This window comes from Kribbella sp. CA-245084, from assembly GCF_050942355.1.
In the GTDB taxonomy this organism is placed as follows: domain Bacteria; phylum Actinomycetota; class Actinomycetes; order Propionibacteriales; family Kribbellaceae; genus Kribbella.
The window spans coordinates 7015514-7069298 of sequence record NZ_CP192053.1; the positions used below are offsets into that span (position 1 = coordinate 7015514).

Annotated in this window: 60 protein-coding genes and 1 riboswitch (1 of these 61 only partly in view); of the genes, 24 read left to right on the forward strand and 36 right to left on the reverse strand. The window is 68.2% G+C overall.

The window, feature by feature from the left end; all coding sequences use genetic code 11:
- Positions 1 to 172 precede the first annotated feature (172 nt).
- The 7 genes from ACQPYH_RS33195 to infC all read right to left on the reverse strand — a co-directional run bounded on the left by ACQPYH_RS33195 (position 173) and on the right by infC (position 5850).
- Positions 173 to 2107: a hypothetical protein gene (locus tag ACQPYH_RS33195; protein WP_432879500.1), complete on the reverse strand. Its 1935-nt coding sequence runs from the start codon at positions 2105 to 2107 to the stop codon at positions 173 to 175.
- The gene (locus ACQPYH_RS33200; protein ID WP_432879502.1) at positions 2097 to 2666 is read right to left on the reverse strand and encodes a hypothetical protein; all 570 of its coding nucleotides are present in this window, start codon (positions 2664 to 2666) and stop codon (positions 2097 to 2099) included. The genes ACQPYH_RS33195 and ACQPYH_RS33200 overlap by 11 nt, the downstream gene beginning before the upstream one ends.
- A gap of 77 nt (positions 2667 to 2743) precedes the next feature.
- Positions 2744 to 3640, reverse strand: coding sequence for a CehA/McbA family metallohydrolase (locus ACQPYH_RS33205; protein WP_432879505.1), 897 nt, complete (start codon positions 3638 to 3640; stop codon positions 2744 to 2746).
- Positions 3637 to 4437: a TrmH family RNA methyltransferase gene (locus ACQPYH_RS33210; protein WP_432879507.1), complete on the reverse strand. Its 801-nt coding sequence runs from the start codon at positions 4435 to 4437 to the stop codon at positions 3637 to 3639. The genes ACQPYH_RS33205 and ACQPYH_RS33210 overlap by 4 nt, the downstream gene beginning before the upstream one ends.
- 19 nt (positions 4438 to 4456) lie before the next feature.
- Positions 4457 to 4849, reverse strand: coding sequence for a 50S ribosomal protein L20 (rplT, locus tag ACQPYH_RS33215; RefSeq protein WP_130439407.1), 393 nt, complete (start codon positions 4847 to 4849; stop codon positions 4457 to 4459).
- A 79-nt stretch (positions 4850 to 4928) separates the two neighbouring features.
- Positions 4929 to 5123 (reverse strand): 50S ribosomal protein L35, encoded by a 195-nt coding sequence (gene rpmI, locus ACQPYH_RS33220; protein ID WP_130439409.1) that lies wholly within the window; start codon positions 5121 to 5123, stop codon positions 4929 to 4931.
- A gap of 82 nt (positions 5124 to 5205) precedes the next feature.
- The gene (gene infC / locus ACQPYH_RS33225) at positions 5206 to 5850 is read right to left on the reverse strand and encodes a translation initiation factor IF-3 (RefSeq protein WP_432879511.1); all 645 of its coding nucleotides are present in this window, start codon (positions 5848 to 5850) and stop codon (positions 5206 to 5208) included.
- Between the two features lie 369 nt (positions 5851 to 6219).
- Between infC and ACQPYH_RS33230 the strand changes: the two genes are divergently transcribed.
- Positions 6220 to 6627, forward strand: coding sequence for a DUF1844 domain-containing protein (locus ACQPYH_RS33230; protein ID WP_432879514.1), 408 nt, complete (start codon positions 6220 to 6222; stop codon positions 6625 to 6627).
- Here ACQPYH_RS33230 and ACQPYH_RS33235 read toward each other — a convergent pair.
- Both ACQPYH_RS33235 and ACQPYH_RS33240 read right to left on the reverse strand, forming a co-directional pair.
- A complete protein-coding gene (locus tag ACQPYH_RS33235) occupies positions 6614 to 7696 on the reverse strand; it encodes an FAD-dependent oxidoreductase (protein ID WP_432879517.1) in 1083 nt (360 codons plus the stop codon). The two genes, ACQPYH_RS33230 and ACQPYH_RS33235, sit on opposite strands and share 14 nt — an antisense overlap.
- On the reverse strand, positions 7693 to 8370 hold the full coding sequence (locus ACQPYH_RS33240) for a TetR/AcrR family transcriptional regulator (protein ID WP_432879519.1): 678 nt from the start codon (positions 8368 to 8370) through the stop codon (positions 7693 to 7695). Before ACQPYH_RS33240 ends, ACQPYH_RS33235 begins: the two co-directional genes overlap by 4 nt.
- A 147-nt stretch (positions 8371 to 8517) precedes the next feature.
- Between ACQPYH_RS33240 and ACQPYH_RS33245 the strand changes: the two genes are divergently transcribed.
- From ACQPYH_RS33245 to ACQPYH_RS33255, 3 genes are all read left to right on the forward strand, one after another.
- Positions 8518 to 9381, forward strand: coding sequence for a phosphotransferase family protein (locus ACQPYH_RS33245; protein ID WP_432879521.1), 864 nt, complete (start codon positions 8518 to 8520; stop codon positions 9379 to 9381).
- A 107-nt stretch (positions 9382 to 9488) separates the two neighbouring features.
- On the forward strand, positions 9489 to 9836 hold the full coding sequence (locus ACQPYH_RS33250; RefSeq protein ID WP_432879522.1) for a hypothetical protein: 348 nt from the start codon (positions 9489 to 9491) through the stop codon (positions 9834 to 9836).
- Between the two features lie 118 nt (positions 9837 to 9954).
- Positions 9955 to 10317, forward strand: coding sequence for a hypothetical protein (locus ACQPYH_RS33255; RefSeq protein ID WP_432879524.1), 363 nt, complete (start codon positions 9955 to 9957; stop codon positions 10315 to 10317).
- 63 nt (positions 10318 to 10380) lie between these two features.
- On the opposite strand, the gene ACQPYH_RS33260 is transcribed toward ACQPYH_RS33255, so the two are convergent.
- The 4 genes from ACQPYH_RS33260 to ACQPYH_RS33275 form a co-directional block, all read right to left on the reverse strand.
- A complete protein-coding gene (locus tag ACQPYH_RS33260; protein ID WP_432879526.1) occupies positions 10381 to 11454 on the reverse strand; it encodes a galactose-binding domain-containing protein in 1074 nt (357 codons plus the stop codon).
- 142 nt (positions 11455 to 11596) lie between these two features.
- On the reverse strand, positions 11597 to 12511 hold the full coding sequence (locus tag ACQPYH_RS33265) for a carbohydrate ABC transporter permease (protein ID WP_432879528.1): 915 nt from the start codon (positions 12509 to 12511) through the stop codon (positions 11597 to 11599).
- Positions 12508 to 13386 carry a carbohydrate ABC transporter permease gene (locus tag ACQPYH_RS33270; RefSeq protein WP_432879531.1) on the reverse strand — a complete coding sequence of 293 codons (879 nt, stop codon included), beginning with the start codon at positions 13384 to 13386 and terminating at the stop codon, positions 12508 to 12510. Before ACQPYH_RS33270 ends, ACQPYH_RS33265 begins: the two co-directional genes overlap by 4 nt.
- Positions 13386 to 14678: an ABC transporter substrate-binding protein gene (locus ACQPYH_RS33275; protein WP_432879533.1), complete on the reverse strand. Its 1293-nt coding sequence runs from the start codon at positions 14676 to 14678 to the stop codon at positions 13386 to 13388. Before ACQPYH_RS33275 ends, ACQPYH_RS33270 begins: the two co-directional genes overlap by 1 nt.
- A gap of 252 nt (positions 14679 to 14930) precedes the next feature.
- Here ACQPYH_RS33275 and ACQPYH_RS33280 point away from each other — a divergent pair, with 252 nt between their 5' ends.
- Positions 14931 to 15947 carry a LacI family DNA-binding transcriptional regulator gene (locus ACQPYH_RS33280; protein ID WP_432879536.1) on the forward strand — a complete coding sequence of 339 codons (1017 nt, stop codon included), beginning with the start codon at positions 14931 to 14933 and terminating at the stop codon, positions 15945 to 15947.
- A 39-nt stretch (positions 15948 to 15986) separates the two neighbouring features.
- Positions 15987 to 17150: a glycoside hydrolase 5 family protein gene (locus ACQPYH_RS33285; RefSeq protein ID WP_432879539.1), complete on the forward strand. Its 1164-nt coding sequence runs from the start codon at positions 15987 to 15989 to the stop codon at positions 17148 to 17150.
- Here the strand turns inward: ACQPYH_RS33285 and ACQPYH_RS33290 are convergent.
- A complete protein-coding gene (locus ACQPYH_RS33290; protein WP_432879543.1) occupies positions 17147 to 18304 on the reverse strand; it encodes a serine hydrolase domain-containing protein in 1158 nt (385 codons plus the stop codon). The two genes, ACQPYH_RS33285 and ACQPYH_RS33290, sit on opposite strands and share 4 nt — an antisense overlap.
- Positions 18305 to 18367: 63 nt before the next feature.
- A complete protein-coding gene (locus ACQPYH_RS33295) occupies positions 18368 to 19081 on the reverse strand; it encodes a TetR/AcrR family transcriptional regulator (RefSeq protein ID WP_432879546.1) in 714 nt (237 codons plus the stop codon).
- 162 nt (positions 19082 to 19243) lie between these two features.
- On the opposite strand from ACQPYH_RS33295, the gene ACQPYH_RS33300 reads away from it, so the two are divergent.
- Entirely contained in the window at positions 19244 to 19669 is a 426-nt protein-coding gene (locus tag ACQPYH_RS33300) for a hypothetical protein (protein ID WP_432879548.1), read from the forward strand.
- Positions 19666 to 20400 (forward strand): ABC transporter ATP-binding protein, encoded by a 735-nt coding sequence (locus ACQPYH_RS33305; protein WP_432879550.1) that lies wholly within the window; start codon positions 19666 to 19668, stop codon positions 20398 to 20400. Before ACQPYH_RS33300 ends, ACQPYH_RS33305 begins: the two co-directional genes overlap by 4 nt.
- A 189-nt stretch (positions 20401 to 20589) precedes the next feature.
- Here ACQPYH_RS33305 and ACQPYH_RS33310 read toward each other — a convergent pair whose 3' ends face one another.
- On the reverse strand, positions 20590 to 21066 hold the full coding sequence (locus tag ACQPYH_RS33310; protein ID WP_432879553.1) for a hypothetical protein: 477 nt from the start codon (positions 21064 to 21066) through the stop codon (positions 20590 to 20592).
- 256 nt (positions 21067 to 21322) lie between these two features.
- Between ACQPYH_RS33310 and ACQPYH_RS33315 the strand changes: the two genes are divergently transcribed.
- Entirely contained in the window at positions 21323 to 23218 is a 1896-nt protein-coding gene (locus ACQPYH_RS33315) for an FtsX-like permease family protein (RefSeq protein ID WP_432879556.1), read from the forward strand.
- Here the strand turns inward: ACQPYH_RS33315 and ACQPYH_RS33320 are convergent.
- A complete protein-coding gene (locus ACQPYH_RS33320; RefSeq protein WP_432879559.1) occupies positions 23204 to 23698 on the reverse strand; it encodes an SseB family protein in 495 nt (164 codons plus the stop codon). The genes ACQPYH_RS33315 and ACQPYH_RS33320 overlap by 15 nt on opposite strands.
- A 281-nt stretch (positions 23699 to 23979) precedes the next feature.
- Here ACQPYH_RS33320 and ACQPYH_RS33325 point away from each other — a divergent pair, with 281 nt between their 5' ends.
- Both ACQPYH_RS33325 and ACQPYH_RS33330 read left to right on the forward strand, forming a co-directional pair.
- Positions 23980 to 24477 (forward strand): hypothetical protein, encoded by a 498-nt coding sequence (locus tag ACQPYH_RS33325; protein ID WP_432879562.1) that lies wholly within the window; start codon positions 23980 to 23982, stop codon positions 24475 to 24477.
- On the forward strand, positions 24464 to 25135 hold the full coding sequence (locus ACQPYH_RS33330) for a uridine kinase family protein (RefSeq protein ID WP_432879564.1): 672 nt from the start codon (positions 24464 to 24466) through the stop codon (positions 25133 to 25135). Before ACQPYH_RS33325 ends, ACQPYH_RS33330 begins: the two co-directional genes overlap by 14 nt.
- A 38-nt stretch (positions 25136 to 25173) precedes the next feature.
- Here the strand turns inward: ACQPYH_RS33330 and ACQPYH_RS33335 are convergent, their stop codons facing one another.
- From ACQPYH_RS33335 to ACQPYH_RS33345, 3 genes are read right to left on the reverse strand one after another with little or no spacing between them, the layout of a single operon-like run.
- Positions 25174 to 25614, reverse strand: coding sequence for an oxidoreductase (locus ACQPYH_RS33335; RefSeq protein ID WP_432879567.1), 441 nt, complete (start codon positions 25612 to 25614; stop codon positions 25174 to 25176).
- 5 nt (positions 25615 to 25619) lie between these two features.
- A complete protein-coding gene (locus ACQPYH_RS33340; RefSeq protein WP_432879570.1) occupies positions 25620 to 26840 on the reverse strand; it encodes an RNA polymerase sigma factor in 1221 nt (406 codons plus the stop codon).
- Between the two features lie 2 nt (positions 26841 to 26842).
- Positions 26843 to 27178, reverse strand: coding sequence for a YciI family protein (locus tag ACQPYH_RS33345; RefSeq protein ID WP_432894544.1), 336 nt, complete (start codon positions 27176 to 27178; stop codon positions 26843 to 26845).
- A gap of 89 nt (positions 27179 to 27267) precedes the next feature.
- On the opposite strand from ACQPYH_RS33345, the gene ACQPYH_RS33350 reads away from it, so the two are divergent.
- Positions 27268 to 28152, forward strand: a complete 885-nt coding sequence (locus ACQPYH_RS33350; protein ID WP_432879572.1) for an aldose 1-epimerase family protein — start codon at positions 27268 to 27270, stop codon at positions 28150 to 28152.
- Here the strand turns inward: ACQPYH_RS33350 and ACQPYH_RS33355 are convergent.
- The 3 genes from ACQPYH_RS33355 to ACQPYH_RS33365 all read right to left on the reverse strand — a co-directional run bounded on the left by ACQPYH_RS33355 (position 28130) and on the right by ACQPYH_RS33365 (position 29769).
- Positions 28130 to 28588: a PH domain-containing protein gene (locus tag ACQPYH_RS33355; protein ID WP_432879577.1), complete on the reverse strand. Its 459-nt coding sequence runs from the start codon at positions 28586 to 28588 to the stop codon at positions 28130 to 28132. The two genes, ACQPYH_RS33350 and ACQPYH_RS33355, sit on opposite strands and share 23 nt — an antisense overlap.
- Position 28589: 1 nt before the next feature.
- Positions 28590 to 29438, reverse strand: coding sequence for an ATP phosphoribosyltransferase (gene hisG / locus ACQPYH_RS33360; protein ID WP_432879579.1), 849 nt, complete (start codon positions 29436 to 29438; stop codon positions 28590 to 28592).
- Between the two features lie 67 nt (positions 29439 to 29505).
- On the reverse strand, positions 29506 to 29769 hold the full coding sequence (locus ACQPYH_RS33365; RefSeq protein ID WP_134109136.1) for a phosphoribosyl-ATP diphosphatase: 264 nt from the start codon (positions 29767 to 29769) through the stop codon (positions 29506 to 29508).
- A gap of 92 nt (positions 29770 to 29861) precedes the next feature.
- Here ACQPYH_RS33365 and ACQPYH_RS33370 point away from each other — a divergent pair, with 92 nt between their 5' ends.
- Positions 29862 to 30266 (forward strand): VOC family protein, encoded by a 405-nt coding sequence (locus tag ACQPYH_RS33370; RefSeq protein ID WP_432879581.1) that lies wholly within the window; start codon positions 29862 to 29864, stop codon positions 30264 to 30266.
- On the opposite strand, the gene ACQPYH_RS33375 is transcribed toward ACQPYH_RS33370, so the two are convergent.
- Positions 30243 to 30932, reverse strand: coding sequence for an MBL fold metallo-hydrolase (locus tag ACQPYH_RS33375; RefSeq protein ID WP_432879583.1), 690 nt, complete (start codon positions 30930 to 30932; stop codon positions 30243 to 30245). The genes ACQPYH_RS33370 and ACQPYH_RS33375 overlap by 24 nt on opposite strands.
- An 18-nt stretch (positions 30933 to 30950) precedes the next feature.
- Between ACQPYH_RS33375 and ACQPYH_RS33380 the strand changes: the two genes are divergently transcribed.
- Positions 30951 to 32117, forward strand: coding sequence for a P1 family peptidase (locus ACQPYH_RS33380; protein ID WP_432879585.1), 1167 nt, complete (start codon positions 30951 to 30953; stop codon positions 32115 to 32117).
- Here the strand turns inward: ACQPYH_RS33380 and ACQPYH_RS33385 are convergent.
- Positions 32098 to 32592, reverse strand: a complete 495-nt coding sequence (locus ACQPYH_RS33385) for an anthrone oxygenase family protein (RefSeq protein WP_432879588.1) — start codon at positions 32590 to 32592, stop codon at positions 32098 to 32100. The genes ACQPYH_RS33380 and ACQPYH_RS33385 overlap by 20 nt on opposite strands.
- Positions 32592 to 33230, reverse strand: coding sequence for an NAD(P)-dependent oxidoreductase (locus ACQPYH_RS33390; protein WP_432879590.1), 639 nt, complete (start codon positions 33228 to 33230; stop codon positions 32592 to 32594). Before ACQPYH_RS33390 ends, ACQPYH_RS33385 begins: the two co-directional genes overlap by 1 nt.
- Positions 33231 to 33294: 64 nt before the next feature.
- Here ACQPYH_RS33390 and ACQPYH_RS33395 point away from each other — a divergent pair, with 64 nt between their 5' ends.
- Positions 33295 to 33777, forward strand: a complete 483-nt coding sequence (locus ACQPYH_RS33395; RefSeq protein ID WP_432879593.1) for a MarR family transcriptional regulator — start codon at positions 33295 to 33297, stop codon at positions 33775 to 33777.
- On the opposite strand, the gene ACQPYH_RS33400 is transcribed toward ACQPYH_RS33395, so the two are convergent.
- Entirely contained in the window at positions 33768 to 34733 is a 966-nt protein-coding gene (locus ACQPYH_RS33400; RefSeq protein ID WP_432879595.1) for a helix-turn-helix transcriptional regulator, read from the reverse strand. The genes ACQPYH_RS33395 and ACQPYH_RS33400 overlap by 10 nt on opposite strands.
- A 63-nt stretch (positions 34734 to 34796) precedes the next feature.
- Here ACQPYH_RS33400 and ACQPYH_RS33405 point away from each other — a divergent pair, with 63 nt between their 5' ends.
- Together ACQPYH_RS33405 and ACQPYH_RS33410 are read left to right on the forward strand one after the other, a co-directional pair.
- A complete protein-coding gene (locus ACQPYH_RS33405) occupies positions 34797 to 35756 on the forward strand; it encodes a hypothetical protein (protein WP_432879597.1) in 960 nt (319 codons plus the stop codon).
- Between the two features lie 642 nt (positions 35757 to 36398).
- On the forward strand, positions 36399 to 37235 hold the full coding sequence (locus tag ACQPYH_RS33410; protein ID WP_432879600.1) for a phosphotransferase: 837 nt from the start codon (positions 36399 to 36401) through the stop codon (positions 37233 to 37235).
- A 468-nt stretch (positions 37236 to 37703) separates the two neighbouring features.
- Here ACQPYH_RS33410 and ribH read toward each other — a convergent pair whose 3' ends face one another.
- The 8 genes from ribH to ACQPYH_RS33450 all read right to left on the reverse strand — a co-directional run bounded on the left by ribH (position 37704) and on the right by ACQPYH_RS33450 (position 47268).
- On the reverse strand, positions 37704 to 38177 hold the full coding sequence (ribH, locus tag ACQPYH_RS33415) for a 6,7-dimethyl-8-ribityllumazine synthase (protein ID WP_432879603.1): 474 nt from the start codon (positions 38175 to 38177) through the stop codon (positions 37704 to 37706).
- Positions 38177 to 39415 (reverse strand): bifunctional 3,4-dihydroxy-2-butanone-4-phosphate synthase/GTP cyclohydrolase II, encoded by a 1239-nt coding sequence (locus ACQPYH_RS33420; RefSeq protein WP_432879605.1) that lies wholly within the window; start codon positions 39413 to 39415, stop codon positions 38177 to 38179. Before ACQPYH_RS33420 ends, ribH begins: the two co-directional genes overlap by 1 nt.
- A 1-nt stretch (position 39416) precedes the next feature.
- Entirely contained in the window at positions 39417 to 40091 is a 675-nt protein-coding gene (gene pnuC / locus ACQPYH_RS33425) for a nicotinamide riboside transporter PnuC (RefSeq protein ID WP_432879608.1), read from the reverse strand.
- Positions 40088 to 40693 carry a riboflavin synthase gene (locus ACQPYH_RS33430; RefSeq protein ID WP_432879610.1) on the reverse strand — a complete coding sequence of 202 codons (606 nt, stop codon included), beginning with the start codon at positions 40691 to 40693 and terminating at the stop codon, positions 40088 to 40090. The genes pnuC and ACQPYH_RS33430 overlap by 4 nt, the downstream gene beginning before the upstream one ends.
- Positions 40694 to 41704: a bifunctional diaminohydroxyphosphoribosylaminopyrimidine deaminase/5-amino-6-(5-phosphoribosylamino)uracil reductase RibD gene (gene ribD / locus ACQPYH_RS33435; RefSeq protein WP_432879612.1), complete on the reverse strand. Its 1011-nt coding sequence runs from the start codon at positions 41702 to 41704 to the stop codon at positions 40694 to 40696. It abuts the gene before it with no gap.
- A 156-nt stretch (positions 41705 to 41860) separates the two neighbouring features.
- Positions 41861 to 41992: riboswitch (FMN riboswitch) on the reverse strand.
- Between the two features lie 58 nt (positions 41993 to 42050).
- Positions 42051 to 43436, reverse strand: a complete 1386-nt coding sequence (locus tag ACQPYH_RS33440; RefSeq protein ID WP_432879615.1) for an MFS transporter — start codon at positions 43434 to 43436, stop codon at positions 42051 to 42053.
- 48 nt (positions 43437 to 43484) lie between these two features.
- Positions 43485 to 45107, reverse strand: coding sequence for a protein kinase domain-containing protein (locus tag ACQPYH_RS33445; RefSeq protein WP_432879617.1), 1623 nt, complete (start codon positions 45105 to 45107; stop codon positions 43485 to 43487).
- Between the two features lie 85 nt (positions 45108 to 45192).
- Positions 45193 to 47268 carry a vWA domain-containing protein gene (locus ACQPYH_RS33450; protein WP_432879620.1) on the reverse strand — a complete coding sequence of 692 codons (2076 nt, stop codon included), beginning with the start codon at positions 47266 to 47268 and terminating at the stop codon, positions 45193 to 45195.
- A 142-nt stretch (positions 47269 to 47410) separates the two neighbouring features.
- On the opposite strand from ACQPYH_RS33450, the gene ACQPYH_RS33455 reads away from it, so the two are divergent.
- The 6 genes from ACQPYH_RS33455 (at position 47411) to ACQPYH_RS33480 (ending at position 52211) form a co-directional block, all read left to right on the forward strand.
- The gene (locus ACQPYH_RS33455) at positions 47411 to 48070 is read left to right on the forward strand and encodes a DNA-binding protein (RefSeq protein WP_432879622.1); all 660 of its coding nucleotides are present in this window, start codon (positions 47411 to 47413) and stop codon (positions 48068 to 48070) included.
- 152 nt (positions 48071 to 48222) lie between these two features.
- Positions 48223 to 49074 carry a substrate-binding periplasmic protein gene (locus ACQPYH_RS33460; RefSeq protein WP_432879624.1) on the forward strand — a complete coding sequence of 284 codons (852 nt, stop codon included), beginning with the start codon at positions 48223 to 48225 and terminating at the stop codon, positions 49072 to 49074.
- A 2-nt stretch (positions 49075 to 49076) separates the two neighbouring features.
- Entirely contained in the window at positions 49077 to 49832 is a 756-nt protein-coding gene (locus ACQPYH_RS33465) for an amino acid ABC transporter permease (RefSeq protein ID WP_432879626.1), read from the forward strand.
- The gene (locus ACQPYH_RS33470) at positions 49819 to 50556 is read left to right on the forward strand and encodes an amino acid ABC transporter ATP-binding protein (RefSeq protein WP_432879628.1); all 738 of its coding nucleotides are present in this window, start codon (positions 49819 to 49821) and stop codon (positions 50554 to 50556) included. Before ACQPYH_RS33465 ends, ACQPYH_RS33470 begins: the two co-directional genes overlap by 14 nt.
- A gap of 85 nt (positions 50557 to 50641) precedes the next feature.
- Positions 50642 to 51355: a polysaccharide deacetylase family protein gene (locus ACQPYH_RS33475; protein ID WP_432879631.1), complete on the forward strand. Its 714-nt coding sequence runs from the start codon at positions 50642 to 50644 to the stop codon at positions 51353 to 51355.
- A gap of 115 nt (positions 51356 to 51470) precedes the next feature.
- The gene (locus tag ACQPYH_RS33480) at positions 51471 to 52211 is read left to right on the forward strand and encodes a polysaccharide deacetylase family protein (protein ID WP_432879633.1); all 741 of its coding nucleotides are present in this window, start codon (positions 51471 to 51473) and stop codon (positions 52209 to 52211) included.
- Here the strand turns inward: ACQPYH_RS33480 and ACQPYH_RS33485 are convergent.
- The gene (locus ACQPYH_RS33485; protein ID WP_432894547.1) at positions 52208 to 52960 is read right to left on the reverse strand and encodes an HAD-IIA family hydrolase; all 753 of its coding nucleotides are present in this window, start codon (positions 52958 to 52960) and stop codon (positions 52208 to 52210) included. The genes ACQPYH_RS33480 and ACQPYH_RS33485 overlap by 4 nt on opposite strands.
- A 95-nt stretch (positions 52961 to 53055) precedes the next feature.
- On the opposite strand from ACQPYH_RS33485, the gene ACQPYH_RS33490 reads away from it, so the two are divergent.
- Positions 53056 to 53785, forward strand: the 5' portion of a protein-coding gene (locus ACQPYH_RS33490) for an MFS transporter (protein WP_432879635.1). 506 nt of this gene lie beyond the right edge of the window; the window shows 730 of its 1236 coding nt (coding positions 1-730); it begins with the start codon at positions 53056 to 53058; the stop codon falls past the right edge of the window.

Genomic DNA, 53785 nt, shown 5'->3' on the forward strand with positions numbered 1-53785 from the left:
AACAGCCCGCTCCGCTGAATCAGGCCGTCCCGAAGGGTTCACCGGCCGACACAAGTACTACTCCCACCATCCAGGTGCACTCGGTGCTTGCCGCGAAGAGGAGGCGCCCTGGCACGCGCTACCCCAACGCTGACACGCCAACCCTCAGGCCGTCAATCAGAGCGGCAGGACGTCACCGGCGGCCGTCGCGGTCTTTCGACCGGTGGATCCCGGCAGACGCACGCCGCAGATGGTCCGGCTGCGCTGCCGCGGGCGGGCGCTGCAGCCGCGGAGCATTCGGACCGGCGAACTTCTGACCGCGGTGGATGATCCAATCGGAGTCCTTGAAATGCTCCGACAACCTTCGACCGATGGCCGCCTCGTCGAACGGCCCGGTGGATTCGAACACCCCAAGCGACAACGGCCGGCCAAGCCTGTCCTCCCAGCGCGCCGCCCACTCGGCGAGATTCGGCAGCGCGCCGCGGACAGCGTGTTTGTCGAGGTAGCCGTGACCGCCCATGAAATCCCCCGGATATCGGTCACCCTGCTGGTCGCGCCAGTACGCGCGGGCCGCCCGAACCGCGGTCGTGCTGTTGATATCGAGGTCGTAGTCACTCGGCTCCCGCTCCAGACCGAGCCGGTACATCGCGTCGTACGGACGACGCAGCGGGCGGTTCTCGTCACCGTCGAACCACTCCCGGATCCGCTCCAGCGCTTCGGGTCTGCCCGACAACTCGGCCTCGGTGGGCAGGGTCTTGTGCAGGCCGGAGAAGAACCCGGCGGCCGAGCCTTTCAGCCTGACGTCAGCCTGGGTGCCTGCAACCCGGTCCTGTTCGAGCGCATCCCCCAGCTCACCTGCGAACTGCTTGTAGAGCCTAGGTGTCAGCCCGATCGGGGACTGACCTGTGAGCATCCACCGCAGGTGTTGCGGATCGATCCGCAAGAACTCCAGGTCCCGCTGAGCGATGCTGTAGCCGGAGTCGTCCCGGGGCCACCAGGACGGCACGTCCTCGGCGCCGTCGAGGATCCGTCCGATCCGCACATCCAGAGCGCCGGGCGCGCTCACCCGCGCCGCGACGGTTTGCGGCTGCCATCCCGGGCCGGGCGCCGGCTCGGCGTTCTCGGTGGCTGATGCCGGACCGTCAGGTCCGCGAGCAGGCGTCGCCGACTGCGCCCGCTCGCGGCGCGGCCGACCCGGAACGACGGCGTCGATCACGGCACGCTGGTCGCCAGGCAGCGTCACCCATTCCTTCTGGTCCAGAAACCCCATCCCGGTGATCGGCAGCGAGACGATGTCCTGCGCCGAGTGCCGCGCAACGAGGACGACACCGTGCTCGCCCCGCTTCGTCAGCCAGTCGACGACCACCTGGCGATCGGCCGACCAGCTCGACAGCGGCCGCTGCGGAGCCTCGACCACAGCCCCGACGCTTCGTCCGGCCCACGACGGCTGCTCCTTTCCCCCGGCCCAACTGAGCGCCCGGTACGACAGCAGCTCGGTGATCCCACGGCCCCGGAGAACCTCCTGGGTCATCGCGTGTTGCGTCCGGAGGAAGTCGGTCAGCGCGTTCCTGTTGTACTTGAGCTCGAGAGTCGTCGCTCGCTGCGTCCTCCGGTCCACCTTCCAGCCCAGCACGCCCCGCAGGCCGAACTCCTCACGGGTGATCTCCTGCAGCGCCAGAACCCGCGCATTGTTGTTCGATCCGTAGGACCAGGCGCTCATCAGCTCGCTGGTCGCGATCATGCGAACCCGGCGCTCGGCCTCGTCGGTGTCCATCCGCACAGCACGTTCCGCGGACGACTGGTACTTGTCGGAACGCAGCTCGTCGCCGTGCAGTACGTCGGCACCCATCGACGGGTAACGCTCGTCGTGCGCGACCAGCACGTAGCTGCCGTCGCCGAGCCGACCGGCCATGTCGTTGCCGACGACCAGGCCCATCGCGGCCAGGACCAGCTCTGGTGTCGACGAGCGCATTCGCCGGGCAAGCGCTTCGATCGCGATGGTCTTCGCCTGCGGAGTGCTGCCGATCCGGCCGTCGTGGGTGAGCAGGGCCTCGCCGAGGCGCTGGTACCTCTGGCGCTCGTGCGTCTCGGACCGTTCTGCTCCTGATGGCGATGCATCAGTTGCCATCGAGGAACTCCTTTGCCTGCTGGTGCAGGGAAGCCGGAGCCAGGTCCCAGGCGGGGGTCAGCATGAGGTCGCGGAGCTTGACCTGCTTGACCTTGCGGGGGGCATCGCGGAGGAGACCGAGGTGAGGCCAGAGCAGGTCCAGCTCGTCGGGGAAGGCCCAGTGGGCGCGGAACGCGGACTCCGGGGTGTAGGTCGGCTCCGAGTAGGCCAACAGCACCTCATCTGCCGTCGCGGCCGGCTGGATCTCGACCAGTTCGAGGTTGAGATGGTCGATCGCCGCGCGGAAGGCGGCGCGCCACCCCTCGACGGACACTGCGGACGGATTCTCGGCCGTCGTCCGGAACAGCGTGAACACCCAAGCGTCATCATCCAGACCGGCAAGGTCGAGGATGAGCTCGACACCGTGCTCATCGGTCAGTGTCCGGTGCGCGAGGCTGTCTTCGGCGGCTGGTCCTTCGGTCCGCGGCCCGTCGGTCAGGCCGAACGTCTCCCGGACCCAGGTCAGCTGGTCATCGGTCAGCTCGCCGATGGAGAGCGCGCGGAGCACGGGCCACAGCATGCTGGAGTCCTTTCGTCAGCGGTACGTGATGAAAGGCTCGCACACCGAAGGCATCAGCGGACTGAGTTATCCACAGGCTATGAGCACGGCAGGTGGATGGGGTTGGTCCAGGCTCGGCGGCCGGTTGCGTCTTCGATGGTGATGCGGCAGTGGCGGCCTCGGAACAAGCTCCAGGGGAGGCTGCACTCGGTGAGGTTGGTGCCTTGGGCAAGTTCTGCGCCGGGGTGGCCGCCGGTGAGGAGGATCTTGGTGGCGGGTGAGCAGCGGACGGCGATCACCTCGCCCTCGATGCGGACGTCGTACAGCTCGGGGCCGGTGCTGGAGTAGAAATGGCCGGCCTTCAGGGCGGTGAGGAGTGCGTCCGGGTCGAGGGTTTCGGCGCGGACGTGGACCCAGGCCTGGCAGGGCGGCGGGTCCTGGGGTTGTAGGTGGGCGTCGTCGGCGGCGTACGTCGTCAGGCGGTGGCCGCGGTTCAGCAGGACGTCGGCGAGGTGCCAACTGTCGCCGCGGTTCTCGCGGTCGGACAGTGCGTTGTAGACCTCGACCGAGTGGGCAGCATCGAGGCTTTCCGCGTCGATCGCGGTCAGCAGTGAGGCCGACGGGTGGGCCATGCCCACGAATGCTCCGGCGGTCCGTGCTCGGCGTGCAAGCTCAGGACCGGTTTCGGAGTTGGAAGGAGCGGCGAAGTCCAAGGGTAGGCCGGCGGCGATGATGTGCCATTGCTGGCCGGCTTCGGTCCGCGGGGCGTGGAGTTCGGCACCGATCAGCGTGGTGAAGCCGTCTGTTCGCAGGTCGCGGGTGTCCGTCACCGGGTACCCGTACTCGGGCCGGAAGTGGTCGGTGATCGCGACGAAGTCGTACCCGGCGCCCCGGTAGACCTGCGCGGTCTCGGCCGGTGACAGGTAACCGTCGGAAAGGTTCGTGTGCGTATGCAGGTTCCCGCGCCAGAACCGCCCCGGCAGATCGAACGTCATCGCCGCTGCGCCCGTGCCGACGCGTACAGGCAGATGGCGGCGGCCGTCGCGAGGTTGAGCGACTCGGCTCGGCCGTAGATGGGGACCTTCACCGAGTGGTCGACGACGGCGTTGATGCCGTCGGGCAGACCGTGCGCCTCGTTGCCGAACAGCCACACGGTCGGCTTGGCGAGCGTCCCGTCGTCGATGCACGTGTCGAGGTCGGTCGCGCCGTACCCGTCGGCGGCGAGCACCTGCAGACCCTGGCCACGCCACGACTCGACGGCCTCGACGATGTCGACGTCCGTACTGATCGGCACGTGGAAGATGCTGCCGACACTGGCCCGGACCGCCTTCGGGTTATGCGGGTCGACGGACTCGGTCGTCAGTACGACGGCATCCGCGCCGGCCGCGTCCGCCGTACGAATCAAGGTCCCGACATTGCCGGGATCGCGGACCTGTACGCCGGCCGCGATCAGCGTGCCGGCCGGCGCGAACGGCACGGTCACCAGCGAGCAGACGGCGACGACGCCTTGCGAGGTGACGGTCTCGCTCAACGCCTCGACGGCAGCACGATTGACCTCGAACCACGGGACGCCGGCCGCCGCGGCCAGGTCGTGGAGGTCACGATGACGGGTCGCGACCTCGGGTTCGGCGTACACCTCGACGACGAGCTCGCGGTGCTCGAGTGCTTCCCGGACGGCCTGCGGGCCCTCGACCAGGAACCGGCCGGCCTTACGCCGGAACGCACGAGTGGCGAGCCGCCGAGCCTGCTTGATACGCGCTGATTGCGCGGTCAGCAGACCGGGACTCGCCACTGTGGTGTAAGGGTGTTGCTCAGGCCGCGGCGTCGGTCTTCGGCGCGTTCACGTCCGCCGGCAGGGCGGCCTTGGCCACCTGCACGAGCGCGGAGAACGCCGCCGGGTCGTTGACAGCCAGGTCGGCCAGGATCTTGCGGTCGACCTCGACCTCGGCGAGCCGCAGGCCCTGGATGAAGCGGTTGTAGGTCAGGTCCTCGGCCCGGACAGCGGCGTTGATCCGCTGGATCCACAGCTTGCGGAAGTCGCCCTTGCGCGCCTTGCGGTCACGGTAGGCGTAGACGAGCGAGTGGGTGACCTGCTCCTTGGCCTTGCGGTACAGCCGCGAGCGCTGGCCGCGGTAGCCACTGGCCTGCTCAAGTACGGTACGACGCTTCTTGTGGGCGTTGACTGCCCGCTTCACGCGTGCCATGAGGTGTTACTCCTTGTATTTCTGCGCCGGAGAGAGGTTGGCCCACTCGGCGGGATGTTCGGGGGGTTGAGGGTGATGCTCAGATGCCGAGAAGCTTCTTGGCCTTCTTCGCGAACGCGGGTGCAACCTCGACGGTGCCGCTCAGGCGCCGCTTGCGCTTGGACGTCTTCGCCTCGGCGAGGTGGCGGACACCGGTCTGCTCGCGGCGAACCTTGCCCGTCCCGGTGATCCGGACGCGCTTCTTCATCCCCGAGTGGGTCTTCATCTTCGGCATGGCTGTTGTGCTCCTGATTATCTTCGTTGACTCGAACTTCGGTGTGACCGGCTCCGGCCGCCTCGGCCGCCGGAGCGTTGCGTCACTCCGGGTCGAGGTTGTCGGCCGGACCCTTCGGCTTCTTCGTGACGCCGGCGGCGCGTTCGGCCTCGTGGGCCTGAGCCTGCTCGGCGCGCTCCACGCGCTCAGCCTGCTCGTCGGCCTCGCGCTCGGCCTTGCGTTGCGCCTTCTCGGCTTCCACGTCCACGCGCGCTTCGGACTTCTTCTTGTGCGGCCCGAGCACCATGATCATGTTCCGGCCGTCCTGGCGCGGCGAGGACTCGACGAAGCCGAGCTCGGTCACGTCTTCGGCCAGCCGCTGCAGCAACCGGAACCCGAGCTCGGGCCGGGACTGCTCACGTCCGCGGAACATGATGGTGATCTTGACCTTGTCCCCGGCCTTCAGGAACCGGACCACGTGACCCTTCTTGGTCTCGTAGTCGTGCGGGTCGATCTTCGGCCGCAGCTTCATCTCTTTGATGACGGTGTTGGTCTGGTTCCGGCGTGACTCGCGCGCCTTCTGCGCGGTCTCGTACTTGTACTTGCCGAAATCCATCAACTTGCAGACCGGAGGCCGGGCGGTTGCCGCGACCTCGACCAGGTCGAGATCGGCCTCCTGGGCCAGCCGCAGTGCGTCTTCGATCCGGACGATGCCAACCTGCTCACCGTTCGGTCCGACCAGTCGCACTTCGGGAACGCGGATGCGCTCGTTGACGCGCAAATCAGTGGTGATGGGTCCTCCTGGGTTGAACTAGTACTTGTGCCACCTCGTCATCGCCGGGAGCCACCCAGAAAACACGAAAGGCCCTCGTGCGATCACACGAAGGCCCAATTCCCAGATCGACGACGCCCCAACCCCTCCGGGTGGTACGCCGTACGACCGCTGTGATGCTCCGGATATCCTCCAGAATTTCTCAGCGTTGACCGGGACCCGCCGACTGTTCATCGACTGGGTGGGAGGTGGCCCTCCGCTTAGACCAGAACCGCCGGCGGCCCTTGAATATTCCACTCAGGGGTCACCAACAGACCGGGTCGGTCGCCGTGTAAGAGTAACAGCATGACCGACGCAGATGCCACTCCACGTTCCGGTGCCGCACAGCCCGGCGCCGAACAGCCCGACCCGCTGTCGACCGCTTCCCGCGACATCGCCGAGGTCCCCGCCGTCGAGATCATCTCGACCGCCGCACTCCACCTGATGAGCGCCGCGGCCGTCAACCTCGGCCTGGCCGCCGATCTCCCGGACCACAAGGACCTCGACGAGGCCCGCTCGCTGATCGATTCGCTCGCCGGCCTCCTCGACGCGGCCGCGCCCGCCCTCGGCCACCACCACGCCGCGCCGCTGAAGGACGGTCTCCGCTCGCTCCAACTCGCCTTCCGCGAGGCCAGCAGCATCCAGGACGAGGCCGGACAAGGCCCCGGCGAGAAGTACACCGGCGCCGTCTTCCCGGCCGCTACTCAGCGCTGAAGCCGGCGAAGAACGCGACGAGGCCGTCGGGAGCGTCCGGGGCGAAGCAGACATCCATGTTCTGAGCGGATTCCCTTGCGGCTTCCTCGGCGCGAGGGAAGAGGGCTGATTCGTACGTGGCGAGGGCTGCCTCAGTGTCCTCGCGGTCGGCGATGAGGGCGGCGGCAAGCTCGGCGGCGTCCTGCATGGCCAGATTCGCGCCCTCGCCGGCGAACGGGGACATCAGGTGGGCGGCGTCGCCGAGGAGCGTGACACCGGGGACCCGCTTCCACTGATGACCGATCGGCAGCGCGTGGATCGCGCGCGGGAACGGCTCGACATCGGAGTCGCGGATCAGGCGGAGAAAGCGATCGTCCCAGCCGTCGAACTCGGCCATCAGGTCGTCCCTCGTGATCCCGGACCACGGAGCATCGGTCTGCACAGCGACGTACACATGCAGCCGATCCGGCTCGCGGTGACCGAGGAAGCCGCGGCCGTCCCCCAGGGCGAAGAGCGAGCCCCCTCCCATCAGCTCGGCGCTCTCCGGGTGCCGTACGTCGGGATCGACCAGATCCAGCTCCGCGAAGGACAGACCGGAGTACGTCGGGGTCGCATCCGACACGAGCTGCCTGACCTTCGACCACGCGCCGTCCGCGCCGATCAGTACGTCGGCGGTGAAGCTCGTGCCGTCAGCGAGCCGCACCTCGCGGCCATCGGACACCTCGACGACCTTCGAGCCCCAGCGGATCATGCCCTCCGGCAGGCTGCCGAGCAGGAGTTCGCGCAGGTCGCGGCGATGCACCTCGGGCCGGCCGCTGCCCTCGTATTCGTGGGCAAGCCGCAGTACGGCGTGCCGGTCGTACACCTTCATCGCCTCGCCGCCCGGCATCACGAGGCCCAGGAAGTCGTCGTACAGACCGGCTGCTTTGAGCGCTGCCTGGCCCGACTCCTCGTGGATGTCGAGCATGCCGCCCTGGGTACGGGCGGTCGGTGAGGCTTCAGCTTCGTAGACAACAGCGTCGATGCCGTTGACGTGCAGGATGCGGGCCAGGGTCAAACCGCCCAGGCCGGCGCCGATGATCGCAATCATGCCCGTTCTCCTTCTGTGCGTGGAGTGGCCAGCACTCCGTTGATCAGTACGCGGACGCCCCACGAGGTCCGGTCCGGCCCCGCTCCACTCAGCAGGTCCTCCCCCAGGGCCGCGATCCGCGGATGCGTGTCCGCCTTGACCGCCCGCAACGCGGCGGCCACTGCGTCCCACGCTTCCGGGTCATCGCCGCCCGCGTGCTCGGCGGCGGTCGAGGTGGCCAACTGCAGCAAGAGGTCGAGCCCCCACGACGCCTGCCGCGGCGGCACGCCTCCTTCGTCGAGCAGGGCGAGCACCGACTCCACCAGACGCAGGTAGTTCGCCCCTGTCGGCCGTGCGGTCACGGCAGATTGCGCGAGGCTCGGGTACTCGAACAGGACCAGCGTGTACGACGCCAGCACCGCCTCGAGCCGGTCTCTCCAATCGCCGTCCGCGTCGACCGGCGACAGGTCCACCGCGCCGAGCAGTTCGTCGAGCACGGCGGCGTGCAGCTGAGCAGTGTTGCGGAAGTAGACGTACAGCGACGCCGGCCCGGTATCAAGCTCCTTCGCCAGCCGCCGCATCGTGACGCGATCCAGCCCCTCGGCCCCCATCACCTCAACCGCAGCCGCCACAATCCCCCGCCGCGTCAGCGCACCCTTGGCCGGCCGCTCCCGCCTACTCCTCGGTTCATCCATGCTCATAGCCTAACGAACATGTTCGTTACGAACAAGTTCGCCCAGTGGGTCGACACAAGGAATGGGGACCTGACACAGGCAATGACCTGTGTCAGGTCCCCAAAAAGGTGTGTCGGGGTCAGCGCGAGCCGGGTACGGTCGGCATCCGTGTCTGCTGACGAGATCCCCGCGCCGGTCGCCAAGCTCGACGCCGAGCAGATGCTGCGCGAGGTGAACGAGCGGTCCGGGGCCGGCCTGACGTTCGTGGGGCGGGCGGCCGAGGGGCAGGTCGGCGCCGGGTTTGTGCGGTGGCCTGATGGGCGGGAGGGCGTTCTCACCCGCGGGTTCGGCTCGCTCGACGACCTGCGGCGTACGGCGCGAGTGCTCGACGCGGCGCGATTGGACGGGCTGCCGGTGCCGCAGTACCAGCTGTTGACCGAGGTGACTGACGGGGTCGGTGTCGTCCAGGAGCGCCTGCCGGGGCGGCCGCCCGAGGTGATCGACCGCCCGCTGCTCGAAGCGATGATCGCGCTGACGGACCGCTTCACGGGACTGGCCGCCGACCTGCCGGTCCCGTCGATGTACCTGCTCGAGAGCGGCCCGGGGTTCTGCCTGCACGAGTCCCTCCAGCGGTACGACGATCGCACGCGGCGGCTGCTCGACTGGGTCCACGAGGTCGGCCGCGACGAGCCGAGCGACATGACCGGCGACGACCTCGTCCACCTCGACTTCCACACCGGCAACGTGCTGGTCGACGAACACGGCGAACTCACCGGCGTCGTCGACTGGGACGGCATCGGCCGCGGCGACCGCCGCTTCGGCCTTGTCACGTTGCGGTTCGACGCAGAGTCGCGGCTGCCTGCCACGAAGCTCGACTGGTTCGACGACCTGCTCGACGACACGCTCGATCCCGCAGTACTGCGGTTGTACTGGGCCCACATGAGCCTCCGCCTGGTCGACTGGTCCATCCGCCACCACACCCCCGCCGACACGACCCGCTGGCTGAGCTTCGCCGAGACCCGAATGCACTGATTCGGGTCGCTTCGACGTCCTTCGAAGCGGCTCCTCCACCGCCCTTGTGCGGGCTACTTTCGGGCCCGAAAGCCTTCCACCGAAGGCTCTGACTCGAGGGGAACAGCATGCGGAAGATCGTGACAACTGCCGCCGGGATCGTCGCCGGTGTGCTCGGTATCGGCGTGGCACTGGCGCCCGGCGCCGAAGCGGTAACACCGTGTCCGAGGGGTGCGGTCTGCATCCGTGAGACCAACGGGCACATCCTTGCCAAGAACATCTTCTGGAGCTTTGCTCCGCACAACCTCTACGTCGCCGGCACCCACGTGCTGGTCAACAACCAGACGCACAACGCCGGGTTCAAGCTCTGTCAGGGACGAAACGGAACTGGACAGTGCGGCCCGGTCTCCCGGGTGGTCGGTGCGTACCAGCCGCACGACTTCACGGGCGTCGGGTCGATCGTCCTGGTGAAGTAATTCAACCCATTTCGGCTGGGGCCGAAATGGGCGCGAACCTCCCCCGGGCCACCTAATCACGGACTAGCTTCGATGGTGAGGCCGCTGATCGGCGGCCACCACTCGGAGGGGATGACATATGCGCAAGATCGCGATGACTGCCGCCGGAATCGCTGCTGCTGTGATCGGTACGGGCGTGGCGCTCGCGCCGACCGCGAACGCGGCGACCACCGGCACGGCAACGGCCTGCCCGTCAGGCGCCGTCTGCCTGCAGGAGCCGAACGGCAGCATCCTGAGCAAGAACATCTGGTACAGCTACGGCGCGCACAACCTGTCGAACGTGATCGGAAGCAAGGTCGCGATCAACAGCCAGACCGGCGGCGCGGGATTCCAGATCTGCACCGGCTACAACGGCACCGGATGCGGTCCGATCTACCGCGACACCGGCGCGTACCTCCCGCACGACTTCACGCCGATCAACTCGATCGTGCTCGTGCGCTAGTCGACCGAAAGACCCGAGCGGCCCGGCGAACACGCCGGGCCGCTCGGTGCTGGTCGGTGCTGCTCAGGCGAAGGCTTTGAGCTCGTAGATGCGGGCTGCCGGATCCGTGCCCTGGGTAGGCGTGGTGATGCTGAGCCGGAGGTAGCGGACCGTCACCCCGGACAGGGGATGGGTGGTGACGGCAGCGGTGTTGGCGGTGACGGTCGCCCGGGTCGTCCAGGTCGAGCCGTTGGTGGAGGTCTGCAGGGTGTAGGCGCGGGTGTTGTACGCCGCGGACTCGCCGCCGGCCGACGCGTGCGAGATCTCCACCGAACCGACCGAGACAGCCGAACCCAGATCCACCTGGAGGAACTTCGAGGAAGCGAGCGAGCAGAACTTGTCGGAGTTCCCGCCCGACACGCTGCCGTTCACAGCCTTGGCCGGCGTCTCGCTGCTGTTGCAGGACGCGGATCCGCTGGCAGCCTTGTTCAGCGCGAGGTTGACCGGCCCGGTGCTGCCGGCCATCGCCGAGGTCATCTCACGAGCCCATTGCCACGGCGCCGCCGTACCGCCCGGGTCGGAGTTGAAGTACTCCCAGCCGTCCACGCCGCCGAAGGTCGGGTACTTCGCGACCAGCGCGCCCACCGTGCTCTTCAACGTTGCCAGCGGCACATATCCGGAGCAGTTGGCCGAGTTCGTGACCACACCGGCGACGACCTTGGACGCCGCGAACACGCCGCGGTTGATGATGGCGTCGTACCCGGTGGTGTTCGCCATCGAGCCCCAGCCGCAGTAGAACTGCGCGTTGTAGAAGTCGATCTTCGGGCCCTTGTCCCGCTCGAGCGTCTCGTAGTTGAGCCCGGACAGGTTGCCGCCGCCGCTCAGCGCGGGCGCGACCGGCGCCAGCGTGATGACGAAGCCGGTGCCGAAGTCCGTGGTCAACTGGTCGATCAGCCGGTTGATCCCGGCCTGCGACATATTCTCCTCGACGTCCAGGTCGAGACCGTCGAGCCCGTACGTCGTGACGAGGTTCTTCAGCCGCGGATAGTACGTGTCGAACTGGGTGTCGAGCCGCTGGAACGATCCCTGCGCCGCACCACCCACGAACGCCGACACCTTGACCCCGGCGGCCTGCATCGCGTGCAGGTCGGCCCACATCTGGGTGAACTTCGCCGACTCCGGCGGATCGTCGTTCAGGTGTACGGCGTTCTCGTCGAGGTGATTGCCTTACGCAACATTGCGACACACTCCTTCGAACCAAGTACTGCATGGGCGGTTACAGCTGGATCGAAGCAACGGTTCAGCCCTTGACGGCGCCCTCCTCGACACCCTTGAAGAAGAACCGCTGCAGCGTCGCGAACACGATCACGATCGGGATGAACGCGATCATCGTGCCGGCGGCGATCAGGCGGGGGTTGTTGCTGAAGGTCCCGGACAGGTACTGCAGGCCGACGGTCAGCGTGTACTTGTTCGGGTCGGTGAGCACGATCAGCGGCCAGAGGAAGTCGTCCCACGCGCCGATGAACGCGAAGATCGCGATCACGCTGATTGTCCCGCGCACCGACGGCAGTCCGACGTACACGAATCGTTGCCAGGCGTTCGCGCCGTCGACGATCGCGGCCTGGTCCACCTCCAACGGCAGCGCGCGGAACGCGTTGTACATCAGCAGGACGTTGAGCGCGCCGATCATGCCGGGCAGCGCGACGCCGAACAGGGTGTTCGCCAATCCGAACTCCCGCACCGTCACGTACTGCGAGATGATCGTGACCTCACCCGGCAGCACCAGCGTCGCCAGGAACAGCCCGAGCACGATCTTGCGGCCCCGGAACTGCAGCCGCGAGATCGCGAACCCGGCCAGCGACGCGCCGATCACGTTGCCGCCGACAACCAGTACGGCGACCACCAGCGAGTTCCGCGCGTAGTCCCAGACCGGGATCGTGTCGGTGACCTCTTTGTAGTGGTCGAACGTCGGCTGGGCCGGCAGCAGCCGCGGGATCCGGGTGTAGATGTCCTCCCCGGATCCCTTCAGCGAGGTCGACAACTGCCACAGGAACGGCCCGATCGTGATCAGCAGCACGAACGCCAGCAGCAGGTAACGCACGACCTTCTCGCGCGGCGACACCGTGTTGAAGCCGAAAGAACCGCGCCGACGCGCAGGCGGCTTACCAGGCGCCTCGACGACGGCCGGCCGGGCTGGGTCGGTCACAGTGGTCATGCTTCGGCTCCTCGACGGTTCAGGCGAGCCAGGACGAGCATCGGTACGACGGTGACGAAGAACAGCACGATCGACAACGCCGACGCGTACCCGAGGTTGCCCTCGAAACCCTGGCTGTACTGCTGGATCAGCATCACGACCGAGTTGTCGCGCCCACCCGGACCGCCCTTGCCGCCGCTGAGGATGAACAGCTCGGAGAACACCCGCAGCGCCGACACCGAGATCAGGATCGAGATCAGGATCATCGTCCCGCGGACGCCGGGGATCGTGATGTGCACGAACCGCCGGAATGGCCCGGCGCCGTCGACCGCGGCCGCCTCGTGCAGCTCACGCCCGACGTTCCCGAGGGCGGCCAGGTAGATGATCATGTAGTACCCGAGGCCCTTCCAGATCGTCAGACTGATTGCACTCAGCAACAACAGCCACTGGTCGGACAGGAACGGCAACGGCCCGGAGATGAACCCGAGCTTCTCGGCCATCCCGTTGACCAGCCCGCGGTCGTCGAGGATCCACTGCCAGATCAGCGCCACCACGACCGCGGACGCGACCACCGGCGTGTAGAACGCGGTACGGAAGAACGTGATCCCGGGCAGCTTCTTCTCGACCAGTACGGCGAGCAGCAGCGGTAGCACCGTGAGGAACGGCAGGCAGACCACCATGTAGATGACGCTGTTGAGCAGGGCCCACCGCAACTGGTCGTCGTGCAGCAGGGTCTCGAAGTTCTTCAGCCCGACGAAGTGGCCGCCGCCGATCGGCCTGGCGTTCGTGAACGACAGGATGACGGTGTTGATCGACGGCCACAGGTTGAAGACGAGCAACCACGTGAGTGCTGGGATCACCAGCACCCACGGGGTGAACCAACGGTGATACCGCATTACTGGGTGAGGAGCTGGTTGGCCTTCGCCACCGCCGCGTCGAGGGCCGCCTGGGACGTGATCTTGCCGGAGATCGCCAGCGAGATCTGCTGCCCGATGAAGTCGTTGGTCGCGCCGCTGATCACCGGCGGCTGCAGGTTCTTCGCCTTGGCCAGCGACTGGAACGCGAGCACCTTCGCGTCGCTCTCCGGCGTGCCGTCGGACTTCGAGAAGTACGGGTCCTGGGCGGAGGCCTTGGTGGACGGGAAGATGTTGACGATCTTCGCGAACGCGGCTTGGTTCTCGGCGTTGGTGACGAACCGCGCGAGCGCGATCGCCGCGGCCTGGTTCTTGGTCTTGGCCGATACCGACAGGCCCTGCACGTACAGGGGCGGGGTGTCGAGCGCGGGCGACGGGACGACCTTGCCCTTCAGCGACGGGTTGTCCTTCTGGAAGTCCTGGATCGCGTTGCCGCCGCCGGTGGTCCAGGCGACCTTGCCCTGGGTGAAGAGCTTGGAGTTGCCCAGGTACTCGTTGGTCAGGATGTCGCGCGGCATGTAGCCGGCCTTGTACGCATCGCGGTACTTGTCCAGCAGCGCGGCGGCCTCAGGGGTGTTGAAGGTGAACGTCTTGCCGTCGTCAGACAGGATCTTGACGCCGGCGTTGGTGAAGTCGCCGATGCCCGGCAGGCGGCTCATCAGGTATTCCTTGCCGCCGGTCTTGTCGTGCATCGTCTTCGCGGCCGCGAGCAGCTCGTCGAAGGTCTTCGGCGGGTTCTTCACGTCCAGGCCGGCCGCGGCGAACTTCGTCGCGTTCCAGTAGTCGATGTCGGTGTTCAGGTACCACGGGTAGCCGAAGGTGCCGTTCATCCCCTGGTATTGGTAGGCCTGTACCCCGCCCTCGACGTACTCGTCGGCGAGTTTGGAGTCGGCCGCACCGACGTCGAGCAGCATGTTCTGCTTGGCCAGGCTGAGCGCGAAGTCCGGCGGCAGGTTGGTGACATCGGGCAGCTGGCCGGCCGACGCCTGGCTCAGCACCTTCTTGTCGTAGCCGTCGCCGGGCTGGTCGAGCCAGGTCACGTGCGTGCCCGGGTACTTCGCTTCGAAGGCCTTGATCACGCCTTCGACGTACGACGTGAACTTCGGCTTGAGCGCCCACGTCTGGAAGCTGACCTCACCGGTCACCTGGGCGTTCGCGTCGACGGTCGGCTTGGCGCCACCGCTGCCGGAGTCCTCGGATCCGAGGCCGCAACCTGCCAGAGTGAGAGCGGAGGCGGCAAGGGCGGCCACCAGCGCCAGACGGCGTCTACGCATGAAATCTCCTGGGTTTGATAAACCGGTATAGCTCCTGCACTATCGGGGATCGTAGAATCCGCTGTCAAGGGACAGAGGGTGTCTCGGGATTTTGCGCCGTAGCGAGCAGGTGCTCGGCGGAGTGCAGCGCAAGGCGGAGGGCGAGGCTCGGAGTGGGGTTCTCCGTGCCTCGTCCTCTAACGCGGCGCTGCGCTTCGCCGAGCGCCGCGCAGTAGGCGCAAAATCTTGAGAGACCCTCGAAGGGAGGAACACGTGGCCAGACCGACGATCGCGGATATTGCGACCAAGGCGGGGGTGTCGAAGGGCGCTGTGTCGTTCGCGCTGAACGGGCGGCCGGGTGTCAGCGACGCGACCCGCGAGCGGATCCTGAAGATCGCCGAGCAGATGAGCTGGCGGCCGCACAGCGCGGCGCGGGCGCTCGGGGCATCGCGGGTGGACTCGGTCGGCATGGTGATCGCGCGGCCGGCCCGGACGCTGGGGGTCGAGCCGTTCTTCGCGCACCTGCTGTCCGGCGTACAGTCCGGCCTGTCCGCGGAGTCGATCTCGCTGCAGCTGCTGATCGTCGAGGACACCGCGGCCGAGATCGAGGTGTACCGGCGCTGGGCCTCGGAGCACCGCGTCGACGGTGTCATCCTGGTCGACCTGACGGTCAAGGACCCGCGGGTCGACGAGCTCAAGGCGCTCGAGCTGCCCGCCGTCGTGATCGGCGGCCGGGGCGGGAAGGGCGCGCTCGCGTCGGTCTGGGCGGACGACCGCGACGCGATGCTGTCGATCGTGGAATACCTGGCCGCGCTCGGCCATCGCCGGATCGCCCACGTCGCCGGTACGCCGAACTTCCAGCACACGCAGCGCCGGATCCGGGCCGTCCGCGACGCGGCCCCGCGCCTGGGCCTGGTGGATGCCCCGTCGTTGACCACGGACTTCAGCGACGCGGAGGGCGCCGCGATCACGCGCAAGCTGCTGTCCCAGTCGGAGCGGCCGACCGCGATCGTCTACGACAGCGACGTGATGGCAGTCGCCGGGCTCGGCGTCGCGATGGAGATGGGCGTCTCGGTCCCCGGCGATCTGTCGATCGTCGCGTTCGACGACTCGATCCTCACCCAGCTCATGCACCCCGCTCTCACGGCCCTGTCCCGCGATACGTTCGAGTTCGGTCGCCAGGCCGCGGAGGTGCTCCTCGAGATCATCGCCGACCCCGCCCAGGTGATCAACCGCCGTACCGCCGACCCGGTCCTCACGGTCCGCGAGTCCACCGCTCCCCCGCGCTAATGTTGCTCTCGCGCCCTAAACCGATTTAGCATCCTCGGCATGCCTTCGGTTCCCCGGTTCGGTGCCAACTACGTCCCCTCCAGCGGCTGGTTCTACAGCTGGCTGGACTACGACGGCGCCGCTGTACGCCGGGACTTCGCCGACCTGGCCGCGATCGGGCTGGACCATGTGCGCGTCTTCCCGGTCTGGCCGTGGATCCAGCCGAACCGGGCGATCATCCGCCGGCGCGCGATCGCCGACCTGCTCGACACGATCGACGCCGCCGCGGAGCACGGGCTGAACGTCGCGGTCGACCTGATCCAGGGGCACCTGTCCAGCTTCGACTTCCTCCCGTCGTGGGTGCTGACCTGGCACAAGAGCAGCCTGTTCGAGGATCCGACGGTCCGCGACGGCCTCACGGCGTACGTCGACGCCGTGGCGCGTGCGGTGGCGACGAAGCCGAACGTCTTCGCGATCACGCTCGGGAACGAGGTCAACAACCTCTGGCCGGACAGCTCGACCACTCCGGCCGCATCGACCGCCTGGGCGCAGGATCTGCTGACCACGCTGAAGAAGGCCGCGCCGGACGTGCTCGCTCTGCACTCTGTGTTCGACGACGCCTGGTACAAGGCCGACCACCCGTTCCACCCCGTTGATGCCGTGGAGCTGGGTGACCTGAGCACTGTCCACTCGTGGGTTTTCAACGGGGTCTCACGAGTGGACGGTCCCCTCGGACCGGCCACGCTCACCCACGCCGACTACCTGGTCGAGCTGGCTCACGCGACGGCGCTCGACCCGGCGCGGCCCGTCTGGCTGCAGGAGATCGGCGTACCCGGGCCTGATATCCCCACGGACCTGCAGGCCGAGTTCACCCGCCGTACCGTCGAGACCGTGCTGCCGAACCCGGCTCTGTACGGCGTGACGTGGTGGTCGTCGCACGACATCGACCGGAGCCTGCTCGACTTCCCGGACCGCGAGTACGATCTGGGCCTCTTCACCGTCGACCACGAACGCAAGCCTGCCGCCCAAGCGCTTGCGGAGGTGATCGCCGACGTGCGGGCGAACGGCGTACCGTCCGTGCCGGCCGCCACCACCCTGACCGCGCCGGTCAACCTCCGCACCGAGCCTTCGCGCCGGCCGGAAGTTGCCCCCGGCAGCGAATTCCACCTGCGGTGGGTCGAGGCCCGCGCGGCCGGCCCGGTGCGGATCGTCCTACCTACCTAGCTCGTGAGGACCTGGCGCAGTTCCTGGTTGACGTTGGCTCCGGGAGTCGGGTCGTAGTTGCCCAGGTGTACGGCGGTCCAGCCGCGGCTCGGGTACCACTCGGCGCTCGTGCTCACGCCCGGCGCGCCGCCGAGGTGCCCGGTGATCAGCGCACCGTTGATGATCGCGCTGTCCGCGCCGTACCCGACGAAGTTGATGACCTCCGGCAGTCCGGGTTTCGCGGGCAGCGTCGGCATCGCGAACTTCGGGGTGACGAACACGTCGCGCCAGGTCGGGCTCAGCAGCGTGCCGTCGTTCAGTGCCTTCACGAAGCGCACCAGGTCAGGCGCGGTCGCGAACGCATTGCCGGCCGGGCTGCCGATGACGCCGAACATGTCCCCGTCGAGAGCGTCGTACCGCTTGCCTGATTCGTCGGTGGGATACGGGTGTGCGAAGCGGCGGTCGGTCCGCCACTGGGACAGCAGGGTGAAGTCGGCCGAGGTCATGCCGGCCGGTCGGAAGACGTGCTTGCGGATGTAGTCGTAGTACGACTCTCCCGAGATCTTCTCGACGATGCTGCCGAGGACGTGGAAGCCGGAGTTGCTGTACTTGCTCGCGGTGCCCGGCGCGAAGGCGAGCGACTCGGTGCGGATGAAGCGCAGAGTGCCGTCCATCATCTGGCGGGGCGTGGTCCAGGTGGACGATTCCTCGAAGTACCCCGCGAGCTGCATGTAGTCGCCGAGGCCGGACGTGTGGGTGAGGAGGTTGTGGATCGTGACCTTGTCCGCGACGTCCGCCTTGAATCCGCTGAGGTACTTGCCGATCGTGTCGGCGAGACTCAGCGAGCCACGTTGGGCGAGCTGGGCGATCGCGGTCGCGGTGAACATCTTCGTCACCGAGGCCAGGCAGTACCTCGTGTCCGCCCGGTTGCGGACGCCGTTCTTCTTGTCTGCAAAGCCGATCGAGCGCGACAGCACAGTGCGACCGTCGCGGATCACCAGCACCGTGCCGGAGAAGCGGTCCTCGGCGGCGAGCTGATCGAGGTACTTGTCGAGTTCGCCGCGGGGAGTCCCGGTGTCGGCCGCAGCGGGAAGGGCCCAACTGCCTCCGACGACGGCCGGCGCGACGGCCAGGCCGGTTCGCCCCAGGAACGAACGCCTGCTGTGGATTGCCAAGGGAGTTCTCCTCACGTGATCGATGACCACTGAGATCCAACTCGCCTGGCTGTTTCCCCGGCGTTACCGCTTGGCGATCAGTACGTCGATGCCGTCGAGGATGCGCGCCAGCCCGAAGTCGAGGTCGTCGTCCAGGCCGTCCTCGTACTCCTCGTTGAGGTACACCGACGTCAGCGTCGGGTAGCCGCCCTCGATCAGCCGCGGCACCAGGAACCGCCCGACCTGCTCCGCCTGCACCGGTGCGTCAGCGCTCGAGCCGAGCTGCCGAGCCAGGCTCGCGTAGTTCCGCACATATCCGCTGAGCAGCAGCAGACAGCCGAGGTTGTCGTGCTGGCTGAGCCCGGTCTCGGACAGAGCCGTGAGCATCGCCTCGACCCAGCGCAACTGGTTCGGCGTCACCGGGGCGCCGCGGATCGGCACGTCGAGCAGCCACGGCCGCTCGGCGTACAGCTTGACCTGGGCGTTCACCCAGGCGATCGCTGCGGGGCGCCAGCCGGAGGGCAGCTCGGGCGGCAGGCCGACCGCCTTGTCGTTCACCAGCACGATCAGCTCTTCTTTGGACCGGACGTAGCGGTACATCGCGTTCGTGGTGACGCCGAGGTGCGCCGCGATCCGCTGCAGCGAGATCGCCTCGAACCCGTCCCGGTCGCCGAACTCGATGCCGGTCGCGACGATCTGCTCGATCGACAGTGCCGGCTTCGGCCCGCGCCGCTGCACCGGCAGCACACCCCAGGACAGGGCGAGCCCCGGCGGCAGCTCCCCGCGGTCCTCGGTCATGTCTCCCATCCTGACGTACGACGGCCGTGGAGCGGGCCGATCGCAGTGAAGAGGGCGGAAGAGGGGTGCTAGCACCACCTCGGAACGGGTCCTGAGCACCGGGCGGACGAAACTGTTCAACCCCTACACTTTTTCACATCGACCTCCTGAAAGGAACCCACCATGTACACGCTGCTCGAACCCCTCCTGACGCCCGACCAGATCAAGCTGACCGACGCCGACCGCCGCGCCGCGGTCGCCAAGCTCGACAGCGCCGTACGGCAGGCCATCGTCACTCCGTCGCAGGCAAGCGATCGGCAGCTGCAGTTGCTGACGGCGCAGACCCGCGGCGAGCTCCGCAGGATCATGACGGGCGTCGCCGACGCGGCCCCGCCTCGCGGGCTGACGACGGCGCTGCGTGCATTCACCGGCGTGTGGCTGGTGACCTGCGTGGTGCAGTTCGTGATCTGGGTGGCGCTCGCGATGTTCGGTCACTTCGACGGACCGTGGTGGCTCTGGTCGGACCTTGGTCTCGGCGCGGTCGTCGCGATCCTCTGGTGGACGAACGAGTCCTACCACCGCAAGTCCGACGTACTGGTCGCGCCGTGACTGTGCAGCTGACCTACGTTCGCAAGGTGTACGGCACCGGACCCGGCGCTGTCGAGGCGCTGGCCGGTGTCACCTACGGCTTCCAGGCCGGGACGTTCACCGCGGTGATGGGACCGTCCGGCTCCGGCAAGAGCACGTTGTTGCATTGTGCGGCCGGGCTCGACGTACCGACCTCTGGTGATGTTTCGCTGGTCGGGAAGTCGCTTCGCGGTCTGGATGAGACTGCGCTGACGGAGCTGCGGCGCGAGTCGGTTGCGTTTGTGTTCCAGTCGTTCAATCTGATGCCGGCGCTGACGGTGCGGCAGAACGTCGTACTGCCGCTGACGCTGGCTGGGAAGTCGCCGGACGACGCGTGGGTGACCGAGGTCATCCGGCGGGTCGGGCTCGATGCGCGGATGAAGCACCGGCCGAGTGAGTTGTCCGGCGGTCAGCAGCAGCGGGTCGCGATCGCGCGGGCGCTGGCCGGACGTACTGCGGTCACGTTCGCGGATGAGCCGACCGGGGCGCTCGATACGACCACTGCGCTCGAGGTGCTGACGCTGCTTCGCGATCAGTCCCGCGAGCTCGGTCAGACGACCGTGATGGTCACTCATGATCCGGTCGCGGCGTCGTACGCCGATCGCGTGGTCTTCCTCGTCGACGGCCGGATCGTCACCGAGACCGCCCACCCCACCGCCGAGACCGTCGCCGCGGAACTCGCCCAGCTGAGCCTCTCACCCAGGGAGAGCTGACATGCTCCGCCTCGCCGCCACCACCCTGCGCTACCGCACCGCCGCCTTCCTCGCGATCTTCGTCGCCGTCCTCCTCGGCGGCGCCCTCCTAGCCGCCGCCGCCGGCGGCCTCCTAGAAACCGGCCTCCGCCTCAACGCCCCACCCCAACGCCTCGCCGCCGCCCCCATAGTCGTAGCAGGCGACCCCGCCTACCATCCCCCCAACGGCAGCGGCTCCGCCCCCTTCCCAGAACGCCACCGCGTCGACGCGGCGCTGGTCGGAAAGCTCGCGAGTACGCCGGGAGTCGCCAAGGCGATCGCCGACAGGTCGTTCCCGGCGGTAGTTATCGGCGCCGCGAGCTCCCCCGGGCCGCGCCCGGGCGGCACGACCAGCCCGTCCGCAGGCGGCGGAGGCAGCACAGGCACTACGAGCAGCTCCTCCGGAGCAGGAACGAGCAGCACAGCCGGCACCCCTGGCCCGGGCCCGGGCACGAATGGCTCACCCGCCGCAGGCGCGGGTGCTGGAGGCACGAGCAGCTCCCCAGGCCCTGGCGTCGGCAACTCCTCCGCACCAGGCGCGGGCAACACGAGCGGCTTGCCCGCAGCCGGCGCGGCCAGCGCGCGCAGCACGAACGGCACCTCTGCGACAGGCGCGGCCAGCGCAGGCGGCTCCTTCGGAGCAGGCACGGGCAGCTCCCCCGGAGCAGGTTCGGCTGGTGTGGCGGCTCGTGGGCTTGCTGGGCATGGGTGGAGTTCGGCGGGGTTGGCGCCGTATCGGTTGGTTGGTGGGCGAGGGCCGCGGGTGGGTGAGGTTGTGCTTGATCAGCGGTTGGTTGGGGCGGCTGTGCTTGGGGATCGGGTGGGTGTGGTTGTGGGGGGTGAGTCGCGGAGGTTTGTGTTGGCTGGGGTTGCGGTGGCTCAGGGGCAGGTTGATGTGCCGGGGGTGTTCTTTGCGGATGCGGATGTGCCTGCTGGGGTGGATGCGATCGGCGTGTTTCCGGCGGATGGTACGTCGGTGCGGGAGTTGGCCAAGCGGCTTGAGTTGCCGCAAGGGGTGAAGGCGTACACGGGCGACGACCGGGGTGTTGCGGAGTTTCAAGGGATTGCTACGAGTCTGCCTTTGATCATCATGTCCGGCGTCTTCGGTGGGATGGTGGCTGTGGTGATGGCGCTCGTGGTGTCGGCGACGATCGGGTTGTCGGTGCGGCAGCGGCGTCGTGAGCTGGCGTTGCTGCGGGCAAGCGGTGCGACACCGCGACAGGTCGGCAAGATGGTGATCGCCGAGACGATGGTGGTCGGCGTACTCGGGCTCGTCCTCGGCCTCCTCTGCGGCCGCCTCGCCGGCAACTGGATCTTCGGCCTGCTCGCCGACGGCGGGATCGTGCCTCCTCAGCTCCGGTACGACCAGGGCCCGCTCCCCTTCGCCGGCGCAGCCATTCTCACGTTCGCAGTACTGCGCATCACCGTCGGATTCGCCGCCGGCCGCGCCGCCCGGATCCGCCCGATCCAGGCCCTCGCGGAGGCCGCCGTACCGAATGTCGCACTCAGCCGCATCCGCGTGATCATCGGCCTGATCTTCGCCGGCGCCACCGTGGCGATCGCACTGTCCACCCCGTTCATGGGTCCGACCAACGCTGCCGCGATCGGCGGCCCGGCAGGTCTGACCGGTTCGATCGCAGTCGCAATCCTTGCCCCGCTTGTGATCCAGCGAGCCCTCGTCCCCCGCATCACCCGATTCGTCGAGAAGCGCGGTACGAGCGGAGTCCTCGCGGTCATCAACCTCCGCGTCCGCGCGGTGCAGTTCGGCGCGATCCTGATCCCCATCACGATCGCCACAGCGATTGCCCTAGGCAACATCTACTCGCAGACCACGCAGCAGAAGGCGGCCGTCGAAGCCTTCACCAGCAACCTGGCCGGCGACGTCGTCATCACCGGCGGCATCCCCGCCTCCCTCACCAAGGCCGCCAGCGAACTCCCCGGCGTCACCACATCGTCCGAACTCGTCCGCAGCAAAGGCTGGATCGAGGAGCCGTACGACGCATCCCACACCAGCGACGCCTGGCCGCTCCTCGGCCTCAGCGGCCCTATCTACAAAGACAAAGTCACCAAGGGCTCACTCAACGACCTGACCGGCAACACGATCGCATTGCCTCCAGGTAGGGCGAAGAAGCTCAAGGTCGACGTCGGCTCGGAGATCGGACTGCGTCTGGGCGACGACGCACTCGTCAAGGTCAAGGTGGTCGCCCTCGCCGAGGGCCCGTCCGGCTACCAATCCCTCCTGCTCCCCGCACAACTCCTTGCCGCCCACACCACAACCGGCCTGCCGAGCCAACTGGTCCTTAAGACCACCGACAAGCTCCAGCTGGACCTCTCGAAATGGCCCGGTACGTCGATCGGCGGCCGCGAACTGCTCGCCGACGGACTGGACACCGGCCTCGGCGTCGACGCCTGGATCGGATACCTACTAGCCGCGATCGCAGTCGCCTACACGGCGATCGCCTCGGTCAACACGATCGCAGTCGCTGTCCTCGACCGCCGCCGCGAGTTCGGCCTTCAGCGCCTGACCGGATCGACCCGCCGGGAAGTCTCGCGCATGCTCGGCCTCGAAGGTCTACTCATCGCCGCACTCGGGCTGGTGAGCGGTCTGATCACCGCGGCGTTCACCGTGCTCCCGATCGCGATGGCAACCCGAGGTTGGCCGATCCCGTCCGGTCCGGTCTGGGTCCTGATCGCGTGGGTCGCGGTAGTCCTCCTGCTGGTACTCCCGACCACGGCGATCACCGGCCGCATCGCGATGCGCGCCAGGCCGATGGACGCGCTCAGCTCACCCGTCGGCTGATTCGATCCACCCGTAGCCGCCGTCTTCCAGGCGAACCACCTCGAGGCCGGCGGCCAACCGGCGTACGTCGTCGGTCTCGATCACGCCCGCAGCCGGACCGGCGATGTCCAGCACGATCGCGGCCGCGCCTTCCTGGATCGCCGCGGTCGCGACCAGCTGCGCCTGGGCCGGCATCGGCCGCGCGTCCGGGCTCCACCGGGCCAGGCTCTCGGTGCCGGTGAATGCCAGCAGCGCGTTCCGCCCGTCCTGTCCCTGGAGCAGCGCGACGGCCATGTCCGAGGTCTTGTCGTGCGCCAGCCCGTTCTCGTCGTACTCGACCTCGCCGAGCATCGCCACCACGGGCACCAGCAGCCGCGCCTTGGTCAACGCAGCTAGCACCGCGCCGTCGTCACCCTGCGCAAGCGCGGCCGCGAGCGCGGGATCCGCCGTACCGTCGTCGTTGTCGAACCCGGTAAAGGCCAGCCGCCGCTCTGGTTGCATGCCAGCATTCTCGCCGGACCCGGACCGCCGCCACTCACCAACCCCACCCCACCGGCCTCCGACACGCTCGGCGCACCGGGCGCAGGGGGTGCGCCGGAGGTTGGTGAGTGGGGGAGGTCCGGATCTCCAGGCCATCACAATCTGCGCTGGGCGGCCGGTCCACGCTCAGGCCGGGTCGGAAGTGGAGATTGTGATGGCCTGGGGATCCGGAGGTCTCTTTCAGGGGTACGTCAGGGCACTTCCCCCCTTGGTTCCGGCGGGGACTGTGCGAGCCTGGGTATGTGCCTGATTTCAACGATTTGACGCTGCTGCCGTTCTGCGTAGGCCTCACGCTGCTCGGTCTGATCGGCTCGTGGTTCGCCTGGCGGCGACGCGGGGTGGCGGCCGGCACGCGCGGTGTGGCCTGGTCACTGCTACCGGTCTCGCTGTACCTGACCGGTCTGCTGGAGCTGGTCTGGGACGTGGTCCGCTCGACGGTGAGCTGGATCACGCACCTGATCTTCTCGCCGACAGTCTGGTCCGGGGTCGCGCTGTTCGGCGTATCGGTGGTGCTCTACGTCGTCTCGGGTGTGGCCCGGGGCCGCGGCGGGAACCAGAAGGCCGAGAAGAAACCCGCCTCGCCCGCGGGAGAGCTGACCGCGACGGGCCCGGCGCCCGCCTCGGCCACCATGTCTAATACGGCCAAAGCTGCCAAGCCGTCAAAGGGGAAGGCGAAGCAGCAGGATTCGTCGGAGTTCGACGAGATCGAGGACATTCTGAAGCGCCATGGAATCAACTGATAAAGCCGCTGACCACGGCTCGCCCCTGACCATCGACTCGCTGCTCGACAACGTCCAGGCCGGCTCGCCTCAACTGGGCCGGACCCGGCTGGTCGGCATCGACGGCCCCGCCGGATCCGGCAAGACCACCGTCGCCGCCCACCTCCAGGCCCGGGCCGAGGCCCGCGACCTGAACACCTACGTCATTCACATGGACGACCTGTACGACGGCTGGACCGGAGCCGAGCGTGGATTCGGTCTGCTCCGCGACCACGTGCTGCAACGGCTGGCCGACGGCCGAGAGGGCCGCTACCGCCGCTACGACTGGTACGTCGGCGCGTACGCCGAGCTGCACGTCGTACCGAACACTGTGGACCTACTCATCGTCGAAGGCGTCACCGCCTGCGACCGGGATGCGGCCCACTGGCAATCGCTGCGGCTCTGGGTCGAGACGTCGAACGAGGTCCGCCTGGAGCGCGGCATCGAACGCGACGGCGAGGCCCTCCGCGACCACTGGCTCGAGTGGATGCGCTGGGAGCGCGACCATTTCGCCGAGCAGGCCACTCGCTCGCGCGCCCACGTGATCGTCGACGGCGACCCGACCATCCCGTTCGACCCCGCAGTGGAGCTCGTCACGAAGTCGGTGGCGCTACCTCCGCACGACTCAGCGGCTTCGTAGCGCTGATCAGCTGCGGGCGAGTCTCGAGAGGCTGTCCGTCACGTCTGCAGGCCGTCCCAGGACCAGCGCGGGATCGTCAGATCGTCGGCGATGTCGGCGGTGTTGTGCCGGTACATCGGGGTGAACGTCGCCCAGGCGAAGTAATCGTGCAGGACCTGACGTAGACGAGGATCGGTCAGCCCGGCGTCGGTCATCGCCTCGTCGAAGCGCTCGATCGCGAGCCGGTTCATCTCGTCGTGCTCGCCGTTCCCGCTGTGCCGCCGCTCGACGTACGCCTCGTCGCCGTACACCCCGGTGTAGCCCTCCGGCCCGCCGAGCGCCTCGGCCCAGTACGCCGCCAGCCGCTCGATGTGATCTGGCTCGACCTCACCGTGGAATGCATGGCTGACGACCTCGTCGGCCATCACCCGCTCGTGCCACGCCCGCGCCAGCCGGAGCATGCCTTCGGACCCACCCGCCGCTTCGTAAACGGTCTCCATGACGCTCAAGTCTGCTCCATCGACGCAAGCCGGTCACGTGCATGTGCCCGCTCCGGCTCGGACCCGGCCAGTCGGAGAGCGCGCTCGTACGCCGCGGTTGCCTCAGGCAAACGTCCGAGACGGTGCAGCAGATCGGCGCGAGCGAGAGCGAACGGGTGGTAGTCGCGCAGCCGGGGCTCGTCGGCCAGCTCGTCGAGGAGCGCGAGGCCGGCCTCGGCGCCGTCGCGCATCGCGATCGCCGCGGCCCGGTTGAGAGCGACCACCGGCGACGGGTCGAGCTCCAGCAGTACGTCGTACAGCGCGACGATCTGCGCCCAATCGGTGGCGGCGAAGTCGGCCGCCTCATCGTGCAGCGCGGCAATCGCGGCCTGCACGGCGTACGGTCCGGCTCCGCGTGTGAGCGCGGATACGACCAGGTCGCGGCCCTCGGCGATCAGCTCGTGGTCCCACCGCGCGCGGTCCTGGTCCTCGAGCAGGATCAGCGAGCCGTCCGGCCCCGTGCGGGCGTCGCGGCGGGCGTGGACGAGCAGCATCAGGGCGAGCAGACCGGTCACCTCGCGCTCGGACGGGAGCAGCCGGTGCAGGATCCGGGCCAGCCGGATCGCTTCCTCGGCGAGGTCGAGCCGCTGCAGATACGGTCCCGAGCTCGCGGCGTACCCCTCGGTGAACACCGAGTAGACGATCTGCAGTACGCCGGGCAGCCGCTCCGGCAACTCGTCCGGATCGGGGACGCGGAACGGGATCCGCGCATCGCGGATCTTCTGCTTCGCCCGCACGATCCGTTTCGCCATCGTCGCGGTCGGCACCAGGAACGCCCGCGCGACCTCCGGCGTGGTCAGACCGGCCAGACAGCGCAGCGTCAGCGCACCGCGATCCTCGGCCGCGAGCGCGGGGTGAGCGCAGGTGAAGAACAGCTGCAACCGCTCATCCGGCAGCTCGCCCCCGGTCGCTTGCGGCGCGGCCCGGTCCATGTCGACCTGCAGTACGGCGAGCTTCGCGGCGTACACCTGATCGCGCCGGAGCCGGTCGACCGCCTTTCGCCGGGCGGTTGTCATCAGCCAACCGCCCGGATTCGGCGGTACGCCGTCGACCGGCCAGCGCACCAGCGCCGCCTCGATCGCCTCCGACGTGACTTCCTCGGCCAGGTCGAGGTCCCCGAACCGCCGGGCGAGCGCGGCCAGCAGCCGGCCGCGCTCCTCCCGGAAGACCGCCTCGACCTGGTCCATGCTCAGAACTCCGCGACCGGGCGAACCACGACGGATCCGCCGGCCCGCGACCCCGGGCACTTCGCGGCCCAGTCGAGCGCGACATCCAGATCCGGTACGTCGATCACGTAGAACCCGCCCAGCACCTCACGGGTCTCCGCGAACGGCCCGTCGGTCACGGTCCGCTTGCCGTCGTTAGCGACCTGAACGCGGGTCGCGGTGACCAGATCGGCAAGCGACTCGGAGGCGACAACCACCCCGGAGTCGGTGATCTCCTTGTCGAACCGCATCCAGTCCTCCGGCTCACATCCGACCGGCGCGTTCGCCGTGTCGAGCTCCCCGGCGTTGATCAGCAGCATGTACTTCACGTCGTACCTCCTGTGAGCGTGTTTACAGCATGACCACGAACGGGTTCGCCCTCGATGGACAGGTCAGTCAGGATTGGACCATGAATGTTTTGCCATCGGGTGAGCAGTGGGTCCTCCGCGGCGGCGGGTACGAGGCGACGGTGGTGAGCGTCGGCGGCGGGCTGCGCGGGCTCACGTACGACGGGCGCCCGGTCCTGCTCGGGTACGGCGAGGACGAGGCGGCGCATGCGGGGATCGGCCAGCACCTGTTCCCGTGGCCGAACCGCATCACCGACGGGAAGTACACGTTCGAGGGCGTCGCGCAGCAGCTGTACCTGACCGAGCCCGCCCGCTCGAACGCCATCCACGGCCTGACCCGCTGGGCCAACTGGCTCCGGGTGGACGACGGCTCAGACCCAGCGGCCCTGGTAGTCGGCCACCGCCTCCACGGCCAGCCCGGCTACCCGCACCAGCTGGACCTCCGCCTCGACTACCGCCTGACCGACCACCTGACCGTCACCGCCACTGCAACCAACATTGGCGCGACCGCGGCGCCCTACGGCTACGGAGCACATCCGTATCTCTCCGTCGGACGTCCCATTGACGAATGCGTACTCGAGTTCACTGCCGCCAACCGCGTGGAGGTCTCCGCGGACCGCATGCAGCCGGTTGGACTCACACCGGTCGCCGGCTCGGAGTACGACTTCAACGGTGGACGGGTCATCGGGGCAACCTCGATCGACAACGCGTTCACGGGGTTGGACGGCACCTGGACGGTCTCGTTGACCGATCCCGACACCGGCGCGAGGTCAGCGCTGACCAGCGACACACCCTGGATGCAGCTGTTCACCGGCGAGGCGGTCGGGCGTACGGCGCTGGCGGTCGAGCCGATGACCTGTCCGCCGGACGCGTTCGTCACCGGTCAGGACCTGGTCGTCCTGAAGCCCGGTGAGTCGCACACGACTAGTTTTTCGGTGGCCGTTTAGCGCCGGCGCCGTGGTCGCGAGCCACCGCCGCGAGCTCCTTCGCGGCGCGGCTCGCCCGGGCGCCCTCCGCGGCCTGGACCGCGAGGATGCCGATCCGGTTGCCGTCGGCATCGAACAGCTGCAGCCACGCGTCACCCGGCCGGAACCGCAGCCCGCTGATCTCCGACCAGGTCAGCGTGTACGTCTTGAACACGTTCCGGATCCGCAGTCCGTCCTCGTACGCCGTCACGCGCAGCGTCGTCATCCGGTACAGGATCCAGAAGATCGCGCCGAAGAACGCGATCAGCGTGAGCCGCTGGAACCAGCTGAACGAGTCCTTGGCGTCGGCCGGCAGCCGGATCCAGATCACCACGAACACGGCCAGCAGCGACAGGCCCATCACGCCCGCCATCAGCGCGAGAATCCGCGGATGGAACGTGAAGAGCTTGTCGCTCATGTCAGATCCGGCAGGCGTGGATGTCTGTGGTGAGGATGGCACGGGCGCCCACCTCCCACAGTTGGTCCATCAGGCGCTGCGCCTCGGCGCGCTGGACCATCACCCGGACGGCGACCCAGCCCTGCTTGTGCAGCGGGGAGATCGTCGGCGACTCCAGGCCAGGCGCGACCGCGGTCGCCGCGTCGACGTCCTCGGCGCGGATGTCGTAGTCCATCATCACGTAATTCCGCGCGATCAGGACACCTTCGAGGCGGCGTACCAGCTGGTGCATGCCGTTCGGGGTGATCTCGACGCCGTGGCGCTTGATCAGCACGGCCTCGGACTTCAGGATCGGCTCGCCGAACACCTCGAGGCCGGCCTGGCGCAGCGTCGTACCGGTCTCCACCACATCGGCGATCACGTCGGCGACACCGAGCTGTACGGCCGATTCGACCGCGCCGTCCAGGCGGACGACGGACGCGTCGACGCCGTTCTCGGCCAGGTGGTCCTGGAGCACCCCGGCGTACGACGTGGCGATGCGCTTGCCGGCCAGGTCCTTCACGGAGTCCGCGACCCCGGGCCGCCCGGCGAACCGGAAGGTCGACGAGCCGAACCCGAGGCCCATGATCACGTCGGCGTCGGCGTGGGAGTCGAGCACGAGGTCACGGCCGGAGATGCCGACGTCGAGGGTGCCCTCCCCGACGTACACCGCGATGTCCCGCGGGCGGAGGTAATAGAACTCGACCTCGTTGGCCGAGTCGGTGAGCGTGAGGTCCTTGGTGCTCCGACGCTGCTTGTAGCCGGCCTCGACGAGCATCTCGGTGGCGGCTTCGCTCAGCGAGCCCTTGTTCGGTACCGCGACGCGCAGCATGGCGACTGCCCTTTCTGGGGTATGAACCGTTGCGGATGTGAACCGGTGATCTGTGGGAGGGGGGCTCCTACAGATGTCGGTACACGTCCTCGAGGTCCAGGCCGAGGGCATGCATCATCACCTGAGCGTGGTAGAAGAGCTGTGACAGCTCCTCCGCGGCCCGCTCCTTGCCCTCGTACTCCGCTGCCATCCATGACTCGGCGGCCTCTTCGACCAGCTTCTTGCCGATCGCGTGCACGCCGGCATCCAGCGCCGCCACGGTCCCGGAACCCTCCGGCCGCGTCGCCGCCTTCTCACCCAGCTCGGCAAACAGCTCCTCAAAACTCTTCATCGCCCGCCCAGCCTACGGGGCGGACCGACGAGTTCCATCCGCAGGTCCGCCGATCGGACCGGTCCCGGCGTGGCGTGTGGGTTACTGGACACATGGACGGATTCGCACAGATCTCCGTGATGCTCGCTGTCGAAGACGCGCCGGCCGCCGCGTCCTGGTACGCCGAGGCGCTGGGCGCGGTCGAGCTCTGGAACCTCGGCAGCGTGATCGGGCTGAGCGTGAACGGCGCTCCGGTGTTCCTCGGGGAGCCCGGGAACAACATCTGGAAGACGCCCGCAGAGACCGGCGCTCCGACGGTCCGGGTCGAGATGTTCGTGGACGATCCGGACGGTTTCGTCCAGCGTGCTGTCGAGGCCGGCGCGGACGGGAGCTTCGACCCGGTCCGCGATCACGAGGTGCCCTGGGGGACGCATCGGCAGGGGTCGTTCCTGGACCCGTTCGGGCATTTGTGGTTCGTCGGCGACAGGTCTCCGCTAGGACCCGGCGAGCGCGGCTGATCTCGTCCGGGGCGCTGAGTGCGCGTCGACGTACCAGTCGTGCTGCTCGGACAGGAACTGCTTGACCATCGCGTAGTCGATCGTGTCGTCGGGCCTGCGGAGGTGGTACGGCGGCGGGTAGAACGCGTCGCCGAGGAGCGCGACACCATCGACGACCGCGATCAGGGAGTCCGGTGCGTGATTGCCGCCCACGTGACGGAGTACGACGCCTGTTGGCAGCGTGAGGGTGTCGTCGAAGGTTTGGTCGGGGAGGACGATTCGGAAGTCATTCCAGTCGGGTACGGCTAGCGCGCGGGCACGGAAGCTGGGGCCGAGTTTGGGGTTGGCCTCGACCTGATCGTGGAGGTAGCGGTGGCTCCACGGTTTGGCCGCTTCGGCTTTGAGCAGGTCGGTGGCCGTTGTGTGGGCCACGACCGTGACGTCGTGCCAGGCGGAGGCGCCCCAGGTGTGGTCCCAGTGGTGGTGCGTGTAGACGAGCCACTTCGGCGCGGGCAGTCCGGCAGTTGCGATTGCTGCTTGGATCGTTCGGGCATGGTCCGGGCTGTTGCCGGCGTCGACGACGACGGATCCGGCTTCGTCGGCGATGACGGCGACCGACGGGCGGATCGCGTCGGAGTCGGGGTCGAGTGGAGAGAGCCAGACCCGGCCGGCGAGGTGCTCGAGCATGTGGCCGACGATAGCCGTATGCAGAATCCCCGGAGAGTCCGCGACCTCGGCGTCGTCGTCGGCACCCTGCCCACCGGTCCGCTCAACGCGATCACCGACGTACCCGGGGTCCGCGTCGGCCAGACCACGCTCACCGGCGACGGCCTGAACACCGGCGTCACCGCGATCGTCCCCGACGGGTACGCCGAGACGCTTCCGGCAGCTGTTGCTGTTGGCAACGGGTACGGCAAGCTCATCGGGACGACCCAGGTCGACGAGCTCGGCGTGATCGAGACCCCGATCCTGCTCACCGGCACCCTGAGCACGTTCCGCGTCGCCGACGCCCTGGTCACCTGGCTCCTGGACCGCAACCCTCGCGCCACGAGCCTGAACCCGATCGTCGGCGAAACCAACGACGCCTACCTGTCCGACATCCGCCGCCGCCCCATCACCCCCGAACACGTCCACGCCGCCCTGGACTCAGCCAGCTCCACCCTCCCCCTCGAAGGCTGCGCAGGCGCCGGCACCGGCACCACAGCACTCGGCTTCAAAGCCGGCATCGGTACGTCGTCCCGCACCCTCGCCCCAGGCGCCACCCCGTCCCCATCCCCTGCCCCCGCCTCGCCCACGCCCGCCCCGCCCGCCTCGCCCGCTTCCCCATCGCCCGCTTCCGCCCCGCCCGCTTCCGCCCCGCCCGCTTCCGCCCCGCCCGCTTCCGCCCCGCCCGCTTCCGCCCCGCCCGCTTCCGCCTCTGTACCCGGCGAGCGCGCCGGCGCAGCCGGCGCGCTCGCCGGGTACACGGTTGGCGTTCTGGTACAGGCGAACTTCTCTGGGTTGCTGACTGTGCTGGGCCGACCGGTCCCCGCAACACCCGTCGACGCGGACGGGAACAGCTGCATGATCGTGGTGGCTACGGATCTGCCGCTTGATGCCCGGCAGTTGGGGCGGCTGGCGCGGCGGGCGGTGTTTGCGATGGGGCGGGTTGGCTCCGACTTTGCACCCGGCAGCGGCGACTACGCGATCGCCTTCACCACCAACCGCACGCCGGGGTACGCCGACGGCGACCTCCGCGGCCCGTTCCAAGCGGTCACCGAGTCAGTAGAGGAAGCCCTCCTCAACTCCCTCACCATGGCCCAAACCACCACCGGCCACCGCGACCACACAGCCCACGCCGTATCCCACAACCTCATCCGCGACCTGACATAGCCATCCGCCGGCCGCGATCCCGCACGGTCGCGGTGATCTGGCTTGCTGTGATCAGTACGCCGAAGGCGAGTACGGCGGCGACTGTGCGGATCAGGTGTGCGACCTGCCATCGATCGCGGACGCTCGCCCAGTCGGACGGTGGGTTCTGCACCGACCACGCGGACTGGTGGGAGTTGATCGGCAGGTTGATGGCGAAGGTCGTCGCGAACACGACCACCAGCAACGCGATCGCCACCAGCACGATCCGCCGATCATTGCCCCGGGCCCGGATCGCCAGTAGCACGGTGGTGATCATTGCCGGGATCAACGTTGCCGAGGCCAACTTGTCCAGCGAGTCCAGCTCCACCAGCCGGGTCTGCGTGTAGACCGCCGCATCGAACCCGCGCAACGAGTTCTCGAGCACCAACACGCACACCAGAAATCCAGCGAACACCCCGCTGAACAGCAAGCTCGCCGACCGCACGAAGCGCGTCATCAGTACGACACCCCGACCGGCTGATCGATCGTCTCGGGGTCGTCGAGCACCGCGAGCATCAAGTGCGCGACGTCGGCCCGCGAGACGAAGTACCCCTTGGTGACCGTGCCGCCGACGACCGTGCGGTAGTGACCGGTGAGCGCCTTGTTGTTGAGCTTCGGCGGGCGCACGATCGTCCATTCCGTGGTGCTGCTCATGATCGCCGCCTCCATCAATCGCAGGTCCGCGTACACATCGGCCGCGAACGCGTTGATCATCGGGTACACCACCCGGCGATTCAGGAAGCTCTCGTCGTCGGGGATCGGTCCGAGCGGGGCGGCGCTGACCGCGACGAACCGCCGCACCCCGGCCGCTTCCATTGCCGTCAGCATCGATCGGGTACTCCGGGACGCGACCGGCCCGTCCTTGCGTCCGCGGGCGCCCACGCCGGACACGACCGCCGTACTCCCGTCGAGCGCCTCGCGTAGTGGGTCCGCGTCATCGAGACCCGCCACCCGGACCACCTCGAGGGACGGATGCTCCACCTCGAACGCCGACGACTTCCGCACCACCGCGGTCACCTTGTGCCCCGCATCGAGCGCCTGCCGTACGACGTGACCGCCGATCCCACCCGTCGCGCCGAACACCGTGATCCTCATCCCGCGTCTCCTTGCGCTATCGTGAATCTGATCTGTAACTCATATAGTACGGGAATCATAATATATGGAACAGACAGAACCGAGTGACGCACGCCACCACCGGCGTACCGGGAACGAGATCAAGGCCGCGCTCCGCGACCTGCGGATCCAGCTCGCCCTGCTGAACCACCAGGTCGGCGGCAAGCTGGCGCTGAAGGACGTCGACCTGGACTGCCTCGACGTGCTCGCCCGCAGCGGACCGCTCACGCCGAGCGCCCTCGCCCGGCAGGCAGGCCTGCACCCGGCCACGCTGACCGGCATCCTCGACCGGCTCGAGAAGGCCGGCTGGATCGCCCGGGATCGCGCGCGGGCGGACCGCCGCAGCGTCACGATCCGCGTGCTGCCGGATCGCGGGATGGAGGTGTTCCGGCTGTACCAGCCGATGATCGGCGCGATGGACGACGTACTGGCGGAGTACAGCGAGCCGGAGCTTGCTCTGATCGCTGATTTCCTGCGCCGCAGTACCGAGGCCGGTCAGCGGGCCAACGGGGAGTTGGCTCAGGAGTAGAGGTCGTGGAGCGCGCGGCCGAGGTCGGCGAGTTCGGTTCGCAGTTCCGCGGGCTCGAGCACCTCCACTGCGGCGCCGAACCTGCTCAGTGAGGCTGCCGCGTTGGCGACCGACTCGATCGGAATAGTCACCACGACACTCCCGTCCGGCTCCGGTTCGGCGGCCGCCACCGCCTTGACCAGGCTCGGGAACGACACGTCGTACATCCTCGCGGCCAGGCGCGCGGAGACTCGTACGACGGCCTGATCGGTGTACCGGACGCGGTCGAAGCCTTCGAGGTGGTCCTGCCAGAACTGGGTCAGGTTGAAGTCCGGGTCGCGCTCGAAACTGTCCTCGGTCGGCGTCAGCTCGAGGATGTTGGAGACGCGGTACGTGCGGAGGCCTCGGGGCGTCGCGGCAACGACGTACCAACTGCCGTTCTTCAGGACGAGGCCGTGCGGCTCGAGGAGACGCTCGACCTCGCGCGGTGCTTCCCAGCGTCGGTAAAGGACTTTGACGCGGCGGTCGTGGAGGACCGCGTCGGCGATGGCCGAAAGATGCGGCGAGTCCTCGGCATCCTGGTACCAGGCGGGCAGGTCGAGGTGGAAGCGGTTCTTGAGCCGGCCGGCGCGGTCGCGCTGATCGGGCGCGAGGGCAGCGAGGAGTTTGAGCTCGGCCGCGCTGGTCTCCGCGGTGAGCCCGAGCGCTGCGGCCGCGCCCGGCATACCGACCAGGAACAGTGCGGCCGCTTCTTGCTCGGTCAGTCCGGTCAGCTTGGTGCGGTATCCCTCGACGAGTCGATAACCGCCGGCGCGCCCCTGATCGGCGTACACCGGAACGCCGGCCGCCGCGAGCGCCTCGACGTCGCGGTAGATCGTGCGGAGCGACACCTCGAGCTCATCGGCGAGCTCACGCGCGGTCAACTGCCGGCGCGTCTGCAGCAACAGGAGGATCGACAACAGCCGGCTCGAACGCATGCTGTTCAGGTTAATACTTATCGCTGCCATCGGTTGTCAGGTATTCGCTGCAGGCTTGGACGCATGACGACATGGAACAAGGTCACCGGCGACTTCGACTTCCTCAACGGGTACTTCGACGTCCACCACCGCACGCTGAAACAGGCCTTCGCCGACTGCGACGAGTGGCTCGAGTACGACGGGACCACGACCGCCCACACGTACTTCGACGGACAGATCAGCATCGACGAGATGCGCTTCCCGACGAAAGGGTCGTACGGGTTGTCGCTGCGGGTGTTCGACCCGGAAGCTCGTCGATGGAGTATCTGGTGGGTCGACAGTCGGACGATGAAGCTCTACCCACCTGTGCACGGCGGCTGGTCGGAGGACGGTACTTCGTGTCGCCTCGTCGGTGAGGACTCGCTCGACGGGTTCCCGATCCTCTGCAGCTACGAGTGGTCGGACATCACCGACAAGACGGCGCACTGGGAGCAGGCGTACTCCAGCGACGGCGGCAAGACCTGGGAAACCAACTGGATCATGGACTTCACCCGGCGCTCTGATCCCCCGCCGCCGCTCGACGTACCGAAGGTCACCGACGACTTCGACTTCCTCGTCGGACGCTGGTCGTTCCACAACCTCCGGCGCCGGCCCGTGCTGGGTGAGCCGTTCGAGTGGCACGAGTTCGACGCCGAACTGGAAGGCACGACGTACTTCGACGGCGCAATCAGCGTCGACGAGGGCTGGTACCCGACCGAGGGCTTCCGGGGTGCGACCTTCCGGCTGTACGACCCGACGTCGCGCACGTGGGCAATCCACTGGATCAACAGCGAACGCGGCCACCTGGAGACACCGGTCATCGGCTCATTCGACGGAGACGTCGGCACCTTCGAGGGTCCCGACGAACTGAACGGCCAGCCGATAGACGTCCGGTTCCTGTGGAACCGGGGCGTCGACAAATCGTCGTGGGAACAGGCGTTCTCCACCGACGGCGGCAAGACCTGGGTAGCCAACTGGCACATGAACCACACACGGATCGGCTGAGGAAAGCCCCGCGTACTGCGTCGAGAAAAGCACCCCCGCGTGCTACGCGGGCGCTCCCTTCGTCGCTCCGCTCCTCAACGCACCCACTCCGCGCGCACCCGCCCACCCCCCGGCTGCCGCCGGTGCACCCTTTCCGGCTACCGCCGGGGGTGCCCGGCTACCGCCGGGGGTGCCCGGCTGGCGCCGAGGTTCCGGCTTAGCGCCGGGAGTGCCCGGCTTAGCGCCGGGGGTGCCTGCTGCCGCCTGCGGTTCGCGCTGCCGCGCGGTCGACCGCGTCGCGCGGACGCCTACTCACGAACCGATTGTAGTGAGGCACGACCGTGTCCCGATCGCAGGTCGGCCGGACCAGACTCGCCGCTCGGTCGTCGAGCTCGACCCTGGCTGCCGATGGGCTGTCATCCCGAGTCATCGGCGTACGCCCCTCAAGAAATCAATCATGCGACTCCCTTCCACCACCGACGTACACCTTGTAGGCGCCGACCAGCGTCCGCTGTCAACGCGCGCCAATGGCGGGTCGGGCGTAGCTGGTGCTGGATCAACGCAGAGCGGGGGGCTAATCGGCGGGCCTTGCGATGCACAAGCGGCGTACTCTCGCCCGATCTCAGGAACCCGCCGGTCGGTTCACACGATACGGAAGCCTAGTTGTCGACGGCCTGTCGACAGCTGCACTCGGTCTGTCAAACTTCCGGTATTGCCGAGCAGCAGCTAGATGGCGGGATCGCGAACGCGGGCCAGGTTGTCCGTGCCGGTCCGCACGTTCTTCGTCCTTCGAGTCCGCACTCGGGTTCGATTCACGTATTCCTGCGAGCGGTGAAAGATTTCGGATTCGAGGGCGCCCCGACACCGGTCGGCATCGACGAGGACGGCCGCGAGCGCCTCGTGTTCATCGAGGGCGACGTCCCCGTGGCGCCCTACCCGGACTGGAGCCAGTCCGACACCGCACTAGCGTCCATCGCCAGGCTGCTGCGCGGGCTGCACGACGCCGCTCGCGAGTTCGACCCTCAAGGTCTCACCTGGAACGACGGTCTGGCTGACCCTGCGGGCGGGACGCTGGTGTGCCACAACGATGTAGAGCTATCGAACGTCGTCTTCCGTGACGGCATCGCCGTTGCGCTGCTCGATTTCGAGTTCGCCGCCCCTGGCCGCCCCGTCTACGATCTCGCCCAGCTCGCCCGCCTCTGTGTACCGATCGAGGACGACTTCGACCAGGAACGGATCGGCTGGCTGCCCGCCGACCGGCCGCCACGGCTACGACTCATCGCCGACGCCTACGGACTGGACCGGGACGGCCGCGCAGAACTGCTCACCGCCATCAACGACGCCCTCGCCCGCATCGAAGCAGCCGCGCGGCGCAGCATGGATGAGGGCGGTCCGAACACCGTCGCGACGATGAACCGCAGGGGAGGCATCGAGAAGTTCGACCGCAGGCGCCGCTGGTGGACCACCCACCACGACCAATTCGCCGCCGCCCTTCTCTGACGAGGCCCGTCAGCCGTTGACGCGCCCTTTGAGTAGGTCGTTTCGTGCCACGTCAAGCTGCGTAAGGGAGGTAGCTGGGTCGGCGCATTCTGGAGCCGATGGCGAAGTGCCGTGTGCGTCGGGCTCGCTGGCGACAGCCGCCATGGATGTGCCGCCGCTCAACCGGAGGGCGGGTGGGAGCGGGTGTAGCAGTTGCGTCGGAGGAGCGTAGCGACGACACAGCACCTGCGCAGCACGCGTCGGCCGGACCGCGTGGCCCAATCACCAGGCCCCACTCCCCCCACGGGCCACGACCAAGCAGTCGCCCGCGGGCGGTAGCCCGCAACCGCCGGCGGCAGCCGGCAAGTCGCCAGCGGTAGCTGGCAGATTTACCGGCGATGAGCCGGGGGTGGGTGGGAGCACGCTTAGCAGTCCGCGGTGAGGAGCGGAGCGACGAAGGTAGCGGCTGCGTGGCGCGCGTGGGGGCTGCTACCCCAGTTGCCGGACGGCGGCGAGGGTGGATAACGCGGCTTGGGTTGCCTCGTAGCCCTTGTCCTCGCGGCTGTCCGGCAGCCCGGCTCGATCCAGCGCCTGGGGGTCGTTGTCGCAGGTGAGGACGCCGAAGCCGACCGGTACGCCGGTGGTGACCCCGACGTTCATGAGACCCTCGGTCGCCGCCTGGCAGACGTACTCGAAGTGCGGAGTGTCGCCGCGGATCACCACGCCCAGCGCGACGACGGCGTCGTACCCCGCCTTGGCCGCGTGCAGCGACGCGACCGGGAGCTCGAAGGATCCCGGGACCCGGATTACGGTGTAGTCGCGAACCCCAGAGTCCTCCAACGCGCGCACGGCGCCGGCCAGTAGACCGTCGGTGACCTTCGGGTGCCATTGGGCCGCGATGATTGCGACGCGGGCGCCGTCTACGCGCGGGGCTTCGATGGTTGGTGCTCCACTGCCCGACATCAGCCGGCTCCGTTCTCTTCCGTGAGTACGCCGCCGGGCAGGTGATGCCCCATCCGGTCGCGCTTGGTCCGCAGGTACCGCAGGTTGTGCTCGGTCGGGTCGATCGAGATGCCACGACGCTCGACCACCTCGATGCCATAACCCTGAACGCCCGCGAGCTTGTCAGGGTTGTTCGTCAGCAGCCGCACGGACGTCACCCCGAGATCAGCCAGGATCTGCGCACCGGTCCCGTAGTCGCGAGCATCAGCAGGCAGCCCGAGATCGAGGTTGGCGTCGACCGTGTCCCGGCCGGCGTCCTGCAGCTCATAAGCCTGCAGCTTGTGCAGCAGCCCAATCCCGCGGCCCTCATGTCCGCGCAGGTACACCACCACACCGCCCTCAGCCGCGACCTGCCGCATCGCCTCGTCCAGCTGTGGTCCACAGTCGCACCGCAGCGACCCGAACACATCGCCGGTCAGGCACTCCGAGTGCAACCGAACCAGAGTCGGACCATCACCGATCGAGCCGCGCACCAACGCCAGCTGCTCCGACCCGTCCACCGTGTTCCGGTAGCCGTGGGCAACGAAATCGCCGTACTGCGTGGGCAGCGTGGTGGTCGCGACCCGCTCGATCTGCGACTCCGTACGACGCCTGTACCGGATCAGGTCGTCGATCGACACGAGCACCAACCCATGCTCGTCCGCGAACGCCCGCAGTTCCGAACCGCGCTTCATCGTCCCGTCGTCGTTCACCATCTCGGAGATCACGGCGGCCGGCGTCAACCCGGCAAGACGAGCCAGGTCGATCGACGCCTCCGTGTGACCGGGCCGCACGAGTACGCCGCCCTCCCGGCCGCGCAACGGGAACACATGCCCCGGCTGCACCAGGTCGTACGACTCCGAGGCCGAATCCGTGAGTACCCGGATCGTCCGCGCCCGATCAGCCGCCGAGATACCGGTGCTGATCCCGTCCCGCGCATCGACCGAGATCGTGTACGCCGTCCGCATCCGCTCGCGGTTGTGCGGCGTCATCAACGGAATCCCGAGCCGGTCGAGCTCCGAACCCTCCATCGGCACGCACACCACGCCGGAGCTGTACCGGATCAGGAACGCCAGCAACTCCGGCGTCGCCTTGGACGCGGCGAAGATCAGGTCGCCCTCGTTCTCGCGGTCCTCGTCGTCGACCACGATCACCGGTCGCCCGGCGCGGATCTCGTCGATCGCATGCTCGATCGTGTCGAGTTTCAAGACGTTACCCATCTCAACCCACCACCACTGGTTCCGGCGGAGCAACCCGCTCCTGGTTCTGGATCTTCCACCACGACGCGAATCCGATGATGCAGAACAGTCCGTACACGACGTACATCGTTGCCGACGGGTAGAACTTCGCCTGTACCAGCAGCGGTACGCCGACCACGTCGACCGCGACCCAGATCAGCCAGAACTCGACGAACCCGCGGGCCATCCCGTACGTCGCCAGGATCGAGCCGGTCAGGATCCACGCGTCCCACTGCGGGCCCCACGAGCCGAGCGCCTGCAGCACGACGTACGAGATCGCGTAGATCACGACGCCGATGCCGAGCAGTTCGAGTCGCTGCCTCGCCGTCGCCCACTTGGGCTGGACCGCCGAAGCGGAACCGCCGTGACGGGTCTGGTACCAGCGGTACCACCCGTACAGGCTGATCAGCGCGAAGAACACCTGCCGGCCCGCCTGGCCCCAGAGGTCCTTGTCCTGCGGGGTGTCGAAGATCCCGCCGACGAAGACCGTGAACAGCAGCACGTTGCCGACGATGCCGACCGGCCACGCGGCGACCAGCCGGCGCATGCCGAACAATGCGCTGGCCAGACCGAACACGTTGCCGACGATCTCCCGGACGAGCACCGGCGATCCGGCGATCGTCACCTGGGAGTGCAACAGCCAGTCGATCGGGTTCACTTGTTGCCTCCAGCAATTAGTCTCTCGACGTACTTCGCGATCACGTCGACCTCGAGGTTGACCGTGTCGCCGACCTTGTTCCGCCCGAGAACGGTCAGCTCGAGCGTGGTCGGGATCAGGCTGATCCCGAACGTCCCGGAAGCGTCGTCGACATCGGTCACCGTCAGCGAGACCCCGTCGACCGCGATCGAGCCCTTCTCGGCGACGTACTTGAGGATCTCCGGCGTCGTCGCGACCCGGACGTCTTCCCAGTGCTCACCGGGGCTCCGCGACGCGATCGTGCCGGTGCCGTCGACGTGCCCCTGCACGATGTGACCGCCCAGCCGCGCGTGTGCGGTGACGGCACGCTCCAGGTTGACCGACGAGCCCTTGTCGAGGCCGCCCAGGCTGGTGCGCTGCAACGTCTCGCGCATCACGTCCGCGGTGAACACGCCGTCGCCGTACTCGACCACCGTCAGGCAACAGCCGTTGACCGCGATCGAGTCGCCGTGGCCGGCGTCCTCGGTCACCTTCGGACCGCGGATCGTCAACCGAGCTGCGTCGCCGTCCAACAGGTCCAGGGACTCGACCGTGCCGAGTTCTTCGATGATGCCGGTGAACATCTACTTTCCTCCCAGAGGAACCAGGGTCAGCCGGACGTCGTCGCCGAGGCGGCTGACGTCCGCTAGCTTGAACCGCCGAAGGTGGTCGATCGATTCCGCGCCGAGCTCGCCGACCGCGGCGAACCCGGAACCGAGGACGGCCGGGGCGACGTACGCGATGAGCTGGTCAACCAGACCGGCGCGTACGAACGCAGCGGCCAGCGTCGGGCCGCCCTCGAGCCACAGGTGCCGGATCTGCCGGTCGTCCAGCTGCCGCAGCACCTCGGCGGGATCGTGGGTCGGCAGCAGCAACGTCTCCGCGCGGTCGTTGCGGACCCGCGCGGTCGGCGGGATCTCCCGGTCGCCGACGACGACCCGCAGCGGCTGCCGCTCAGCCGGTACGTCGTTCTCGTCGCGGACCGTCAGTTCGGGGTCGTCGTCCAGCACGGTCTGGGTGCCGACGGCAATCGCGTCGCACTCGGCCCGATGCCTATGTACGTCGGCACGCGCGATCGGGCCGGTGATCCACTTGCTCGTCCCGTCCGGCGCCGCGGAGCGTCCGTCGAGCGTGGTCGCGAACTTCCACGTGACGAACGGGCGACCCGTCCGGACGCTGTGCAGCCAGACGTAGTTGACCGCCTCGGCCTCGTCCCGCAGTACGCCCTCGACGACCTCGATGTTCTTGTTGGCCAGCTTCTCGGCGCCGCCGGCCGCAGTCCGGTTCGGATCCGGTACGGCGTACACGACGCGCGTGATGCCGGCCTGGATCAGGGCGTCGGCGCACGGGCCGGTCCGGCCGGTGTGGTTGCAGGGCTCGAGCGTGACGTACGCCGTACCGCCACGGGCCCGCTCTCCGGCCATCCGGAGCGCCTCGACCTCGGCATGCGGGCCACCGGCAACGGCGTGGAAGCCCTCACCGACAGGATGCCCGTCAGGGCCGGTGATGACACAACCGACTACCGGGTTCGGATGGGTGCTGCCGATACCTTTCGCGGCCAGCTCGACCGCACGCCGCATCCACGCGACATCCATCGGCGAAGTGTTGCTCACTGCTCTTCGGTCCCTCGTCGTCACGGACGCACTACCGGGGTCTCGTGACGACCGGCGACCACGCTCCGCCACCCGGCCTTCGCCGTACGCCGCCAACTCGCGCACGCCCCGACCGGACGTCAGAGCACACCCGCCGACCGCGTGCGCCTCCCATCCGGACTTTCACCGTCGGTCCCGGAATTCCACCAGGTCAACCGGCCGCCGAACTGCAGCGGCCGGGTCGCGGACTGTCACCGCCGGCTCGGAATTACACCGACCCCGGAGCACGCGAGTGGGTTCACTCGTGGTTCAAGTATGCCCCTCCCCGCAACCCGCACCACGACCCAGGTCACATCCTGGTCCGTTCCTGCTCCTGATGCCGGCTCGGCGCGATCCGCCGGGTGAGGGCAAGGGCACCGGCTGCCACCGCGCACGCCACCGCGACGGCGAGGACGAGCGGCCGGTACCCGAACGCGTCGGCCAGCCCGGCACCGCCGAGCGGTCCGAGCGCCTTCGCGATCGAGGTCGGCGTACCCAGCATCCCGGCGATCGTGCCGAACCCGGCCGCGCCGTACCGGTCGAGCAGGATCGCCGGCGTCGCGACCGACGACACCCCGAACCCGAGCCCGAACAGCACGAGGCACCCGATCGCTCCCGCGACGTGACGCCCGACGACCGGCAGCAGAGCGATCGCGACTGCCTGGACGGACAGGATCAGCGCGGTGATCGTCGCCATCGGCAACCACCGCGCAGACACGCTGGTCACCAGGCGGCCGGTCACCGACAGCAGGCCGAGCAGGCCCGCGAGGCTAGCCGCCCGCGCCGGCGGGTGCCCGAGGCTGATCAGGTAGAGCACCAGGTGGACGGAGATCACGGCCAGCGCGGCACTGTGCACGACGAACGCTCCCGCAAGCACCCAAAACCCAGGATCCCGAAGCACCCTGCCAGGCGCCCCCGCCCGCTTGGCGCCGAGGTCCGCGCCGGCCCCCACGCCGGGCGCCACGCCGGGCGCCACGCCGGGCGCCACGCCGGGCGCCGCACCGGGCGCCGCAGCTGGCTCCGCGCTGTCAGCAGCGCTGTCGGCCGGCCCATCGGCGGCGCCGTCGGAGGCGCTGTCGGAGGTGCCGTCGAGCGGGCGTGGTGGGCCGGGGTGGACGGCGACGAGGTGGAGCGGGAACGTGATCACGGCGAGGGCGCCCGCCAGGATCATCAGCGCGTTACGCCAGCCGTGAGCGTGGGCGAGGTACCCGGTGAGCGGCAGGAAGATCGAGCTGGCCAATCCACCGACCAGCGTGATCGTCAGGATCGAGTTGGTCCGCTTGGCGGGTGCGGCGACGGCGACCACGACGGCGAACGCGGGTGGGTAGAGGACCATCGCGCAGGCAACGCCGATCACCGCGAACACGGCGTACAGCTGGACGACGTTCTGCACCTGCGACCAACCAAACACGGCGACCGCGGCCAGGACCGAACCGCTGGCCATCAGCCCGCGACCACCCCGCAGATCCAGCCGGCGACCAACCGGGATCGACATCAGAGCGCTGACCAGTACTGCGGTGGTCGATGCGCCGACCGCCGTGGTGGTGGAGATGGACAGGTCGGCAGTCATCGGTCCGAGCAACGCGCTGAACGCGTAGCTGAGCACGCCGTACCCGACGGTCGTGGTGATCGCGAGCGCAGCCACCATGAGCCGCAACCGGTCATCCTTCGCCCCAGCGACCACAGTCGAACTCATCGCCGTCAGTATTTCACGGCCGACACCGCCCGTCCGGTCAATTTCCTCTCAGCGGAACAGCAACCAAGCCGCACTCCCCAACAACCCCACCGCCCCCACAAAACACCCAACCGCAACCACCCGCAGAACCCGCGACCGCCCGGGCGCACGAGCCAACGCGGCCGCGCCCACGCGTGCCGACGCACCGGCAGCTACAACCCCATCCAAGGAACCAGAGGCAACCTCACCCACGCGAGCGGGCACGCCAGCAGCAGACGAACTCGCAGGCAGCCCGCCAGCTGCATCCGAGGCCGAAGGCGCCCCGGCAGCTGCAGGAGAGCGCACAGATGCCGCCGCTGCGGCCGTTCCAGGCGAGTGAGGCGGTGACCCGGCAGCTGCGGGCGAGGCCGACGCCATCCCGGCACCCGCATGCGAGGCCGAAGGTGTCGCGGCAACTGCGTGCGCGGTCGGAGGCGCCCCGGCGGGTGCGTGCGAGGTCGGAGACGTCCCGGCACCTGCGGAAGAGCGCTCAGCTGCCGCCGCTCCAGCCGAGCGCCGAGGCGCGCCGGCAGCTGCGGAGGAGCGCTCAGGTGGCGTCGCGGCGGCAGCTCCGGGCGAGCGGGGCTGTGAGCCGGCTGTTGCGGGTTGGGGTGTGGGCGCTTCGCCGTTCGCCGGTGCCCGCGGGCGCGGTCTGTCGGTGGCGGCTTCAGGGGTTGCGGCGGCGCCGAGTGCGGCCGCTTGCGCGGATCCTGCGTTCGGGGTGCTGGGTGTTGGCGGCGGTTGGTGGGCGCGCGGGCCGGCCGATGTCCAGTTCGGGGTGCTGGGCGGGGGTTGGTGGGTGCGGGGGCCGGTGGGGGTCCAGTTTGGGGGGAGGGGTGGGAGTTGGTCGAAGACCTCGGGGGCGTCGGGGGCTTGGATCCATGGCTCGGTTCCTGGGGGTGGTACGGCGCCGGTTGCTGCCAGGAGGCGGCCGGCGGTGGCTGCGGACTCGGGGCGGTCGGATGGGTTCTCTGACGTCAGGTGGCGAACGAACTCGGCCAGGGGGCCGTCGACGGCGGGAAGTTTGCCGTCTGTGGTGGGGCGCTCGCCGGTGAGGAGTTCGGCTGTTACGGCGCCGACGGCGTACAGGTCCTGGCGCGGGTCGGGGTCGGCGCCGGCCAGCTGCTCGGGAGCGAGATAGCCGGGGGTGCCGAGGATCGTGCTGTGGCGGGTCATGCGTGGTTCGTCGAGGACGCCGGCGACGCCGAAGTCCGACAGGCGCAGATGCGGCAGCCCGGTACCAGTGGCGTCGAGCAACAGGTTGGCTGGCTTCACATCCCGATGTACGACGCGCGCCGCATGCACCGCCGACAGCCCGTGCAACAACTGATCCACCAGCACGGCGACGTACGACTCGGGCAGCGGACCATGATCGCCGAGCAGCGTCGCGACCGACCCGCCCCGAACCAGCTCCATCGCGAACACGACCTTGTCGTCGTCCGCGGCCCATCCGTGCGGCGCAACCACATGCGGATGCTCGATCCGCAGCGACTGCTCTCGCACGAACCGCAGCAGCGTTGCCGCATCATGCTGCCCCAGCACCTTCGCCGCCACGTACGCGGACCGCCGCAGGTCCCACGCCCGCCAGACCGAACCCATGCCTCCGGTCCCGACGAGGTCGATCAGCTGATACCGCCCGGCAAACGCCTCCACCCGCCAGAACCTACCGTCCCAACCGCCCACCCCCGAAGCACGCCGCCCGGACCACCAAACGGCGATCCGGGCAGCGTGCGCCGGACTAACGGTGCGGCGGCTGCTCACCCTGGCTCGGGTACGGCGGCTGGCCACCCTGGTTCGGATACTGCTGGGGGCTCCCCTGGTTGGGGTACTGCGGCGGGTACTGGTGCTGCCCGTGCTGCCAAGTCCCGGCCGCCTGCGCCGGGGCCGGCTTCGCGCGAAGACGGAGTACGACCAGCACCCCGATCAGCAGCAGGAGCACTCCCCCACCGCCGAGACCCGCGATCAGCCCGACCGGAGTGCCGTCGCCTGAATCTGCGCTGCCCTGGATCGGACCGCCAGCCTCGGTCTTGTTGCCATCACCAGGCGTCTCCGAGGCGGAGGGCTCCGCAGTCGGCGTCGGCGTGATCGAGTCGCCCGACACAGGAGTCGCGCCGTCGACGTACGTCGGCTTGCCCGTCCCGGCCGTCCCTTCCAGAGCGACGGTCAGCGTCATCGGGATGGCGAAGGCCTTGTCGTCGTCCTTGCGAGTCACAGACAGCGCTATGTAGTACTCACCGGGCGTCGCCGTGCCCTTGTCCATGGTGTTCGCGCCGTCGCGGTTGAGGTAGCGGATCTCCTTGGTCGTGTTGGCCTTGACGACACCGTCCTTGGTCAGCACCCCACGCCGGCCGACGTTGCCCGGCACCTGCTTGGCGAACGTGGCGATCACGTCCTCGCCGAGCGGCGAGATCAGTCCCATGTCGAGGTACCGGATCCCGTCGATCGCCTTCGCGGTCGCCGCCCCGAGCTTCGGCACCGTCGCCTGCGCCTGGATGCGCTGGCCCCAGTCGGCCTTGATCCGGTAGAGCTGCACCTCACCGGGCATCAGCGTCGTCTTGAAGCTGCCCGGGGTGATGAGCGGCGCATCGGCGAAGCTCGAGCCGGGAACGATCGCCGTCGGAGTAACACCCGGCATCGGAGTCCAGATCGGGTCATCGGCTTCGGGCGGCAACTGCGTGGTCGACTCGACCGGCGGCTCCTCGTCCACGCGCAGCTCGTACGGAACGCCCTTCATCTCGCGGAAGGCGTCACCGGCGGAGACCGTCAGCACCAACTGGTCGTCGGTGGAGCAGCCCTTGGGGTAGTCACCGGTCCAGCTTGAGGCGGCACCGGTCGCGATGCCCTGATCTCCGTCGAAGGCGAGCGGATAGCTCCAGCCGCAGTTCTCGCCGCCGATGGTCTTCACAAAGACCTCCGCCTTGAGCACGAAGCTGCCGCCCGAAGGCCGGCGGAAGCTGACGCCGGCGCGCAGGGTCGAGTTCGCCATCGTCCGCTTGAGCAGGTAGTACTTCGCGGTCTGGTCGTTGCCGAAGGTGTCCGAGTAGTGGCCCGGGGCAAGAGTCGGCGCGCCCTCCTGCTGCGGCCCGCCCTGGACCGGCGTACCGGAGATGCGGAACGGGCGGAACGCTCGGGTGGACAGGCGATCCAGGCCGGCCTCGAGGTCGATCGTCGAGTCGGCGTCGTAGTAGTCGCCGCGGCCCTCACGAGCGACGCATTGCAGCTGCGTGCGCGCCTTCCCGGCGACGCGGAAGCCGACCACGTCGATCTTCAGATCGATGCCCTGCTTGGCGATCGACTGCGCCACCACACAGGGATCCGGCGCGCAGGTGGCCTCGCCGTCGGAGACCAGCACGATGGTGCGCTGGCCGACCGGGCCGAGATCTTTGGCCGCCTGCTGCAGCGCATAGCCGATCGGAGTCTCGCCATACGGCTTGTACTTCGCGATCGCGGCCTGCAACTGGGGCCGGTTGTTCGTGCCGATCGGGACGGTCAATTGGGTGTCGGTGCAGGCACCGGGCTGGGTGCGCTTGAACACGGTCGCGCCATACACCCGCAAGCCGACCTCTGCGGCCGTCGGGAGCTTGGTCACCACCTGGGTCAGAGCGGTCCGGGCCGCGGCGATCTTCGTCTGCCCGTCGCCGGCCGGCTCCTTCATCGAGCCGGACGAGTCGAGCACCAGAACGAGTTTGCCGCCGGACGGAGCAGGGTCGGCCACGGCGGAACCGGTCGTCAGCCCGGCCAGCACGCCGGTCAGTGTGATGGCGAGGAGCGCCCACACCGCGGGGCGGCGGCGGTGTCCCTGGTGAGTCGTCATCGTTTCCTCCAGTGAGATTCGCTGCCGCAAACATTTCCAGTTTGCGATTGCAAATGTCAAGCCGGATCCGACTGGAAATCTGCGTTCGCAAGTGCGAAGATGTTTGCAATCGCGATGCGATGACCGGCGGAAGGGGAGACCGATGGACCAGACAGCGCACAACATCCAGCAGCAGATCGACCTGTACGGCGAGCCGCTCGGAGAGACTGTACGACGCGTCCTGGCTCCGCTCGGACTGACTCAGGGCGGGCTCGCGCAGGTGATCGGGCTGTCGGCGCCGATGCTGTCCCAGCTGGTGAGCGCGCAGCGGGTGAAGATCGGCAACCCGACGGTGATGTCACGACTGCGCGCCGCGTCTGAGCTCGCCGACCTGGTGATCACCAGCGAGATCCAGGAGCACGAGATTCCGGATGCCGTCGACCGGATCCGGGCGTCGAACGGCGCGCTCACCACCTCCGGCCCGACTACGCACTTGCCGGTCCAAGGTGGCACAGCGCCGTACGCCACACCGCCGGGGCTCGGAGCTCAGCCGCCAGGTGCCACCGGGGCGAATGTTGCGTCCGGCATGCAATCTGCCTGGCCCACGGCGGCCGCAATGCCACCCAACGACGGCGCCGTCCCGGCCCGGACCATCGTGAGAGCGATCCAGGATCTGCTGCGCGAGGTCGTATCGACCGACGAGCTCCAGCGAGCTGCCGTCACCATCAGAACAGAGTCGCCGGCACTGGCCGAGTTACTTCTGGCCTACGGCACCGGCCGGACCGCGGACGCCCTGGCCCACTATGAGCAACATCACGGCTGAGCAAGCAACACAGCTCTAGATAGCACGAGCCGTGTAGACGTTCGGGTCCGTCTCATCCTTTGTCAGCAAGGAATTCCGCCAGCAGGTCTGGTGTTGGCTTGCGTCGGCGGGGCGGATCGTCCTGCGTTCGTTGACGTTGTGAGGAGAGGCTTGTGCGCGCGTTCGGCGCTTTTCGGCGGGTTGTTGCGGTGGCGGGAGCGGTCACGCTCGCAGTGTCGATGGTTGCCTGCGGCAGCGATCAGAAGGATGCTGCGGCCGGTCCTGATCTCGGGCTGATGAAGGCCGGCACGTTGCGGATCGGGACGCTGACCGACGCGCCGCCGAACGTGTACGTGAAGGACGGCAAGTTCACCGGGTTCGACAACGACCTGATCACCGCGGTCGCCGCCAAGCTGAACCTGAAGCCGGAGTTCGTCGGAACGGACTTCTCCGCTTTGCTCTCGCAGGTGAACGGCGGTCAGTTCGATCTCGGTAGCTCGTCGATCACGGTCACCGAGGCACGCAAGAAGACGGTTGCCTTCAGCAACGGATACGACTTCGGCTACCTCGGGCTCAACACCACGAAGAACTCGGGTATCACGTCCTTCGACCAGCTCCAGGGCAAGCGGGTGGTCGTGGTCCAAGGCACCGTGCAGGACGATTACGCGACCGGGAAGAATCTCAACCCGGTCCGCGTGCCGAACTACAACGCCGCGCTCGGCCAGCTGAAGGCCGGTACGGCGGATGCGTGGGTCTCTCCCGCCGAGATCGGCGAGAAGATGGCCAAGGAGCAAGGTGGCGGCACGGTCATCCTGGCTGCCAAAGAGCTGAGTGACGCACCGATGGCGTTCGCCGTGGCCAAGAGCAACGACAAGCTCCGGGACGCGGTCGACAAGGCACTCGACGAGGTCATCGCCGACGGCACCTGGACCAAGCTGGTCGAGCAGTACTACCCCGGTCGCGCCGTACCGGCGAACTTCAAGCCTGGCAGCGGGTCTGTGAAGTTCACCGCACCCAAGGGCTGAGCATGGACATCTGGTCCACGCTCAGTGACACCTTCCTCGACTGGGAGTCGATGAAGGCGGTCCTGCCCGAGATGCTCAAGGTAGGGCTGGTCAACACCCTCATCCTGGCGGCCGCCTCGGTCGTGCTGGGCACTGTGCTCGGCATGATCGTGGCGGTCCTCGCCCTGTCCACCAAGCCGTGGCTGCGCTGGCCGGCGAAGATCTACACCGACATCTTCCGCGGCCTGCCCGCCATCCTGACCATCCTGCTGATCGGTCAGGGCCTGTCCCCCATCACCCGCCACTGGTGGGGCCCGAACCCGTACCCGCTCGGCATCCTCGCCCTGTCGCTGATCGCCGCCGCATACATCGGCGAGATCTTCCGCTCCGGCATCCAGAGCGTGGAGAAGGGCCAGCTCGAGGCCGCCCGCGCCCTCGGGTTCAGCTACACCAGCGGGATGCGGCTGGTCGTCATCCCGCAGGGTGTACGACGGGTGTTGCCGGCGCTGGTGAACCAGTTCATCGCGCTGGTGAAGGAGTCCAGCCTGGTCTACTTCCTCGGCCTGCTGGCCAGTCAGCGCGAGCTGTTCCGGATCGGTCAGGACGCTGCCGCGACCAACGGCAACCTGTCACCGCTGCTACTCGCGGGCATCTTCTACCTGATCATCACCGTCCCGCTCACCCACTTGGTGAACCACTTCGACAAGCGGCTGCGCGAGGGGCGCCAGACCGAGACCGAAGCTGTGAAGCTGGAGGAGCTCGCGCATGCAAACCATTGAGGCCGCGAGCCTGCAGGTCGAGGGCGTCGAGCTCGCGTTCGGGACCAACAAGGTCCTCCGCGGCGTGAACCTCGCCGTACCGGCCGGCCACACCGCGTGCGTGATCGGGCCGTCGGGCTCCGGGAAGTCGACGTTGCTGCGGGCGATCAACCGGCTGCTCGAGCCGGATGCGGGCGACGTGAGGCTCGGCGGCGAGTCGGTGCTGCACGGTGACCCCGACGTACTGCGCCGTCGGATCGGGATGGTGTTCCAGCACTTCAACCTGTTCCCGCACAAGACCGTGCTCGACAACATCACGCTCCCGCTCCGCAAGATCAAGAAGCTCGACACCGACGCAGCGCAGGAAGCCGCCCGGGAGCAGCTTGAGCTGGTCGGCCTGAAAGCGAAGGCCGGAGCGCGCCCCGGGAACCTGTCCGGCGGACAGCAGCAGCGGGTCGCGATCGCGCGAGCGCTGGCGATGAAGCCCGAGGTGATGCTGTTCGACGAGGCGACGTCCGCGCTCGATCCCGAGCTGGTCAAGGGCGTGCTCGCGCTGATGGCAGACCTCGCGCAGGCGGGCATGACGATGGCCGTGGTCACACACGAGATGGGGTTCGCGCGCGAGGTCGCGGACCAGGTCGCCTTCATGGATCACGGCGTGGTGGTCGAGTCCGGCGTACCGGAGCAGGTGTTCACGGACGCGGATTCGCCGCGGCTACGGCAGTTCCTGTCACAGGTGCTGTAAACCGCCTCTGGCGTAAATGGTTGCCGAGGGCCACTATAGAGATTGGCCCGACAGCCGGGCCGACCATGGCTGGGGGATGGTTATGGTGAGAGATCTTCGGTTGATGATCTCGGCGGCGCTCACCGTCGGGCTGACAGCGATGCTGGGCCTGGCGGTGAGCACCGAGCCACCACCCGCCGCAGCCGCGGCCACACCAGCCGCGACGACGAGGCTGTCAGCGAAGCAGGCAGCGAAGCCGAAGTGGGTCTACCTGACCTTCGACGACGGACCGAGCGCGCGCTACACCGCGCAGATCCTGAAGATCCTTCAGGCCTACCACGTGCGGGCGACGTTCTTCGAGGTCGGCCAGAACGTCAAGCGGTACCCGGCGATCACCCGGCGGGTCGATCGACTCGGTCACAGCGTGCAGAACCACTCCCTGTCGCACCCGAACCTCACCAAGGTCAATTGGGCCACGTTCAAATACCAGGTCCGCACCACCGACCGTTACCTCCGGGCACAGACCGGTTACACCCCGCGGTGCCTGCGGCCGCCGTACGGCGCGACGAACCGGGTGGTCGCGAAACGAGCCGCGATGCTCGGCAAGAAGCTCACGCTGTGGACCGTCGACCCGGCCGATTGGAGCCGTCCGGGTACGTCGGTGATCGTGCGTCGCGTACTGGCGAAGGTACGGAGCGGCTCCGTGGTCCTGATGCACGACGGCGGTGGCAATCGCAGCCAGACCGTCGCTGCGCTCCCGAAGATCCTGAAGGCACTCAAGGCCCGGGGCTACCTCTTCTATCCGTTGTGGTGTCACTAACAGGCGTCCGGTATTCGTTACTCGTTGACACAGCAGCGGCGTGGCCGCTGGCTTTCCGCGGGATCCTGCCCAGGGTGGACGGGAGGAGTGAGCCACCCACCGCCCTGGGGGACGCATGGATGTTCGCTTGACCCGCGCCGGGAACCGGATGATCGGTCTGGCGATGATGTTGCTGGTGAGCGCGGTGATCGGCTCGGTCGTGGTCGCGGCCGCGAAGTCACCCGCCAAACCAGCCACGCCCGAACCGCCCACCGCGGCCCCGGCAGCGGCCGCGCCCACCAAGACTCCGCTACCTACCAAGTACGTCGTGCTGACGTTCGACGACGGCCCCGATGTCGAGTACACCCCGAAGGTGCTCGAGATCCTGGCGAAGTACGACGCGAAGGCGACGTTCTTCGAGGTCGGCCGGAACGTCCAGAAGCATCCCGAGCTGACCAAGCGCATCCACGACGCCGGCCACAGCGTCGAGAACCACACCTGGACACACGCTGACCTGCGCAAACTCAGCGCGACCGCATTCCGGCAGCAGGTCATGTCGACGGACCAGGCGATCCGCGCACAGATCGGAAGTACGCCGGGCTGCCTGCGACCGCCGTACGGCGGGGTGAACGCAGCCGTCCGGCAACGGGCGAAGGCGCTGGGCAAGGACCTCGTCGTGTGGACCGTCGACTCGCGCGACTGGACCAAGCCGGGCACGACGGCCATCGTCCAGCGGGTGATGAAGAACGTGCACAGCGGCTCGGTGATCCTGATGCATGACGGCGGCGGCAACCGCAGTCAGACCGTCGCCGCGCTGCCGGCCATCCTCAAATCGCTCAAGGCGCAGGGGTACGGCTTCCGCACTCTCACCTGCTAGGAGAGGGCGCTCACCAGCGGTACGACGTCGGCGATCGACTCGACGATGCGGGTCGGGCGGTACGGGAACCGCTCGACCTCGTGCTCGCCGGTCGAACCGGACAGCACGAGCACGCTGCGGAGACCCGCCTCGAGGCCGCTGATGATGTCCGTGTCCATTCTGTCGCCGATCATGACAGTGGTTTCGGAGTGCGCCTCGATCCGGTTCAGCGCGCTGCGCATCATCAGCGGGTTCGGCTTGCCGACGAAGTACGGCGCGACACCGGTCGCCCGCGTGATCAGCGCGGCCACCGAGCCCGTCGCGGGCAGCGGACCCTCCTGCGACGGGCCGGTCGGGTCCGGGTTGGTCGCGAGGAACCGCGCGCCGGCGGAGATCAGCCGGATCGCCTTGGTGATCGCCTCGAACGAGTACGTCCGGGTCTCGCCGAGGACGACGTAGTCGGGGTCGCGCTCGGTCAGCACGTACCCGATCTCGTGCAGCGCGGTCGTCAGACCCGCCTCACCGATCACGTACGCCGTTCCGCCCGGACGCTGGTCGTCCAGGAACTGGGCGGTGGCGAGCGCGCTGGTCCAGATCGCCGCCTCCGGGATGTCGATGCCCGCGGCAAGCAGGCGGGCGCGGAGGTCGCGCGGCGTGAAGATCGAGTTGTTGGTGAGGACGAGGAACTTCTTGCCGGACGCCTCCAGTGCGGCGATGAAGTCGCCGGCTCCGGGGATCGCGCGCTCCTCGTGCACCAGCACGCCGTCCATGTCCGTCAGCCAACTCTCGACCGGTTTGTGCTCGCTCACCGGCTCATCGTAATGGCCACATGGAAACTGTCGGTGGAGGCCGCAAGAATGCGGGTATGGAGTTGGCCGGGTACCGAGAGTTGTGGCGAACACACGGCGTGATGTCGCTGCTGGTGGCTTCGCTGCTCGCGCGGCTGCCGGTGCTCGCGACGATGGTGCCGATCGCGTTCCTCGCGAAGGACGCGAGTGGTTCGTTCCGCTGGGCGGGTGTGGTGGCTGGTGCGTATTCGATCGGTATGGCCATTGCTGGGCCGGTCTGGTCGCGAGCTGCGGATCGGCGCGGCCCTCGGGGCGTATTGCTGGTGACCGGGATCGCGTGGAGTGTGGCGCTGCTCGCGATCGCGTTGCTGCCGGCCGGGCTGCATCGGTTGCTGCCTGCGTTGGCGGTGGTCGCGGGTGCGCTGGTGCCTCCGGTGATGCAGACGTTGCGCGCAGCCTGGCCTCGTGTGGTGCAGGGCCCGGCGCTGCGGACGGCGTACTCCGTGGATGCGACGGCGCAGGAGTTGCTGTTCATGGTCGGGCCGATGCTTGGGGCAACTGCCGTCAGCGTGGCCAGTCCACGACTCGGCGTACTCCTCGCGGCGGCGATGTCAGCGGTCTTCATCTGGTGGTATGCGCTTCGACAACCCAAGCCGGTCCCGCACGATCACCAGTCCAAGGTGACCGCGCGACAGTTGCTTTGGCATCGGCACCGGTTGCCGCTGATTCTTGCGTTCGGGCTGTGGGTGACGTCGTTCAACGGGATCTCGCTGGGGATCGTCGCGTTTGCGGACGAGCACGGTCAGC

Coding starts and splice junctions, on each gene's coding strand:
- ACQPYH_RS33345 (WP_432894544.1), bottom strand. CDS start 27,178: ATGCTGCTGATCAACGCCGGGGAGCTCGACACGGCGAACGCGCCGGTC.
- ACQPYH_RS33300 (WP_432879548.1), top strand. CDS start 19,244: ATGTACACGCTGCTCGAACCCCTCCTGACGCCCGACCAGATCAAGCTG.
- ACQPYH_RS33430 (WP_432879610.1), bottom strand. CDS start 40,693: ATGTTCACCGGCATCATCGAAGAACTCGGCACGGTCGAGTCCCTGGAC.
- ACQPYH_RS33380 (WP_432879585.1), top strand. CDS start 30,951: ATGCAGAATCCCCGGAGAGTCCGCGACCTCGGCGTCGTCGTCGGCACC.
- ACQPYH_RS33235 (WP_432879517.1), bottom strand. CDS start 7,696: ATGATTGCGATCATCGGCGCCGGCCTGGGCGGTTTGACCCTGGCCCGC.
- ACQPYH_RS33340 (WP_432879570.1), bottom strand. CDS start 26,840: ATGGACCAGGTCGAGGCGGTCTTCCGGGAGGAGCGCGGCCGGCTGCTG.
- ACQPYH_RS33365 (WP_134109136.1), bottom strand. CDS start 29,769: ATGAAGAGTTTTGAGGAGCTGTTTGCCGAGCTGGGTGAGAAGGCGGCG.
- ACQPYH_RS33395 (WP_432879593.1), top strand. CDS start 33,295: ATGGAACAGACAGAACCGAGTGACGCACGCCACCACCGGCGTACCGGG.
- ACQPYH_RS33420 (WP_432879605.1), bottom strand. CDS start 39,415: ATGGGTAACGTCTTGAAACTCGACACGATCGAGCATGCGATCGACGAG.
- ACQPYH_RS33355 (WP_432879577.1), bottom strand. CDS start 28,588: ATGAGCGACAAGCTCTTCACGTTCCATCCGCGGATTCTCGCGCTGATG.
- ACQPYH_RS33375 (WP_432879583.1), bottom strand. CDS start 30,932: ATGCTCGAGCACCTCGCCGGCCGGGTCTGGCTCTCTCCACTCGACCCC.
- ACQPYH_RS33350 (WP_432879572.1), top strand. CDS start 27,268: ATGAATGTTTTGCCATCGGGTGAGCAGTGGGTCCTCCGCGGCGGCGGG.
- ACQPYH_RS33265 (WP_432879528.1), bottom strand. CDS start 12,511: ATGACCACTGTGACCGACCCAGCCCGGCCGGCCGTCGTCGAGGCGCCT.
- ACQPYH_RS33200 (WP_432879502.1), bottom strand. CDS start 2,666: ATGCTGTGGCCCGTGCTCCGCGCGCTCTCCATCGGCGAGCTGACCGAT.
- ACQPYH_RS33275 (WP_432879533.1), bottom strand. CDS start 14,678: ATGCGTAGACGCCGTCTGGCGCTGGTGGCCGCCCTTGCCGCCTCCGCT.
- ACQPYH_RS33405 (WP_432879597.1), top strand. CDS start 34,797: ATGACGACATGGAACAAGGTCACCGGCGACTTCGACTTCCTCAACGGG.
- ACQPYH_RS33390 (WP_432879590.1), bottom strand. CDS start 33,230: ATGAGGATCACGGTGTTCGGCGCGACGGGTGGGATCGGCGGTCACGTC.
- ACQPYH_RS33270 (WP_432879531.1), bottom strand. CDS start 13,386: ATGCGGTATCACCGTTGGTTCACCCCGTGGGTGCTGGTGATCCCAGCA.
- ACQPYH_RS33450 (WP_432879620.1), bottom strand. CDS start 47,268: ATGACGACTCACCAGGGACACCGCCGCCGCCCCGCGGTGTGGGCGCTC.
- ACQPYH_RS33485 (WP_432894547.1), bottom strand. CDS start 52,960: ATGGACGGCGTGCTGGTGCACGAGGAGCGCGCGATCCCCGGAGCCGGC.
- ACQPYH_RS33370 (WP_432879581.1), top strand. CDS start 29,862: ATGGACGGATTCGCACAGATCTCCGTGATGCTCGCTGTCGAAGACGCG.
- ACQPYH_RS33440 (WP_432879615.1), bottom strand. CDS start 43,436: ATGAGTTCGACTGTGGTCGCTGGGGCGAAGGATGACCGGTTGCGGCTC.
- ACQPYH_RS33195 (WP_432879500.1), bottom strand. CDS start 2,107: ATGGCAACTGATGCATCGCCATCAGGAGCAGAACGGTCCGAGACGCAC.
- ACQPYH_RS33335 (WP_432879567.1), bottom strand. CDS start 25,614: ATGGAGACCGTTTACGAAGCGGCGGGTGGGTCCGAAGGCATGCTCCGG.
- hisG (WP_432879579.1), bottom strand. CDS start 29,438: ATGCTGCGCGTCGCGGTACCGAACAAGGGCTCGCTGAGCGAAGCCGCC.
- ACQPYH_RS33250 (WP_432879522.1), top strand. CDS start 9,489: ATGCGGAAGATCGTGACAACTGCCGCCGGGATCGTCGCCGGTGTGCTC.
- ACQPYH_RS33260 (WP_432879526.1), bottom strand. CDS start 11,454: ATGTGGGCCGACCTGCACGCGATGCAGGCCGCCGGGGTCAAGGTGTCG.
- ACQPYH_RS33330 (WP_432879564.1), top strand. CDS start 24,464: ATGGAATCAACTGATAAAGCCGCTGACCACGGCTCGCCCCTGACCATC.
- ACQPYH_RS33285 (WP_432879539.1), top strand. CDS start 15,987: ATGCCTTCGGTTCCCCGGTTCGGTGCCAACTACGTCCCCTCCAGCGGC.
- ACQPYH_RS33455 (WP_432879622.1), top strand. CDS start 47,411: ATGGACCAGACAGCGCACAACATCCAGCAGCAGATCGACCTGTACGGC.
- ACQPYH_RS33295 (WP_432879546.1), bottom strand. CDS start 19,081: ATGACCGAGGACCGCGGGGAGCTGCCGCCGGGGCTCGCCCTGTCCTGG.
- ACQPYH_RS33470 (WP_432879628.1), top strand. CDS start 49,819: ATGCAAACCATTGAGGCCGCGAGCCTGCAGGTCGAGGGCGTCGAGCTC.
- ACQPYH_RS33465 (WP_432879626.1), top strand. CDS start 49,077: ATGGACATCTGGTCCACGCTCAGTGACACCTTCCTCGACTGGGAGTCG.
- ACQPYH_RS33230 (WP_432879514.1), top strand. CDS start 6,220: ATGACCGACGCAGATGCCACTCCACGTTCCGGTGCCGCACAGCCCGGC.
- rpmI (WP_130439409.1), bottom strand. CDS start 5,123: ATGCCGAAGATGAAGACCCACTCGGGGATGAAGAAGCGCGTCCGGATC.
- rplT (WP_130439407.1), bottom strand. CDS start 4,849: ATGGCACGCGTGAAGCGGGCAGTCAACGCCCACAAGAAGCGTCGTACC.
- ACQPYH_RS33240 (WP_432879519.1), bottom strand. CDS start 8,370: ATGGATGAACCGAGGAGTAGGCGGGAGCGGCCGGCCAAGGGTGCGCTG.
- ACQPYH_RS33480 (WP_432879633.1), top strand. CDS start 51,471: ATGGATGTTCGCTTGACCCGCGCCGGGAACCGGATGATCGGTCTGGCG.
- ACQPYH_RS33205 (WP_432879505.1), bottom strand. CDS start 3,640: ATGACGTTCGATCTGCCGGGGCGGTTCTGGCGCGGGAACCTGCATACG.
- ACQPYH_RS33320 (WP_432879559.1), bottom strand. CDS start 23,698: ATGCAACCAGAGCGGCGGCTGGCCTTTACCGGGTTCGACAACGACGAC.
- ACQPYH_RS33400 (WP_432879595.1), bottom strand. CDS start 34,733: ATGCGTTCGAGCCGGCTGTTGTCGATCCTCCTGTTGCTGCAGACGCGC.
- ribH (WP_432879603.1), bottom strand. CDS start 38,177: ATGTCGGGCAGTGGAGCACCAACCATCGAAGCCCCGCGCGTAGACGGC.
- ribD (WP_432879612.1), bottom strand. CDS start 41,704: ATGGATGTCGCGTGGATGCGGCGTGCGGTCGAGCTGGCCGCGAAAGGT.
- ACQPYH_RS33255 (WP_432879524.1), top strand. CDS start 9,955: ATGCGCAAGATCGCGATGACTGCCGCCGGAATCGCTGCTGCTGTGATC.
- ACQPYH_RS33385 (WP_432879588.1), bottom strand. CDS start 32,592: ATGACGCGCTTCGTGCGGTCGGCGAGCTTGCTGTTCAGCGGGGTGTTC.